Origin of the sequence: Pandoraea pnomenusa (assembly GCF_040391475.1) — a bacterium.
GTDB lineage: Bacteria > Pseudomonadota > Gammaproteobacteria > Burkholderiales > Burkholderiaceae > Pandoraea > Pandoraea pnomenusa_C.
Window position 1 is genome coordinate 1 of record NZ_JBEBXS010000036.1, and the last position, 43,829, is coordinate 43,829.

The following is a 43,829-nucleotide window of genomic DNA, read 5'->3' on the forward strand; positions in this document are numbered from 1 at the left end:
GTGCTCGGTGCTCGGTGCTCGGTGCTCGGTGCTCGGTGCTCGGTGCTCGGTGCTCAGTGCTCAGTGCTCAGTGCTCAGTACCCAGTACCCAGTACTCAGTACCCAGTACCCAGTACTCAGTGCGCCTTGAACTCTGATACGCATTGTTCGGCACAAATCCCTCCGATTTCGGCATTTGATGCGTCGCAATGGGCTTCGCATTACTCGACATTGTCGGTATTGCGGATTCTCAGGCGCGAAATATCGCACAGGTCTTTCCATTCGTATGGACTCGGCACTACACAATGTCACTTGCGTATTGGCTTTCTGAAGTAGACAACGCGTTCGGTCTCTTCGAAGCCGAGCGCGACGTGTAAGGCTTGTATGCCGACGTTATCGATGGCCGTATCGGACGCAAATTCCTCGCATCCATGCGAAGCCCCCCAACGTTCGACACATTCGAACAGCGCCTTCGCCACACCTCTTCGACGCACCGCGGGCGTCACATAGATCCCTTCCAGGAACAGCACCGGCGACGTCTCGCAGCCGTTGACGTAATCATGTCGTATGGACGCTTCCGCAAATCCAACTGGCGTGTGCGTGTCGGAGAACACAATGAATGTCTCGTAACGCTCTGCGTCGGCGAGGATTTCAGCAATTTCGTGATCGTGCGCGCTGTCGGTGGCATCAGGCCAGAGCGCTCTGCGCAACTGGCGCCACGAAGCGAGATCAGCGGCCTCCGCCGGCCGGACGACGAATGAAGGCGAACTCATGAAATGGGCGAGGCAAGTCGATGATGTCAAAGCGCCAGCCTATATCATTCCGCGCAATAAAAAACGCGCTGCCCGAACGGACAGCGCGTTTTGATCTAAAGAATGGCCACTGAAGACCACGGAACTCCCCGATCCGCCAGAGCCAACACCGGGTCGCGGAGACAGCGCCCTGGGCAATGCACACCGACGCCTCGCGATGAGCGTTACGAGGCAGGTGCACCCACTTGAAACCAGTGCCCACCCTGCCTCGATGTTCAGCAAAGCATCTGCTCGTCCTGCTGAACAGCCGCACACCGCCGCCCGTCAGCCTTACGCCGCCACCGTTTCCGGAAACACCGGTTCACCGAGATTGAGCATCAAACGGTTCGCCCAGGCGAAGATCGCAATGGAGTGAATCAGATCGAGAATCTCGGCATCCGTCAGGCCGACGTCACGCAATGCCTGAAGTTGCTCCGGACGCACATCTCCGGGCTTCTCGGTCAGTGCAATGGAGAACTGCGCAATCGCCTTTTCGCGATCTGTCGTACCTGCCGTGCGCGGCTCATCGAACACTTCCCGAATCACGTCATTGCGCTTGGCCAACTGCTCGAAACGTTGCGCGTGCACCGACGCGCAGTACACGCAGCCGTTGATGCGCGAAACCACCGTCGTCGAAAGCTCGCGTTCAGCCCGCGGCATACCGCCCGGTGCGTACATGATGGCATTGAACGCCGCCGAACGTTGACGAAGGATCTCGGGTTGATGCACGAGGAAGAGGTAATAATCCGATGTCTTCGCCTTCGGATGGCTCTCCTCCAGTACCGCGATCTGCTCCGGTGTGGCGTTCTCCAGCGCGACCACGTCGAGCCACGCGTCCCAGTCGAGCGACTCGTTGGTAAATCCATGCGAACGGATGATGTCGCTCATGCTGCCGTCTCCTGCGGGGCGAGTTGTTTGAGGGCTTGCAGCCCGGCGACCAGACGCGTCTGATACGACAAAAACGCGATCAGTTGTGCCAGTGCGACCACGGCCGGCGTCGTCAGTCCGGCGGCCGGCAGCTTCGCCAGCGCGGCCTTGTCGCCTTCGACCGGGTTCTCGATCAAGGTGCGCGTGAACGTCAGGATCGCACGCACACGCGTGTCAGCCACGTCCTCGGGTTGCCCGGATTCCACGGCCTTCAACTGCGCAGCATCCACGTCATGCTTGCTCAACTCGGCGCGATAGTGCGCAACCAGCGACGGCGCAGGCGTAAGACGGCTCGCATACAACGCGACGAGCAGACGCTCCACCACGGAGATGCCCTCGAGTGCCGGATCGAACAGCCCGTCATAGCTGCCTTGCGTCGCGGCAGCCACCTTGTCGCGCACATGGCGCAACGTATGCGTGGCCGAACCGGGCGCCAGACCGGCGACGCGGTCGACGAGATCGTTGGCGATGTCGTATGAGGAATTGGCGGTCATGATTGTCCTTGTGATTGGGCGCGCTCGGCCACGGCCTGCGCGAGAAAGGCTTGCACGGCAGTCCACGAACGCTCGTCCGCCAGCGCATTGGCCTCGGGTTCGCCGCCACTGGTGCTGATTTTTCCCGATACCGGATGAGCGTAGACGAGCTGCGTGGTCGGCACGAACGGAAACACGATGGCGTGCCCCGCGTTGGCGAAGTCGAGATGCTTCGCCGGATACGGATGCGAATGCGCCGCCAGACGGTCTGTCACCATCCGCGAATAACGGCTCGATGGCCATGAGCCGTCGTCCTCCGCAGACAGCAGCATCACCGGCCCTCGAATCTTCTCGACGGGAATGCTGGCACGCGCGACAGCGTCCGGATCGTCGAGCGCCGTAAGCATCGCCTTCGTATGACGATGCGGTGGCGGTCCTTCGTCAAACGGTGCCCACGACGCCGTACGATTGTTCTCCCAGATGTGCGGCAAGGGCTTGCCGCCCAGCAACCAGGTCGGTCCTTCGCGGCCGGTCGCCGGATCGCACGCGTTTTGCGCGCTGTGAATCAACGCGCTGGGCACGTAGCCGATCACGGCGGAGACCGCCTCAGGGAACGTCGCACCGAGCAACAGCACCAGCTCGCCGCCACGCGATTGCCCGGAGAGTGCCACGAAGTCGTGGGCCGGACGCACCGTGCGGCGCAGCCACGCCATGCCCTTCGCAAAGTACTCGAGCGGTGTATTGGAGATGTAGTCGGGCAGCCCGGGACCTTTGAAGTAACCGAGCGCGAAGGCAGCATAGCCATGCGACGCATACAGCGCGGCACGCGGCTCGTTGATCCCGCCCCCGGAACCGTTGAGGATCATGACGGCAGGGTGCGGGCCGTCGCCGGGCGGCAGGTACAGCGTGCCGACGAGGCCGTCTTCGCGTACTTCGCGTCGCGTAACCCCTTCCGCCGCTAATCGCTGCGTGAACGAGACGGAAGCCGAGACGGAAGCCGAGACCGAAGCGGAAGCATCCCCTTTACCCGCCGCAGGATCCTGTCCCGCCTGTGCCACCACCGTGGTGACGAGCGGGGCGATGACAGGTTGCGGGAACACGTCGCGGCTCTTGCCGTCTTCCGGCACCTGCGACCATACGAGTCCCATCGCCGACACACCGCGATAGCTGCCGCTGACCGGCGCGTCGCGCGAGACGTCGACGATGCCGTCGGTGTCCGCCACGAAGGTGGCCTGCGCGTGCCAGACGACGCCACCCGCGCGCGCGGTGCGCGCGGTCAGCGTCACGTGAGCCCCGGGCGCCGCGCCGCGCACCACGAGGTGGCGCGGCACGTCGATCAGCGCGTCGGCCGGGGTGGCCGTGAGAATGAGCGATGACGTCATAGCGTGGTCGATCGGCTTACTTGGCCGCCTTGGTCACTTGCATCGCGACGGTGCGATCGCTCGTGAACGGCGTGACCTTCAGGCCCTTACGCGCGGCCCAGATGTTCTGGTAGTGGTACATCGGAATCACGCCGACGTCGTCCGACACGACCTTGACCGACTGACGCAGGATCGTCTCGCGCTTGCCTTCGTCGAACTCGGCGGTCGAGGCGTCGAGCGCCTTGTCCACGGCCGGGTTGCTGTAGTGACCCCAGTTCGATGCGCCGAGCCCCTTCTTGGCATCGACGGTCGCCAGCACGTTCACGAGCGCATAGCTCGCTTCACCCGTGCCGTTACCCCAGGCGAGCATCGACATGGCGTACTCGTTCTTGTTCGCGCGGCCCGAATACACGGCCCAGGGCACCACTTCGACCTGCGTCTTCACGCCAATGCGGGTCCAGAACTGTGCCACGGCCTGCGCCGTTTCCGGGCCCTGCGGGTAACGATCGTTCGGCACGTGCATGGTCAGCTTGAAGCCATCGGGGAAGCCGGCTTCCGCGAGCAGCTTCTTGGCCTGTGCGGCGTCGAACGGAATATCCTTCACGTCCGGGTTGTAGCCGAACGTCTCCTTCGGCATCCACTGGTTGGCCACGCTGGCCGTGCCTTGCATGATGCGCGTGACGATGGCGTCGCGATTGATCGCGAGCGACAGCGCACGACGCACACGCACGTCGAGCAGCGGGTTCTTCGCGAGCGGCTTGCCGGCGTTATCGGTGATGTACGGGTTCGACCCTTCGCGGAAGCTCGGTTGCAGCAGCATCACGCGCAGGCCGGGGTACGGATACACCGTGATGTTGGGCGACTTCTTCAGACGCGGAATATCCGAGGCCGAGACCTTGTCGATCACATCGACATCGCCGGCGAGCAGTGCTGCGGTACGCGCCGCGCCGTTGTTGATGTAGCGATAGTCGACCTTTTCCCACTCCGACTTGCCCGCCCAGTAGTTGTCGTTACGCACCATTTCCACACGGTCGCCCGGCGTATAGGAGACGTACTTGAACGGGCCGGTGCCGACCATGGCGCGTCCGGCGTTGTAGTCGTCGGTGTTCGACTTCTCGCCCACATGCTTGCTTACGATGTGCACCGACGCCAGGTTCAGCGGCAGGTCCGGGTTCGGAATCTTCGTCTTCACGACGAGCGTGAGCGGGTCCGGTGCGCTCATCGTGTCGATGGTGCGCAGGTAACCGGCGAACGTGGCCACGCTGCCCGGCACGTTGCGTGCACGCGTGTACGAGTAGATGACGTCGGCGGCCGTGAACGGCTGACCGTCATGCCACTTCACGTTCGGGCGCAGCTTGAATTCCCACGTCTTGGCGTCGATGGCCTTCCACGACACCGCGAGGCCCGGTTGAAGCTTGTTCCACTTGTTCTCGACGAGCAGGTCCCAGAAGTGCAGATCTACCGAGCGGTCGCCCGCGTGGTTGTTCAGTTGCGGGTCGAGCGACGACAGCGGGTCGGCGAACGCAATGCGCAGCGTTTGGGAAGACTGGGCCGAAGCGGCAGCGCTCGTCACGAGCAGTGCGGCAGCCAGCGAGGACAACAAGAAACGTTTCATTATTGGCAATCCTGGTCGTTGGTGATGCGGTAAAGGGCACGCGGCGGTGTCTGTGCGCCGCCGCATGCGCCGGGTTTTCAGACGTCGTTCAGGTGACAGGCGCTCACGTGGTTGATGGCCACGCCGCGCAGCGTCGGCACCTCGGTGCGGCAACGCGGCATCGCATGCGGACACCGCGGATGGAAGTGACAGCCGCCGGGTGGCGCGATCGGGCTCGGGATCTCACCGCGAATCGCAGAGAACGTCTTGTGACGCACATCGATGCGCGGAATCTCGGCGAGCAGCGCCTGCGTGTACGGGTGATTCGGGCGGCGGAAAACTTCCTCGACGGGCGCACTCTCGACAACGCGTCCGAGGTACATGATCACCACGCGGTCCGACAGATGCTCGACCACGCCGAGGTCATGGCTGATGAACACATAGGTGAGCTTCAACTGCTCGCGCAGGTCCATGAACAGATTGAGAATCTGCGCCTGGATCGAGACGTCGAGCGCGGCCACGGCTTCGTCGCACACCAGCAGGTCCGGATTCACGGCCAACGCGCGCGCAATGCCGATGCGTTGACGCTGGCCGCCGCTGAACTGGTGCGGATAGCGGTGGCGCAGCGCCGGATCGAGTCCGGCACGTTGCAGCTGCGCACTCACGTAATCGTCGAAGCCGGCGCGATCCGTCAGACCGTGCACGAGCGCGCCTTCGCCGACGATGCGATCCACGCGCAGTCGCGGGTTCAGGCTCGCGTACGGGTCCTGAAAGATCATCTGGATCTTCAGGCGAGCGTCGCGCTGTTCCTGCGCGGAGAGCGATTCGGCGGGACGACCGTGGATCTGCACTTCACCCGATGTCGGCTTGAGCAGGCCCGCGAGCATGCGTCCGAGCGTGGACTTGCCGCAACCCGATTCGCCGACCAGCCCCACGACCTCGCCCGGTTTGACGATGAGATCGACGTTATCCACCGCACGCACGACAGCGGGCGGATGCGCAAGACCGGCGCGTTCCAGCAGGCGACCGGCCGCGCCGACGTGACGCTCGCCGAAGCGCTTGCTCACGCCACGCAATGACACGATCGGGGCGGGTAGCGTGGCACTCGGGCCGGGCGACTTGCCGTAGCTGACGGGGGCCGTCTGACTTTGCGGCAGCGGCGTATTCATACCATCTCCTTTTGCAGCGCGGCGCCCGGGTGGAAGCAACGCACGAGGCGACCCGGCGACGTTTGCGTCATTTCCGGACGCTCCGCACAGGCCGCGCTCGCATACGCGCATCGCGAGGCGAACGCGCATCCGGCCGGCATGGCGAGCAGGTTCGGCGTCATGCCGGGAATCTGCCGCAGGCGCTGGCCGCGCTTGTTCAGACTGGGCAGGCTGCCGATGAGACCTGCGGTGTAAGGATGTTGCGGGGCGTCGAGGACCGCGTCGACGGCACCTTGCTCGACGATCCGGCCGGCGTACATCACGGCCAGCGTGTCGGCGAGCCCGGCCACCACCGAGAGGTCGTGCGTGATCCAGATGAGCGCGGTGCCGTGCTGGCGCGCGAGCTTCTGCACTTCCGAGAGGATCTGTGCCTGAATCGTGACGTCGAGCGCAGTCGTCGGCTCGTCGGCGATGATCAGATCGGGACGGTGCAACATGGCGATGGCGATCGCCACGCGCTGACGCATGCCGCCCGAGAGTTGATGCGGATAGGCGCGCAGCCGTTCGTCGGGACTCGGAATGCCCATCATGCCGAGCGTGTCGCGCGCGAGCTCGCGTGCCTGCGCCTTCGACACGCGCTGATGCGCCCGCACGGCTTCGATCATCTGGGCGTCGACACGCAGCACCGGATTGAGCGTCATCATCGGATCCTGAAAGATCATCGCGATGCGATTGCCTTGCAGGTGGCGCAATTCGCCGGGCGACAGCTTGGTGAGGTCGCGGCCCTGAAACAGCACTTCACCGCCGACGATGCGGCCCGGTGCGTCGACCAGACCCATGATCGAGAAGCCGGTCACCGATTTTCCCGATCCGGACTCACCGACGAGGCCCATGATGTGGCCCGGCGGGAGCGAGAAAGACACATCGTCCACGGCCGGCAGCGTGCCTGCGCGCGTGACGAACTGTGTGCGCAAATGACGAACTTCGAGCGTGAGCGCAGACGTCGGAGAAGAGGAGGAAGTCACGGCGCCGCTCATTTCTGCAACCTTGGATTGAACACATCGCGCAGGCGATCGCCCACGAGATTGATGGCGACGACGGTGACGAGCAACGCGAGGCCGGGGTACAGGCTGATCCAGTATTCGCCGGAGAGCATCGTCTGGTAGCCGTTGGCGATGAGCAGGCCGAGCGACGGCTCCGTGATCGGCACGCCAAGCCCGAGGAATGACAGCGTGGCTTCGAGCGTGATGGCGCGCGCGACTTGCAGCGAGCCCACGACGATGAGCGGCGGCAGGCAGTTCGGCAAGATGTGGCCAAGCACGATGCGCCAGTTCGGCAGCGCCTGGCAGCGTGCGGCTTCCACGTATTCTCGACGCGACTCGACGAGCGCCTGCCCCCGCGCCGTGCGCGCGAAGTATGCCCATTCGAGGACCACGAGGGTGAGCACCACGTTGCCGATACCTTTGCCCACGTAGGCGAGGATCATCAGCGCCACGAGGATCGACGGGAACGACAGCAGCAGGTCGACCAGACGCATGATGAAGGCGTCGACGCGTCCGCCGGCGTAGGCGGCGACCAGACCGAGAATCGTGCCGAGAATGCCCGCGATGAGCGCCGAACCAACGCCGACGCCCAGACTGATACGCAGCCCGTAGATGATGCCGGAGAGCAAGTCGCGGCCTTGGCCGTCGGTGCCTAGCCAGTAGGTGTAGGTGCCCGCGCCGTTAGCCGTGACGGGGGGCAGGCGCGCGTCCATTACGTCGAGTTGCGCCAGATCGTAGGGATTCTGCGGCGTGATCCACGGCGCGGCGAGCGCGGCCACGATCAGCACCACGAGCATGACCAGACCGAGCACGGCGCTCTTCGAGCGAAGGAACTCACGCAGTCCCTGTTGCCAGGGCGATTCGCGACGCATCGGTACCGGCTCGGGCGTGAGCACTGGCGCCGGGTTCGCGTTGGGAGACGGGTTGAGCGACATCAGGCGGCGGCCTCCACGCGCACACGCGGATCGAGCCATTTGTAGAGCACGTCCACGATCAGGTTGAGCGACACGAACAGGCACACCACGACGATGAGATACGCCACGATCACGGGGCGGTCGAGCGAGTTGATGCTGTCGAGAATGAGCTTGCCGGCACCCGGCCACGCGAACACGCTTTCCGTCACGACGGCAAACGCGATCGTCGAGCCGAACTCCAGGCCGATGACGGTCACCAGCGGGATCAACGTGTTACGCAACACGTGCACCAGCACCACGCGCAACGGCGAGAGCCCCTTGGCGCGGGCGAATTTCACGAAGTCTTGCGGCAGCACTTCCGTCACCCCGGCGCGCGTGAGGCGCAACACCAGCGAGATTTTGAAGAGCGACAGGTTGAGCGCTGGGAGAATCAGATGCCGCAGGCCGTCGGCAGTGAGAAACGACCATTCCACGCCGAGTACGCTTACGGTCTCGCCACGGCCGCTCGCGGGCAACCAGCCCAGATGCACCGAGAAGAACATGATGAGCATCAGGCCGACCCAGAATGTGGGCAGCGAGAAGCCGACGATGCTGCCTGTCATCAGCAGCTTCGAGATCGGGTTGCGCGGATAGAGACCGGCGAACAGCCCCAGCGGAATGCCGATGCACACGGCCAGGATCAGCGCTGCGAACGCGAGCTCCAGTGTGGCGGGCAGGCGTTGCAGAATCAACTGGATGGCCGGCACGTTGTACACGAAGCTGTTGCCGAGTTCGCCGTGCAGTGCACCGCCGAGGAACGACAGGTACTGGCGCCACAGCGGCTGATCGAGTCCCAACTGCGCGATGATGCGCGCGCGATCGATCTGATCGACGTCCTGACCGATCAGGATATCGACCGGATTGCCGATCGCATGCAGGCCGACGAACACGATCAGCGTCATGACCCACACCACGAACACCGCCTGCAGCAGGCGGCGCAGAATCCACGCTGTCATGCGATGCGCTCCTCGCCCTTGGGGGCGGTGGCCGCGTCCAGCGCGGGCGGTGGCGGTGCCGGCGTCCACTCGTCGCCGTAGACTTCCGGCTCGGCGTAGGCTTCCATGTTGGCGTAGTGATGCGCGACGTCTTCGCGGTAGAAGGTGCCCGCGAGTCCTTGCGCAAGACGCTTCGCGCCTTCGCTCACGGCCGGAATGTCACCCGAGACGGCGCCGTGCGAGAGCGTGGCCGGCGCGCAGAAGCAGTGGATGCGCTCGAGACCGGGGCAGGCGCCCGGCACTTTCTCGAGGAATTCGAAGGTCGGCCCGAGATCCGGCGAATCGGAGAGTTCGACGTCTTCGTCGCCCGCCGCCGGGGTGTAGCGATCGCTCCACTTGCGCACGAACTTCGCGAACGCGGCAAATTCCGGTCGTCCGTCGATGTCGATGCGAAAGCCCGTGGCGAACACGAGGAAGTCGAGCACGAACGTGCCCTTGGCAGTGCGCACATGCAGTACGTCGCCAACCGGCGTGACATCGAGAATCGGTGCGCCGAGGTTGAAGCGCGCGTTCTCGTGTCGCGACACGCGCAACGTGCTGCCGCGCGGCGGCGGCACTTGCTGTGCGTTGACGTAGTGACGGATGCGCCACTTCCAGTCGTCCGGCAGATTCAGGTGCCCGTGCGTGAGGCCGGGGTTGCCCGCCCCTTTGCCCTTGTTGATGCGCGGGATGTCGGCGCGGCGAATCAGCATGTCGACGCTGGCCGCACCGGCTTCGAGCGCGGTGGCGGCGCTGTCCATTGCCGACGCGCCCGCACCGATCACGCCAACGCGTTTGCCGCGCAGCGTGGCGTAGTCCATCACGTCCGACGAGTGCGCCCAGAAGCGTCGCGGCAAGTCGCGTGCGAAGCCCGGCACGGTGGCGCCGCCCAGGCCGTCGCGACCGGTAGCGAGCACCACATGGCGCGCATGGACGGTTTGCTCGCCGTCGGGCGACGTCACCGAGAGCGCCACGAGACCGTCGTCGCCACGCGGGGCGACCGCGGTGATGCGATGGTCGTTACGCACATCGATGGCGAGCACGTCGCGATACCAGCGCAGGTAATCCATCCATTGCAGACGCGGAATCTTGTCGAGGGCATCCCAGGCGTCAAGGCCGAACTGGGCCTCGAACCACGCCCGGAACGTCAGCGAAGGCAGGCCGAGCGCGGGGCCGGTCAGTTGCTTGGGCGAGCGCAGGGTTTCCATGCGGGCGGTGGTCGCCCATGGACCTTCGAAGCCACGTGGCGATTGATCGAAGATCACCGCGCCCACGCCGAGATGCGTGAGCGAGGCGGCGGCCGCGAGTCCGGCCATGCCGCCGCCGATGATGGCGACATCGAGCACGGGCTGGCTGTTGAAGGTGCGCTCGGGCACCCAGCGCTTGGCGGGCAGTTCGAGCCAGGCGAGGTCCTGACGCAGACGCGCTTCGAGCGCGGGCAGGCCGGTGGCGAGTGTCGGGGACTGGGTCATGACGACAGGGCTTCCTTGGGAGCGGGCAGGTCGCCGTACAGCGACTGCAAGACTTGAGCGTGTTCGGTGGCGGCGTGCTGTACGAAATCGGGCAGCAGGTCGCGGGCGGCGGCTGCCAGCGCGTCGACGAAGGCGAGGGCGGCGGGTGAGGGCTCGCGGGCGTCGCGCGTGATGACGCCGAAGAAGAACGGGATGTCCGCGTCGATGGGACGCACGGCGACATCCGCGAGCGGCAGGCCGTAGGCCGTCACCGGTTCGAGCACGGCGACACCGAGACCGGCGCGCACGGCCGTCATCGCATTGATCGACGCGTTCGTTTCGACGAGCCCCGCCGGCGTCACCCCAGCCTGCGCGAAGGCCTGATCGAGACGGCGGCGCAGGCGATACGGGTTCTGCATGGTGATGATGCGGCGTCCCGCGCATTCGGCGAGCGGCAGACGTTCATGTCGTGCCAGCGGGTCGTCGCTGCGCACGGCGGCCACGCAGGCCGATTCGCCGATCCAGTGCACGACGATGCCGCGATGTTCGAGCGGCAGGCTCGTCACGCCGATGTCGGCCGCACCGGTCAGCACCGCGTGCACGACTTGCTCGGGGGAGGTACTGCGCATCTGGATCTGCGCGGTGTCGTGTGCGAGCCCCGGCAGCGAGAGCGCGGCCGGCACGAGGCCGGCGGCGAGGGCCGAGGTGGCGGCGATATGCAATGGGCGTGTCTGGCCGCGCGCGATCTCGTCGGCCCGGGCGCGAATCTGCTGCAGACCGGCAAGCACGTGTTCGACGTCTTCGAACAGCAGGAAACCTTGCTCGGTCGGCGTGACACGCGGACCGCTACGGGTGAACAGGGCGTAGCCGATTTCGGCCTCCAGCTCCTGAATCATCCGCGTGATGGCAGGTTGCGAGCGCCCGAGCAGACGCCCGGCAGCGGTGATGCTGCCGGTCGACATGACTGCCGCAAAGGCTTCGAGTTGGCGTAATTCCATCTGGCTCGGTGTGGGGACGAACGCAAGGCGCGTACCCCACGCGCGCTGCGTCCGCGAATCGACGACGCCACGGTCATCGATCTCGCAATACCTGTTGTATTCGGATTGCGTATTCTTTGACCTGAAGCATGCGTCTTGCAAATACTTAATATTTATATGCTCATTCCGTGGCGTGCAAAGGAGGGTTTTGCCTAGGTGACGCGGGGGAGAAATCAATCGGGGGTGTGCATGAGCCGTCTCACGAGGTGAGACGATCGGCGTGCGCGAACCGCGCCGGGAACGGCGCGGCGGCAACATCGGTGGCGGTGAGGACGGTGAGAAAAACGAAGCGGCCGATGGCCGCTTGCGAGGTCAGTGCGCGTCGAACGGCAGTCGCAACTGCGACGGATCTTCGGGACGCGGTTGGCGGCGGCGCAACAAGGCCACGCTGCGCTGCGGCTTCACGACAGCTTCCGGTGGCTCGACCGGACTCAGACGGAATGCCGGGCGGTGCAAGGTCAGCACGACGAGTGGCGCGTACGCGCGCCGGGTGGGTGGCGCGGTGTCGCCGGCGGGCTGTGCGTCGATGCGCTCGGTGGCGTCTGCGGTGTCCGCGGTGTCGACAGACCCCTCGTCGCCCGCCGGTGCCGACGCCGCGAGACGCCGTCCGAGCAAGCGGTAGATGTCGGGATCGAACCCGGTCACTGCCGGCATGCGCTCGACCAGGGCATCGAGGGCGTCGGTCGACGTCACGCTGCCCAGATACTGCCAGCGGTCGATGACGTGGTATTCGATATCGTCGGCATGTTTGCCGGGGCCGTGCTCTTCGATGGCGATGGGGCCCTCGTACGGCCAGGTTTCCAGTTGCAGCGTCGCGAGCGCGTCGCGAACGCGTTCGGTATGCGCGGCGAGCGGGGTGGCGCCCACACAGACACCATCGCATCGTTTGACCTGATAACCGAAGCATGGCCGTCCAGCCGCGACTTTCTCCAATCCGAGTTGCGCGCAGCACAGACGATGCTCGTCGGCGAGTGCGCGCAGCGCCGTCTCGGCGCGTGTGCGCGACGAGAACGTGCCGTACAACGCCTCGGCGCCGGAGAAGTCGACCGTCTTCGCGCTCACGAGTTGCGGCGTATCGCTTTGCGGTGTGAGTTGCCAGCTATAGAGGTTCGATGCGCGACGAAGCATGCGGTTGTGCACCGGTTGCAGTTGCTTGACCAACTGCGACTCCAGCAGCAGCGCCCCAAGTTCGCCGACGGTACGGCGGGCTTCGACGCGGCGGATTTCCTGCGAGATGCGCAGGTCCTTGGCCACCTGATGATCGCTGGAGAAGTGAGAGCGCACGCGTGCCCGGATATCGACGCTCTTGCCGACGTAGAGCAGCGTGTCGCCTTCGCCGTAGAACAGATAGACGCCCGGGCTGTCCGGCAAGGCGTCGATCGCTTCGTCAGGCAACTGCGGCGGCTGGCTCGACCGTTTGGTGACGCGTTGCACTGCCTGCGCGATCAGGTCGGGCGCATAGATGGTGTGTAGCTTTTGCCAGAACTGCCAGAGCAAATCGGCGTCGGCCAGCGCGCGGTGACGGCCTTGCGGCGTGAGGCCGAAGCGCGCGATGAGCGCGTCGAGGCCGTGGCGAGCCGCCGAGGGAAACAGCAGACGCGACAGACGCACGGTACACAGAACGTCCGCCTGAAACGAGATGCCCGCACGTTTGAACTCGTTCTTGAGAAATCCGTAATCGAAGCGGGCATTGTGGGCGACGAACAACTTGCCATGCAGACGTTCGGCCAATCCCTGCGCGAGCGTGCCGAACGACGGCTGGCCTCGCACCATGTCATTGGTGATGCCCGTGAGTTGCTGAATGAACGGAGGAATCGGCGTTGCGGGGTCGAGCAGCGTACTCCATTGCTCGACGCCATGCGGGCCCACCTCGACCACGCCGATTTCGGTGACGCGGTCATCGAGCGCATTGCCGCCGGTCGTCTCCAGATCGACGAAGACCATCGGCGCGGGCAGCGAGCGCGCGAGCATGTCCGGATCCATCAGATCCATCGGGTCTATCGGGTCCATCGCTTCGGAAGTGACGACGGCAGGTGCGTCGTCGAGCGCGACATCTGGCCCGTCTCGATCCTCGATCAGCCTCGTCGGCATTCCACGGCGTTCCACGGCGCTCAGGCTCGGGCGGCGCTCATGCCGCGCACGATGGGCCGGCGGCACGCAATGCGCCCGCCAACACCGACGATCCCGCCGGCAGCACCGCCGCGTCTTCGCCGGAGGCGTCGTCGCCCGCAAATGCGGCGACGATGGCTCGGAATACGGCAGGTGCCGGGGCGTCCGGCCATTGCAGGTCGACGGCCGCCTCGAGCGGCGGCAGGTCGCCATGACGCCGCAACGCTTCGTCGCCGGGCAGACGCAGCAGTCGTGCGAGCACCCACGGCTCATGCCGCGCGTGCAGGCCGAGGTCGGCCTCCGCCTCGTCGGCGATGGCCACGAGCGTGCGCCAATCCAGCCGCGCCCCGGTGTGTGCGGAGGCCGCGTCGTCCGTCGTGTGATGCGCCGGGATGGCGTCCGATTCCTGCAAACGTTGTTGTGCGTAGCGTGCGGCGATTTCGCGCACGACCCCCGCAAGGTCACGCTCGGCGGCGCTCAGCGCCAATTGATCCCAGTCGATGATTTCCATAAGACATTCCTCGATTGGGGGATATGATACTGTATAAAATCACAGTGCGCTTGCCACGCTGATGCTTCGGATGCCTGAGGGCGCTACCCCTCGCCGTCGCCCGCCGCGCGTGTAATACTCTGCGCCATTCCTATCGCGCAGGAGCCTGCTCCCGATGTTGACCCTGTACACCTTTGGCCCGGCGTTCGGGCTGCCCGATGCCAGTCCGTTCGTCGTCAAGGCGGAGATGCTGCTCAAACTCGCGGGCCTGTCGTACAAGACCGATCGCGGAGGCTTCCGGCGCGCGCCCAAGGGCAAGCTGCCCTATATCGACGACGATGGCGAGATCGTGGCGGACTCCACGCTGATCCGTCTGCACATCGAGCGCAAATACGGCTTCGATTTCGACGCCGGCCTCACGCCCGAGCAGCGCGGTGCGGCGTGGATGTTCGAGAAGGCGCTGGAAGATCACTTCTATTGGCATGTCGTGCAGGCGCGCTGGTGTGACGACGAGAATTTCGCGAAAGGGCCGGCCGCATTCTTCAAGGGCGTGCCGTGGCCGGTTCGTCCGGTCGTTCAGTCCATCATCCGTCGCAAGATCCGTGGCACGCTTCACGGGCAGGGCACCGGCCGCTTCACGCCGCCAGAGCAGGCGCAATTGCTCCGACGCGGCACGCAGGCCGCCGCGCAACTTCTCGGCGACAAACCGTACTTTTTCGGAGACGCGCCGTGCGGTGCCGATGCCACGGCGTTCGGGTTCATTTCGGGCGCAGCGTCGCCGCACTTCGACATGACCCTGCGCGACGAGATCGAGCAGCATCCGAATCTGATGGAGTATCTGGTTCGCATGCGCCGCCAGTTCTTCGTCGACGGCGGCGACGGCGTTCACGCCTGAGGGCCGTGCAAGTCCTGAAGCCGGGAGCGACGTAGTCCCGACGTGTGCTGTGCGGACGGCTGCGGTCAGCCCGCTTCCGGCGCGGTTTCGTCGCTGGAGAGCACGTCGGAGAGTACGAGATTGCGCCCGGAGATCTTGGCGGCATACAACGCACGATCAGCGCGTGCGCAGAGCGCTTCGAGGCTTTCATGCTCGTGCCATGTCGCCACGCCGCCGCTCAGGGTGTAGTGACACACGCCGAACGGTCCCGCCACCAGATGCCGGCTCGCCTGCGTTCGCAAGCGCTCGGCAATGCGGATCGCACCGTGCGTGTCCGTGCCCGGTAACAGCACCGCGAATTCCTCACCTCCCAGCCGCCCGAAGACATCGCCTTCACGAAGCGAGTCGCGTACGAGATTGACGAACTCCCGCAACACCGTGTCGCCGCCTGCATGGCCGTGCGTATCGTTGATCTGCTTGAAATGGTCGAGGTCGATGACCACGATCGACAGCGGTGAGCTGTGCGAGAGCGCGCGCGCCATTTCCTGACGCGCCAGCAGATCGAAGTGCTTGCGCGAGAGCGCGCCCGTCAGGTAATCGCGGTTGGCCGCTTCCTCGGCCGTGGCGAGCATGGCATCGTGAATCATCAGCACCGAGCCCATCGTCATGGCAGGCATGACGATCGCGCCAATGGTGAGCATGATCGCGTTGAAGGTCGTCGGCGCGAACAGTTCCGGGCCGGGGGCCGGTGTGAAACCGAACACCACGCCGCGCACGATGTGTCCCACGGCAAACGCCACAGCCATTCCGGCCGTCAGCCAATAGTTATAGGGATGGCGGCGCGGCGGAACGTGCCGCAGGATCAGCGCCGCGATCGCCAGCAGGAACGTCGCATGATAGGCCGACACCACGACCACGCGCGCCTGCGGACTGTCGAGACCGTATTGCCAGAACACGATGGCGGCGGCGAGTACCCCGAGCGAGGCGCCCAGCACGTGCCAGTGCTGCGGGCGACCGAGAAAGCGTGCAGTGCCCGCGTAATAAAGCAGCAGGCCGCCCGCCAACGCGATGTTGGCCACGGGAATCGACAGAAAATCGGGCACCACGCCGCGCAGCGAGAACAGGGGCAGGGCGATCAGGACAGCGACGTTGGCGAGGCACCACTCGCGAACGCCCGCGACGCGAGAGCGAAGAAGGGAGCCCACGATCAGCAACATCATGAAGCTGAGCAGTGAGGTGATCGCAAGCAGAGAGGTCGTCAACATGGCGATGACCGGTGGGGGGAGTCAAGCACGTGTTGTGCATTGTAATGTACGCTGCATCGCGCGTTACATGCCCTCGGTAGATACTCGACATCCGCCGTTAGAATGTTCGGGTTCGTTTTTCGATTTCAGGAGTTTGCGTCAATGCCGACGATCCGCCGTTATTTGTCATCTCGTGCTCGTTTTCCGGGTGGGGCGACCGTTCTTGCGCTTGCGATGAGCGTAGGGGCCGCCCTGGCCGTGCTCCCCGCGCACGCGCAAGAACCGATGCAACGACGCTCGGCACAGCCACCGCTGTTCCAGGCCCCGGCGAGTAACGTGCCGGCGCCCGCAGCCGACATCAATCGCGACGTGCGCCCGGCGCTCGAAGCCGCCAATCTCTGGTTGGGGCTCACGGACGTGAGCCGTGCGCAGCAAAGCTGGGAGCAGGCCGCACCGGTATTCCAGCGCGCCATCACGGCGCAGGACTGGGCGCAGAGCCTGCAAGCGGCGCGGGCCCCGTTGGGTAAGGTCAAGACGCGTAAAACCACCGACGCGGTCTTTACGCGCCACATCCCGGGCCAGCCGGACGGCGAGTACGTCGTGATTCAGTACGACACGACCTTCGAGAAGAAGGCCAGCGCGCACGAAATGGTCACGATGGTGCTGGGGATCGACAACCGCTGGCGGGTTGCCGGCTATCTGGTGCGCTGAACGCACACACGACAGCCGGGAAAGCAGGGGCGGAAAGGAAAACGCGCGTGCCGGCGACACTACGGTGCGCCGGGCGGGGGGATTCAGTGCGGCAGTGCGGGCTCGACGATGCCCCGGGTTGTCTCCACGTGATCGCGCGCGAGCTGTTCGGCGCGATTTTCGTCGTGGGCGCGCAGGGCATCCAGTAACGCACGGTGCTGGGCGTTGGTGGCGCGCAGTTGTTCGTCGGAGAACATGACGGGAATACGCAGTGCCCAGTAGTAGAACTGCGTGCGCTCATAAAACTGCGACAGCACGACGTTGTCCGCGGCTTTCACGATCAGATCGTGGAACTCGGTGTTCAATCGGTTGATCGTCAGGCGAGGCAGGTTGGCCCCCGGCTCCATCTGGTCGATGAGCGCGGCCAGGGTATCGCAAACCTCGGGCGTGATCTTGCGCGCGGCCAGTCGTGCCGTTTCGGCTTCGATGGCGACACGACTCTCGAAAATCGCGCGCACCTTCAGATGATCGATGCCCTGAACTTCCCAACCGCGATTGCGGGCAATGAACCCCTCGCCCTGCAAAATGAGCAACGCCTCGCGCACGGGCGTGCGTCCTACGCCAAGCAACTGAATCAGATCGTCCTCGATGAGACGCTGCCCCGGCTTGAGCTCCGAGGCGAGAATCATGCTGCGGATTTTCGTCCGGACTTCACCGGTAATCAGGTTGCTGGGCGCTTTCATCTGAGGCTTGTCTTCCGTTGAGCGGCGCGCGCGCCGGGTGCTTTGGCGAGTCCGCCACCACCAGGTCCGGCGTCTCGTGAACAAGGCATGACACGCTCGGAACCGCGCCTACCTCCTGCCGCAGCGGATTTTACCGAGATTCTCAAGACGTCCCGAAAACCATTCCAAGCACGTCAATGTTGGCGCGGACATGCGCGACCTGCATCAGTCGATGGCGGATTATGCGCAATTCGTTCGGTTTCCGAAGCGAGCACTTGCTAATACGCGCGTTTGAAGTCTCCCGACATCTCTGTAAGCCCCGTTTTACCGGGGTTCGCGCGTACTTACTTCATGTAGGGAAATTCGGTGCCTTGGCGTTGCGGGTGCCGAAGCATACGGCGGCGCAACAGGTGAAGAAATTGCTGAAGATGTAAAGCAATGCACCCAATAACCATAATAGTAGCATGGTTATTGGGGCGGTGGCCGCGCGGATGTCGGTGCTACTCGGAGGTGTCCAGCTTGCGATCCACGCGCCAGATGTTGTTCTCGCCAGTCGGCACCAGCCGCCAGTGTTTGGCGGGCAATTGCGTACCTGCGAGGGTCCGGTAGGGCGCCACACGTAACGCGACTGCACCGTCCGTCAGTCGTTGACATTGCCCGACGCTGCCGGCGCCATCGCTGAACTCCAATATGACGGCGCCCTCGGCGGCCAACGGGCCATCCATGACGGTAAGCCGCGCTCCCGGATAGAGATGGGTGTGATGCACGTGACATCGCATGCGGTCACCTCCGGTCTAATTATTGCTTAATATGAAATAAATGATTATTGAATGTCGTCTTTATCATCAATGTGCGCACTAATAGACTGTAACTGTCGACGATGAATCAAGCATCGCCCCCTTTAATAGACAGGAGAAACACCATGAAGCGCACTCTGATTACCTCTGCCCTGATTTCCACGATGTTGGCTGTGTCGGCCGGTTCGGCTTTCGCCAGCGACGCCTTCGACGGCCCGTCGGAATTCTCGTGGGTCCCGCAAACGACTGTCCTCACGCGTGCCCAGGTTCGTGAAGAACTGATCCAGGCACAGAAGGCTGGTCTGGTTGTTCAACACGATACCGTGTATCCGAAGGCAGTGCCCAGCGCACAACCGGCCGCCGCAGCGGCACCGGTCGCAGCGGGTTCGGTCGGCGGCCTGCAACGTGCCGGCACGACTTACTTCGGCAACTAAGCACTCTCCCGGCACGTCCGGTAGCTCGCGCCCCTCGGCGGCGAGCTGCGGCGTGCCGCATGCATTGCGGCGTTGATGTTGGTTCACGATCTCTCGCGGCACGACATCGGCGCCGGAGCCCGGATCCCCCGCAGTATCACCTCGAATTCCCGGCATCTTCTGCGATGCCTCGCGCATTTCCGGTGATCGCCCGCTGGCTCCTGTCGCTGTGCGAGGTTCATCGCACAGGACTTTCCCGTCGCGTATGCGGCGGGTTTTTTGCGTGATGGCGCCCAGCATGTCGACGTGAGGTTGACGTGACGTTCATGCGCACACGCTGCGTGGCACAATCGACGCATTCCGTTTTATGCCACTTCGCGTGCCGCGGCACGCCACTCCTTCATGACGTCATCGCTTCGACAGCGGCTGCGCCATGTGTCGCGACAAGCTGTTGCGACGCTGCGTGTCAGCACCCTCGCCAGCCTCACTTCTCTCGTCACCTTGAGCGCTGCGCTCACGATGTCGCCAGCGCACGCGGCTGACGCATCGGCGCCCGATGCCTCGCAAAGCAACGCCGGGCCCGCGTATGGCGCCGAGTTGCAGGGCTTCGACTATCCGTATCCGGTCGAGCGTTTTCGCTTCGAGTCGCAGCGACTCCCGTTGCAGATGGCCTTTCTCGACGTGAAGCCCGCACAGCCCAACGGACGCACCGTCGTCCTGCTCCACGGCAAGAACTTCTGCGCGGCGACCTGGCACGAGACCATCGACACGCTGACCGGCGCCGGCTACCGCGTGATCGCGCCCGATCAGGTCGGCTTCTGCAAATCGAGCAAACCCGCGCAGTATCAATACAGCTTCCAGCAGTTGGCGAACAACACGCATGCGCTGCTCGCGTCGCTCGGTATCAAGACGGCAACCATCGTCGGGCATTCGACCGGCGGCATGCTCGCTGCCCGCTATGCCCTGATGTATCCGGGCGAGACGCAGCAACTGGTGCTCGTCAATCCGATCGGTCTCGAAGACTGGAAGGCGCTCGGCGTGCCGTCGAAGACGGTCGACGAATGGTTCGATCGCGAGCTGCGCACGAGTGCGCCCGGGATTCGTCGATACGAACAGGCGACGTACTACGCGGGGCAATGGAACGAGCGTTACGAGCCGTGGGTGCAGATGCTCGCTGGCATGTATCGCGGCCCCGGCAAGCGTATCGTCGCCTGGAACTCCGCGCTGCTGTACGACATGATCTACACGCAGCCGGTCGTCTATGAATTCGGACAGATTCGCGTGCCGACGTTACTGCTCATCGGCGACAAGGACACCACGGCAATTGGCAAGGACTTCTCGCCGCCGGAGGTGCAGGCGCGCATCGGCCATTACCCGGCGCTCGCCAGGGCGACGCATGCGGCGATTCCAGGCTCGACGCTCGTTGAGTTTCCGGAATTGGGCCATGCCCCGCAGATGCAGGACCCGGCAGCTTTCCACAAGGCGTTGCTCGACGGTCTCGCGGCCGTTCGCTGAACGCCTTAAAGGTGCTTGTAATAGAAGGTCGTCGCACAGAAGTCGCCGTCGGGCATGAGGGCGAACTTGGGCACGTCGCCCGCGCGTTGCCAGCCGCTGCGCTGGTAAAGGCGCTCGGCGTCGCCGCCGGTGACGGTGTCGAGCACCAGCACGTGACGCCCTTCGGCGCGCGCCAGATCGTCGATGGCCGCCATCAGCTGTTGCGCCACGCCCTGACGCCTCGCTGAACGATGCACCAGCATCTTGGCGACGTCGGCACGATGCGGCTGGTTCTCCGGCAGATCGAGAATCAACTGCACGGTGCCGACGATCCGGCCGTCGTCTGCCGTGCCCGGCGCGTGAGCGCGTGCCACCAGCAACGCACGCTCGCCGCGCGCCACGCCATCGGCGACCTTGCGCCAGAACGCGCTTGCACGCTCGTGCGTGATCGGCAGCATGAAGCTCACCGACGCGCCGCCTTCCACGCAGTCGATCAGCACGTCGGCCAGCGCATCGACGCTTGCCGCCGCCTGCGCGCCGTCGAGCCGGTGCAATGAGTAGGCCGGGAAAGCTGAGGCACTTGCGGGAGCGGGGGATACCATCACGGTGTTCTCCTTGCGGCGACGAACGGCAGCGTCACGAGCCCGACGAGGTAGCGCGCACTCGACGACGCAGGGTTATGAAAACCAATCGGCTGATCGAGTCGCATCGCCAGACAGTCGCCCGTCGCCAGATGCCAGGTGACATCGCCCAGCGTGATTTCGATACTGCCCTCGATCACCCAGATCTGCTGCCAGACCTCGTTATCGCGCGCGCCGGTGTCGTAAGCCACGCGCTCGCCTGCCGGAAAGCGCACTTCGACGAACTGCAGCGGCGAGGGCTGCGCGGGCGAGAGATTGCGTCGCACATAACCCGAGTCGGGGTCTGTCCACACCGCCTGATCGGCGTGCCGCGAGAGCGGGGAGGGCGGGGCGTCTTCCGACGCGTGTTCGTCGAACATCGATGCGAGCGTGACATCGAGCGCCGTGGCCAGCTTGTCGAGCACGTTGGCCGTCGGGCTCGTCTGCGCACGCTCGATGAGCGAGATGCTCGAACGGCTGACACCGCTGCGCTCGGCCAGCGTATCCAGGGAGTAGCCGCGTTCACTGCGCAAGTCGCGCACACGGCGGGCGATGCGTTCGTTGATATCCATGGCGTCCAGTTTACTGGAAATTAATTTCCAGTAAAATAGATGGCATCGTTTGCTATCGTTCGACATTGCTCCACCGTTCACGCCGTCACCACGGCTTTTTTGCTTGCGGGACCCTCAAATGACTGCCTCGTCTTCCTCCCTCGTCGTGCGCGACGCCACCGACGCCGACCTTCCCGTGATCCGCGACATCTACAACGATGCCGTCGAGCACACCACCGCGATCTGGAACGAGGTGCTCGTCGATGTGGAGAACAGGCGCGAGTGGCTGGCAGCGCGTGCCAAGCGCGGGTACCCGGTGATCGTGGCCGAGCGCGATGGCGCGGTCGTGGGTTATGCCTCGTTCGGCGACTGGCGTGCATTCGATGGCTATCGCCACACCGTCGAGCATTCGATTTATGTGGACAGGCAAGCACGTGGCGGCGGCATCGGCGAGACGCTCATGCGTGGACTCATCGAGCGTGCGCGTGCGCTTGACGTGCACGTGATGATCGCGGCCATCGAGGCACAGAACGCGCCGTCGATTCGCCTGCACGAAAAGCTCGGCTTTCGCATCGTCGGCACGTTCAGCGAAGTCGGCACGAAGTTCGGTCGCTGGCTCGATCTGACCTGCATGGAATTGCGCATCGAGTGACGGCAAAACGCCACGCGTCGCACAAAAATAACAGTGCCGTTGTCTCCCGCCATTCATCGCTGTGTCTGGCCGGATATAGCGGCATTTCTTATCGGGCATAGGCAACATCACGCCATTCGAATATCGCCCGCCGCCGCCTGTCGCACGGTCCGCCATTGGCCTGCAATAGCGCGTCTTCTCACGCAGTGCGTCACGTCCAACCTTGTCATTCTGGGAGTCGGCGTGTAGCCTTGAAACGTCCGATGTCACTCATGAAGCGTGTTCTCAGAGAGCTTCACGAGCGCATCACGGCAGGTGAATGTCACGCATTGTGGATAGGCATCGCGGGTCGACGACTTGCTCTCGGCACGCTTGCAACGCTTCGCGCCATTTGAACGTCTCGGGTTTCTCGAACCGTTCGAAAGTCCAGGCCCCCGTGATCCTTCCCGTGCTGTTTTGTGCGCTTTTGCGTCTGCACGAGCCCCGTGATCGTGCTTCGTGACGTGATAGGTCCCCCCCAAAACAAGACGGACGGAACGCTTATGCCGCGCCTGCCAAGAAAACACTGTCCTCCTGCGGCTGTGTCGAGCGATGACGCTCGCCCCGATGCTGCTTCTGCACCCCCCCAATCTTCCTCGACATCCCAGAGCCCGGATACGCCACCCGGATTCGCGCTGACGCGTCGCGGGTTCCTGAAGGCGTCGGTCATCGCGGGCATTTCCGTGTACATCGCGCCGTTGGGCAGCCGTGCATTCGCCGCGCTGTTCGAGGACAAGAACCTCACGCCCGTGGCGTGGGACGCCGTCAAGGGCCAGGCCAGATTCCGCATCGACGGCACGGCCAAGGTTACTGGCGCGAAGATCTTTGCGCGCGACGTGCGCTCGCGCGACATGCCGGGCTGGCCCGAGCAGCAGGCGCACGCGTTCGTATTGCGTGCGACGCGTGCCGATCGCCCGTATCTCGGTTTCGATCTCTCGCGTCTGGACGACGGCCTGCAACCCGATCGCGTCGTGACGGCCGACGACCTCGTGCGTGACGGCGTGGCGTTCCCCGAGTTCTACGGCGACGACATGCTGCTGCCCGCGGGCAAGACACCCGCGTATCTCGGCCATGCCGTGGCGATCCTGATCTACCGCGACTTCACGCGATTCCGCTTTGCCAAGGACAAGCTCAAGTTCCACGACGAGATCATTCGCTATGGCGACGTAACGGGCCCGCTCGAACGCGACCCGTGGGGCAGCTTCCGCTACGTGCGCGTGGGCGGCAACACGGCGTATGACGACGACGTCTACTCGAGCCTGAAGGACGCGCCGATTTTCCCGAGCATGATGCGCAAGCATCTGCCGGTCTGGCCGGACGGCAACGACCACGGGAAGCTCGACGAGCAGGGCATGGCCTACGCGGGCAAGATCGGCGAGTCGCTGACGAATCCGCCTGCGAACTGGCTGGTGATGTCGCGCGAATACCGCACGCAGTCGGTGGACACGGCGGCGCTCGAACCCGATAACGCCAACTGCTGGTACGACGGTGCGACCCAGACGTTGCACATGGTCGTGCCGACACAGTCACCCTCGGAAGTGGCCGAAAACGCCGCCGCGATGGTGGCCAAGGGCCACTTCCCGGTCAAACGGCTCATCGTCTACCCGTGCTATACGGTGGGCTACGGGTCGAAGGATCACTACAATATGCCGTTCTACGGCCTGGCCGCCGCGTTGTACGGCGACGGCTTGCCGGTCCGGCTGGCGAACGATCGCTACGAACAGTTCCAGACGTCGCTCAAGCGTCACGCATTCACCATGCGCTACCGCATTGGCGTCGACAAGGAAAGCGGCATGCTCCAGGCATTCACCGCCGACATGGAGTGCAACGGCGGCGGGCGCATGAACTTCTCGCCGTCGGTGGCGATGGTGGGGGCGACGGCGGCGCAGTCGATCTACTACTTCCCGAAGAGCGATCTGGCGAGCGTGGCGATTGCGTCGCGCGCCATCGACGCGGGCTCCGCACGCGGCTACGGCACGTTGCAGTCGATGGCCGCCACGGAAATGATGATCGACGAGATGGCCGCGCAACTGGGCGTCGACGCCATCGACTTTCGTCTGAAGAACGCGCTGCGCTCGGGCATGAAGAACACGCAGGGTGCGATTCCCGCAGGGGCCGTGCGTGTCGACGAGGTGCTCGCGCGCGCCAAGGCGCATCCGCTCTGGACACAGCGCGACAAGAAAAAGGCCGAGTACGAGGCCGCGCATCCGGGGCGTCGCTACGGCGTGGGTTTCGCCTGCGTGCAGAAGGACTTCGGCACCGGCGCGGAGACGTCGTTCGCGCGCGTGGAGTTCGACGAGACCGGCAGGATTTCGCTGCATCACACGGCGGCGGAAATCGGCACCGGTACGTCGACGTCGCAAGCCGTGGCCGTGGCGAAGTGGCTCGGCATGCCGGCCACCGACGTGCACATCGCGATTACCGACTGGCCGGAGTTGCCGGTGGTGACCAGCGGCGATCCGTATCTGATGTCGCAGGCCGATCAGGACAAGCTCGCCGCGAATCCGCGCTGGTCGCCCGGGTTTGCGTCGCCGTCGAGCGCGACGAACTCGGCGTTCTATTTCACACACAGCACGCGCGAAGCGGCGCGACTGGTATTCCTGCAGGGCTTGTGGCCGGCGGCGCTGTCGATCTGGCGTCGCGGACTCGGCGGCGGTCAGGCCGCGCCGCTCGTGGTGCGTGCCGAAGACGCGCGCTGGGTGGAAGGCAAGCTGAGCGCGGCGGGTCTCGAAGCGCTGCCGATGGCCATGCTCGCCAAGACCGCGCACGAACTCGGACTCGTGACCGGCGCGACCGTGCACGTGTTCAACCGCTGGCAGTGGGCCGAGGCGGACTGGGATCTGGGCGACGGTGTGGTGCAGCGATTGCCCGTGGATGGCATTTCGTTGCGCTTCGGCAAGGGCGGTGCGAATGCCTCGACCGTGGCCGCACAGGCGCCGGCCATGCAGACGCCCGCAGCCAAGGGCGCGCATCGCAGCGGCAATGCACCCGCGAAGTCGGCGTCGTCTGCTGCGACCGCAAATGGTGCAAATGGTGCGAATGGCGCCAAGAGCGCCTCGTCAGCCAATAACGGCAACGGCGGTGCGTCGGGCACGCAGATCGCGGCACCCACGCCGGGCACCGGCTACCGCACTTTCGATCGCAAGCGCGTGTTCTACCCGCCGGTCCAGCGCAACAACGCCGCCGTGACCTACTACAGCGCCGTGGGCACGCTCGTGGAGCTGTCGGTGCACGAGGCCTCGGGCAAGGTCGAGTTGCTCACGCACCACTCGATCATGGAGTGCGGCAATCAGATTTCTCCGCAGCTTGTGTCGGGGCAACTGCAGGGTGGTCTCGCGATGGGTATCGGTCATGCGCTGCACGAGTACCTGCCGCTCTATGAGGACGGTCCGGGCAACGGCACGTGGAACTTCAACCGCTACCACCTGCCGCGCGCGGTCGACGTCGCGGTGTGGACGCAAACGGGCGAAGTGCTCCCGCCGATTTCCGAAACCGACGTGCCCAAGGGAATCGCCGAGGTGGTGATGATTCCCGTGGTAGGTGCGATTGTGAATGGCCTCGCGCACGCGATCGGCCATCGATTTACTGATTTGCCGGTGACACCGGAGAAAATCCAGGAGGTACTGGCATGACGGACGTAACATCCAGCGCACCGCAAGCCGCATCTGGCGCAAGCGATGCGGCAGCAGCGCAACCGACGGACAACGCAAGCGCGGCATCGGCCCCGACAGCCGCCAGCGCGGCAGCCGCGCCCGCAGCGGCTCCGATGCAACCGCCCGCGAATGGCAAGAAGCCTTGGGAAACGCTGCCCGTCACCGTGAAGGTCAATGGTGTGTCGCACGGCCCGATGGACGTGCCGGCCGGTCTCATGATGATCGACTTCCTGCACGAGACGCTGGGGCTGACCGGCTCGCGTCTGGGCTGCGGGCAGGGGATCTGCCACGCCTGCGTGGTGATCGTCGATCATGCCGACGGCAGCAGCGAGACGGTGCGCACCTGCATCACTGGCGCGAATTACTTCGACGGCAAGACCGTGCGCACGGTGGAAGGTCATGCCACGCGCGACGCCGACGGCAAGGTCACGCTCGCGCCGATTCAGCAGGCGTTCCTCGATCATTTCAGCTTCCAATGCGGCTACTGCACGCCCGGCTTCGTGAATGCGGCGACGGTGCTGATCGAGCATCTGAAGCGCAATCCGGTGGCGCGTGCCGATCTCGAAGCGGCCATCACGGAAGGGCTCAACGATCAGATCTGCCGGTGCACGGGATACGTGCGCTACTACGAGGCCGTGCGTGAGGTCATTCTCAAGACGCCCGGCTGTGTGAAGGACGCGAAATGAGGGGATACGACATGAACCTGAAGCGCGTCACCCGGTGGAGTGCACGTGCGGCTTGCCTGGCCGCGCTGGTGTTCGTTGCCGCCTGCAACGACTCGACCGCGCCGAAGCCGCCCGAGCCGGCGCAGCCGCCGAAGCCGAAGACATCGATGATGCCGTCGCTTGTGACGAGTGCGATGGCGGCGGACGCGCCGAATGCGTCGGGTGCATCGGGGGCGTCGGCGCCGGCTGCGGCAGCCTCGGCGGCACCTGCAGCGGCACCCGCGGCAGCGGTCAATGCGTCGCCGGAAATGATCGCGCGCGGCAAGTATCTGGCGCGCGCGGCGGACTGCGCGGCGTGTCACACGAGTGCGGACGGTGCGCCATTCGCTGGCGGTGTGCCGCTCAAGTCGCCGTTCGGCACGTTCTACGGCACCAACATCACGCCCGACAAGACGCACGGCATCGGCGGCTGGACGGCCGACGACTTCTACCGCGCGTTGCACGACGGCAAGGCCCCGGACAAGGTGCTGTATCCGGCCATGCCGTACACGTCCTACCGTCAGATGACGCGCGCGGACAGCGACGCCATCTTCGCCTACCTGATGTCGGTGAAGCCGGCGGCCGTGCCCAATCGTCAGCACGACCTCTCGTTTCCGTACAACATGCGTTTCGGCATGCGCTTCTGGGACTGGATGTTCCTTAAAGACACGCTGCCCGATGCCTCGAAGGGACAGTCGGCGGACTGGCTGCGCGGACGCTATCTGGCGAACGCCCTCGGCCACTGCGCGGAATGCCACACGCCACGCGGTACGTTCGGTCAGCTCGACAGCGCGAAGCCGCTGGGCGGGGCGGCGCTCGCGCGCATTGCCGCGCCCGATCTGACGCCGGAAGCGCTGGCAGCACGCGGCTGGACGGTGAAGGATCTGCAGACGTTCTTCGGCACGGGTATTGCCCCGCAAGGCTCGGCGTTCGGCGAGATGTTTCCGGTGGTCCACCTGAGTACGCAGTACCTCACGCCGGACGATCTGCGCGCCCTCTCGACATATCTGCTCGGTGACGCACCCCCCGCGCCCAAGCCGCTGCCTGACAATCCGGACACGAGCAAACTCATGGCCGGACGCAACCTGTACCTCGCCGTGTGCGCCGGCTGTCATGCGGCCGACGGCACCGGCAAGCCGCACGTGGCCGTGTCGATGCTGGGCAATTCGACCGTGCGTCAGAAGGATCCGCGCAATCTGATCGTGACGATTCTCGACGGTATCGAGCCGCAGCGTTTCCCGGGCCTCGAGGCCATGCAGGACATGCCGGGCTTCGGCAAGCGGCTAACGGATGCGCAGATCGCGGAGTTGAGCAACTACCTGCGTGTGGCCTACGGCGGGCAGGCGGGCGACGTCAATTCCGAGATCGTCAGACAGCTGCGTCAGAAGTAACCGGCGCACGGCCTCACGGCGGGCCTTCCATCGGCGAAGACATGGCGCATAATGACGCGCCATGTCCCGCACACAACGTCTCTTCTCCCTGATGCAGTTGTTGCGCTGCCACCGGTTTCCGGTGGCGGGCGCGACATTGGCCGACTCGCTCGGCGTGAGCCTGCGCACGCTGTACCGGGACATTGCGACGCTACAGGCGCAAGGCGCCCACATCGAAGGTGCACCGGGGCTCGGCTACGTGCTCAAGCCCGGCTTCATGCTCCCGCCGCTGATGTTCTCGGAAGAGGAGATCGAGGCCATCGTGCTCGGGTCGCGCTGGGTCGCCAAGCGTACCGACGGTGCGCTCGCCGACGCCGCCGCCAACGCGCTGGCCAAGATTGCCGCCGTGCTCCCTGCGGATCTGCGGGCGTCGCTCGAAGCGTCGACGCTGCTCATCGGCCCGGGCGATCCGTTGCCACCGATGATCGTCGACCTCACCGTCATCCGCGAGGCCATCCGCGCCGAGCGAAAACTCCAGCTTGCCTATCGCGACGAAGCGGGACGTGTGTCCGAGCGCGTCATCTGGCCGTTCGCGCTGGGCTTCTTCGACCGCGTGCGCATGATCGTCGCCTGGTGCGAGTTGCGCGACGGCTTCCGGAACTTCCGCGCAGACCGCATCGAAGCGATGACGGTGACCGAAACCCGCTACCCGCGCGGGCGACGTTCGCTGCTCAAGGCGTGGCGCGAGACGACTGGCCGACATTGACCTTGAGCCGTACCCGGACGGCCGATCCCGGCGTTTCAAATGGGTGTTCGACTGCTGACAAAAACTGACAGCATCCCTTCGTACGATGGCGTTCATGACAGCGCGCGATGTCACCGTTTCCTCCCGGAAAGTTCGGTGTGCGATCGACGCAGCGAGTCATTCATACCTATCGACAGGAGCTCGTCATGCTGCATCCGAATATGGTCAATCTGTATGTTGCCAGCCCGCCTGAAAGCGCGGCGTTCTACGCCGATCTGTTTGATCTCGAGCCGGTGGAAGCGTCGCCCGGTTTCGCGTTGTTCGTTTTCCCGACCGGGTTGAAGCTCGGCCTGTGGGCGCGTTTCTCCGTCTTGCCGACGGTCATCGCGCCGCCGGGTGGCAGCGAGGTCGTGTTGCCGGTGGCGTCCAATGCCCATGTCGACGCCACGTGGGAAGACTGGAGCGGACGCGGCATCACGATTCTGCAAAAGCCCACGACGATGGACTTCGGCCGCACGTTCGTGGCGTCCGATCCGGACGGTCATCGCATCCGCGTGTACAAGCTGGCCGACAATCCGCAGTGACGGCATGAAAACGGCGAGGGATTGCCCTCGCCGTTTGTCGTTGCCGTTGTCGTTGCCTGTGCTCGTGCGACGCGTCGTAGCCGGATGCCGGGCAGTGAACGAGCTACTTCGCCGAGGCCGTTTTCACGAGAACCGGCGTGTCGCGGTATTGCGCGGGGAACAGGCGCTTGAGGTCCTTCACCTTCGGCAGATCGTTGATGACGATGTACGGATAGTTCGGGTGCTCCGTGAGGAAGTCCTGATGATAGGCCTCCGCTGCATAGAAGCCCGTGTACTTCTCGACCTTCGTCGCGATGGGTTTGCTGTAGGCATGCGCCGTGTCGAGTTGCGCGATGTAGGCGTCGGCCACGCGGCGTTGCGCGTCGGTCATGGGGAACACCGCCGAGCGGTACTGTGTGCCAGTGTCGGGTCCCTGGCGGTTCAACTCGGTGGGGTTGTGAGCGACCGAGAAGTAGATCTGCAGCAGCTTCCCGTACGAGACCTGTTGCGGGTCGAACGTGACCTGTACCGACTCGGCGTGGCCGGTGGCGCCGCCGCTGACGGTTTCGTAGTCGGCGGTCTTCGCGGCGCCGCCCGCGTAGCCGGACTCGGCTTTCGTCACGCCTTTCACGTGTTGGAAGACGCCTTGCACGCCCCAGAAACAACCGCCCGCGAAGACTGCGGTTTCGGTGCGGGCGCCGGTGGCGGGCTCGTCGAGCTTCGGTGCGCTGATTTCGACGGCGGACTCCGCGCCCCCGAACGCTTGCGCGCCGACCTGCCAGACGAGTACCCCGGCAATCGCGGCCGCGACGCCGCGTATCGCGCGTCGGACGTATGCGACCCGAGGCGAGCGGTTGCCTGAGGGTTGCGATGCCGCCGGCGGCACTTGTGAAACAGGGCTGCGGGCGGGCGAGGCTTGATGCGGATCGTGCGGTGTCATCTGAAAACTCCCGGCGTCGCGAGACGCCTTGGCTGAGGCGATGGGAAATCGGGATCGGCGCGCGTTTTCGCTAGCGCGCCGACGACCATGTCGTCGTTGATGGGCGCTGCCGGGGCCGCATCAACCGAAGGTGAATGCATAGGCGGATACGCCCGGATCGAGAAACTCGATGCTGAACGTGTGCTCGCGTACGTCGCCAGGCTGACGCACGAGTTGATATAAGCGCTGCGAGGTCACGGTGCCGCTGCCGTCGGCCGCGACGTCGGTGCCGTGAGCGTCGCCGGGCGCGTTGCCGTCGACCGTCACACGAAATCGCACGGGCTTCCCGGTGGCATCGGGACCGAGCACGAGGTGCAGGTCACGAGCGTGAAAGCGGTACACGATGCGTGCGTCGGCTTGTGTCGCTGTCGCCTGCTCCGGTCCGACACGCCAGCTTCCGCCCAGCCCCCATTGGTTCAGCGACGGCATTGACGGCGCGCGGTAATCCCTCACCTGATCGCGCACGGCGCCACCCGGAGAAGCGAAGTGCTCGGCGCGTTCGTAGCCCACATAGGTTTCCGGCGAGCGCACGTCGCCCATATCGGCGGCTTGCTGGACGCCGCTGGCCTTCAGGTCGTTGGCGTTCGTCACGCTGTCGGCGACCTGTGTCGCGCCGGCCTCGCGCAACAGTTGCTGGATGACGCGTTCCGACTCGGCGTAATTGCCTTCGCCGAAGTGGTGATAGCGCACGCGGCCTTGGGCATCGACGAAATAGTGCGCCGGCCAGTACTGGTTATTGAAGCCGCGCCAGATGGCGTAGTTGTTGTCGATTGCGACGGGATAGTCGACACCCAGATCCTTCACGGCTTTCTTCACGTTGCCGACATCGCGCTCGAAGGCGAATTCCGGGGCGTGCACGCCGATCACGACAAGCCCCTGATCGCGATACTTTTCCGCCCACGCTTTCACGTACGGGAGCGTGCGCAGGCAGTTGATGCACGAGTAGGTCCAGAAGTCGACGAGCACGACCTTGCCGCGCAGCGCCTGTGCGGTCAGCGGCGGCGAGTTCAGCCACTGCACGGCGCCGTCGAGCGACGGCAGCGTACCTTCGACCGGCAACGGCGCGGGTGCCGGTGCCGTAGCTGCAGCGCGCATCATCGCGCCGCTGGCGGCCATCATGGCGGCACCGCCGTCGTTCTTGCCCCCGGACGGCGCACCGGTGGCCGGGGCGTTCGCCTTGGCGTTGGCGTTGGCGTCGGCATTCGCCGCGTTGTGACGACGCGCGTCCAACTGATCGACGAGCCTTTGCTCGATGCCGCCGGTCGATGCGGTCGAAACCTGCGCGAGCACACCGGTGTCGAGGCCAAAGGCAATGGCCGCGACACCGGCGAGCATCAGTCCGCCCAACACGCGGCGAATCCATTCGCCGGCGCCGAGCGAGCGCTTCATGGCGGTGAAGACGCGTCCGCCGACGAGCAGCGCCAGCGCGAGCGAGGTGGCCGCCCCGGCCGCGTAGGCGACCAACAGCAGCGTGGTGCCTGCGCTCGCCCCCTGCAGGGCCGCGCCCGTGAGCACCAGCCCGAGGATCGGGCCGGCGCACGGTGCCCAGAGCAGGCCCGTGGCAATGCCGAGCAGGAACGACGCGCCGGGACGCGCCCCTGTGGCGGCGTCGCCCTGGGCGGGACCGTCGGCGTGTGCCGATTGCGATAAGCGATCACCGAGCGACACCAGCGGATGCGTGAGCCGCTCGGAGAGCTTCGGGAACAGCAGCGTGGCACCGAACACTGCGACGAGCGCCAGCGCGAGCCAGCGGCCGTACTGGTTCGCCTGAACGACCCAACTGCCGCCCACGGCAGCGAGCGTGGCGACGAGCGCAAACATCAGCACCATGCCCGCGAGCATGGGGAGCACGCTGCGCGAGAACGACTGGCCGGCACGCGAGAAGACGAAGGGCAGGACCGGCAGGATGCACGGACTGACGATCGTCAGAATCCCGCCGAGGTAGGCAAGGATGAGCAAGGTCATGAAGGGCTCCAGGCGCTTCGCGCCAAGGCGGCGAAGCAGGGTTCAGGGGAATCGGAAAGGTCGCGGGCGAATCTCATGCCGCCTGCGGCGAAAAGGTCATGGCCAGACCGTTCATGCAGTAGCGCAGGCCGGTCGGCTTCGGGCCGTCGTCGAATACGTGACCGAGATGGCCGCCGCACCGCGCGCAGTGCACCTCGGTGCGTACCATGCCGAAGGTCGTATCGGTGTGGGTACCGACCGCATGGTCGAGCGGTGTCCAGAAGCTCGGCCAGCCGGTATGGCTGTCGAACTTGGTGCGCGACGAGAACAAGGGCAGTGCGCAGCCGGCACAGGCGAAGGTGCCTGCCCGATGCTCGTCGTTGAGCGGGCTCGAATACGGCCGTTCGGTACCTTCCCGGCGCAGGATGTCGTACTGGGCCGGTGTCAGGCGCTTGCGCCATTCGGCGTCGCTGTAGGCGACTTCGAAGTGTTCGCTCGCGGCGCCGGAACGCGCTGCGCTACGGGTGTCGTCGGCACGCGCCGGACGCACGATTCGCGGGATCAGCCCGGCCGTGATGGCCGCCGCCGCAGCGGTGGCGCCGAGCAGAAACACCCGGCGCGAGGCGGCCTGCCGCTCGCCGGCGGTGGGGGTGCGCGCCGTCCGGGACGGCTGGCGTGGGGTTGGCTTGGACAAACGCATGACATCCTCCGGTGGGTGGGGCCGATCCGGCGCGGGGCCGGCCCGTCGCCCTGAATGCTGGGGAGCCGGGCGACGGAGGGCTTGCAACGTACGGACACAGTGCTGTTGCGCGCCGGATCGATGACTGAAGCGTAGTGCCCCGGCGGTGGCGAAGTCCTCACGTAAAATTAAACAATTCGTGATACCTCCAGCGGCGTGAACTGCGCACAATGGGGGCTCCAAGACCCCTACCTCCGGGAGCTGTCCCTCCGATGGAATCGCCGCGCCGTGTTCTGCTCGTCGAAGACGACGTGCATATCGCCGACCTGCTCACGCTGCATCTGCGCGATGAGCGCTTCGAAGTCGTGCATTGCGCCGACGGCGACGAGGGGTTGCGCCGGTTGTCCGAGGGCGGCTGGGACGCCCTGATTCTCGATCTGATGTTGCCGGGCGTCGACGGCCTGGAAATCTGCCGCCGCGCTCGCCAAATGACCCGGTACACGCCGATCATCATCACGAGTGCGCGTTCGAGCGAAGTCCATCGCATTCTCGGGCTGGAACTCGGGGCGGACGACTATCTGGCCAAACCGTTCTCGGTGCTGGAACTGGTGGCGCGGGTCAAGGCGCTGATGCGGCGCGTCGACGCGCTCGCCCGCAACGCTCGCATGGAGGCGGGCAGCCTGGCCATTGCCGGGCTGTTCATCGATCCGATTTCGCGCGAGGCGTCGCTCGGCGGCAAGGTGCTCGACCTGACGCCGCGCGAATTCGATCTGCTGTACTTCTTCGCGCGCCAGCCCGGCAAGGTTTTCTCGCGCATGGATCTGCTCAACGCCGTGTGGGGGTATCAGCACGAAGGCTACGAGCACACCGTCAATACCCACATCAACCGCCTGCGCGCCAAGATCGAAGCCGATCCCGCGCAGCCCACGCGCATTCTTACGGTCTGGGGGCGGGGTTACAAGTTTGCCAATGACGGCTCGCCCGACGCGCAGGCCGCCGACTCGGGAGCGGCATGATGCGTCGCTGGCGTCTCGGACATCTCACGCTCACGCAGCGACTCTCGGTCGTGTTCGCGGTGCTTCTGCTGGTCTGCAGCGGCACGTCCGCATGGATGCAGGTGCGCGCCAATCGCATGCACGAAGCGGAAGTGATTCAGGGTCTCTCGCGCGGGCTGGCCGAGCACATTGCGGCCAACACCCAGCTCATGGACGCGAGCGGCATGAAGCCCGATGCCGTGCGGCGACTCTTCGGCCAGTTGATGGTGGTCAACCCGAGCGTCGAGGTGTATCTGCTCGATGCGCAGGGCCGCATCACCGGTCACGCGGCGCCCGAGGGGCATCTGCGGCGCATGGAGGTGGATCTGGCGCCCGTGCATCGGCTGCTCGACGGCGAGGCGCTGCCGATCTACGGCGACGATCCGCGCAATGCCGGTGTGCGCAAGGTGTTCAGTGCCGCACCGCTGCGTGTGGACGGGCGTGAAGTCGGATACGTCTATGTCGTGCTGCTCGGCGAAGCGCATGACCGTTTCGCCGCGCGGGGTGCCACGAGCGTTGCGCTCAATACCGCGCTGTGGTCCATCGGTTTGGTGGCGGCGCTGTGCCTGATTGCCGGCCTGACGGCGTTTGCGCTCATCACGCGGCCATTGCGGCGATTGACCGACACCGTGCGCGAGTTCGATATCGACGCCGCACCGGTGGCGCTGCCCGCCGTGTCGGCGGACGAACTGGCGTCGCAGCAGGCGCGTCCGAACGACGAAATCGTGGTGCTGGAGCGTGCATTCCGGCAGATGGTCGAACGGCTGGGCACGCAGTGGCGCACGCTCACGCGACAGGATCAGGAGCGACGTGAGCTGATCGCGAACATCTCGCACGATCTGCGCACGCCGCTGTCGTCCCTGCACGGCTATCTGGAAACGCTCTCGCTCAAGGACGCGACGCTGACACCGGACGAGCGCAAGCGCTATCTGGGGATCGCCCTCGATCAGAGCCGCAAGGTCGGCGCGCTGGCGCAGTCGCTCTTCGAGCTGGCGCGCCTCGAGCACGGGTTCGTGCAGCCCGAGGCCGAACCGTTCTCGGTGACGGATCTGATTCAGGACGTGTTCCAGAAATTCGAATTGAGCGCCGAATCGCGCGGGGTGGCGCTGCGTGCGCGACTTGCGCCGCAAATCCCGGCTGCACGTGCGGATCTGGGGCTCATCGAGCGGGTGTTCACGAACCTGCTGGACAATGCGCTGCGCTATACGCCGCCGGGTGGCGAGATCACCGTCGCCGTGGCGCCCGCGGGGGCGGACATTGAGGTGCTGGTGAGCGATACCGGTCCGGGAATCCCGGAAAGCGCACGAGAAGGATTGTTCGAGCGGCCGTTCACGGTCGGGGGCGCCCGTCGCGAGGGCGGGCTGGGCCTGCGTATCGTGCATCGCATCCTGCAACTGCACGACCGGCGGATCACCTTGGTGGAGACCGCCGGTCAGGCCGGGCAGGGGGCGACGTTCCGCTTTACTTTGCCGACGTGAGCTTGTCGCCGGCGAGCGGTGTCGTAGTAACCGGATTTACCGGAGCCACCGGGGCCGCCGGAATGGCGGACGTGCCCGAGGCTTCAGGGGCCGCCGCCGAAACTCGCGCGGCGGGCGCCGCGTCGAAGTAGGTCAGCTTGCGCACGAAGACGTTGGCAAACGGATCGACCTTTTCGCCGGGCGCGGCCGGCGACGTGATGACCACGCGCTGAACGTTGCCGCGGCTGTCGTACTTGTAGTGATACTCGGACACGTGACGCTCGCCGGTGGCGGCGTCGGTACGGGTCACGCGCTTGAGTTCGTGGCGCGGCGAGTATTCCGAGACCTCGTTGTCCCACGCAAGCGGCAGCCATTGGCCGTCGATGAACGCGGCGGCGCCGTTGTCGCGCACGATACGGCCGCCGTCGGGCTTGCGCTCGACACTGGCGAACGTGCGATACGAGACGTGCTTCGGCGCGGGCCGGACCTTGCCGTCGGCCGTGACGACCTGGCGGGCCTCGTTCGGCGCTTCCCACTGACGCGACAGGGCGAAGCACTCGTCGTCGAACAGACGGGCCTGCAGGCTGCCCGGGCGGCGATGATGCGTGCCCGAGGCGGCCGCGATGATGCGGCGGGTCCATTCGAGACGCCCATCGCTTTCCTGACGCACCTGTTCCGTCCAGACACCGCGTCGTGCGGCGCCACGCACGACCCAGGTGTCGGCGTTCTGCCAGTCGACCGGCGCGCCGTCGATGCTGCGCAGGCGGCCATCGGCCGTGTAGGCATAGTGGCCGCGATCGGTGCTGGCGAGCAGATGACCTTCCTGATCGAACTCCATCACGAACCGGTTACCGTTGTCGAGCGGGCCGACCTTGCCCGTGCTGCGATCGTAGCTGGCGATGAAGCGCGTTTCCTCGATACGGCGAACCCCGGCGGGAATGCCGCCGAAGTTGCGCATCAGGTCGTCTTCTTCTCGCAGCGAGGTTTGCACGCACCAGGGCAACGGGGCGGCCGCCTGCGGCGCTTGCGCCTCGGGCGGTGCGGCCTCGGCCGTTTGGGTTGGTGCGGTTGGTACGGCGGCGCCGGACGGCACGGCCCCCGGCTGAGGGCCGGCACAACCGGCCAGCGCGGCAGCCAGGGCGCTCAAGGCCAGAGCGCGCCGCACAGGAATTGCGGGAAGCACTGAATCGACGATGCGGACAGCGCGGACGTGGCGGACAGGTAATGCAGACGTCATCACAAGTAATTGCCGGAGGAATTTTCCCCCCGATTGTACCGGCTTCGTGTGACACGCCCGTCTGACGGCCCCGACCTCCCGCGAAATCGATCTCTTCACCATCGTTCACCAGGCTGCCGAAAGCCGTGCTTTCCGACATTCGCACGCCGACAGACTGGCGACATGTTGGGGTGGGAGCATCGGGATCTCCGAACTCCCCGAGAGATTCTCAGATGCCGATTCGCCTGAAGCGCCCGTCCGCCCGGATAGCGATTGCCAGTCTTTATTTGTGCACCCTGTCGGGGTGCGTGCCGATCGTACTCGGCGCGGCGACGGCCACCGGCATGGCGGCCACCGACCGTCGAAGCCTGGGCGCCCAGATGGACGACACGAGCATCGAGCTGAGGGTTGGCAGCCGGGTCGGCGAGGTGGCTGCGCCCACGGCTCACGTCAATGTTTCCAGCTACAACCGACGGGTGCTGCTGACTGGCGAGGTGCCCGCTGACAGCGACCTTCAGGCGATCGCCGCCGCCACGAAGCAGGACGCCAGCGTGCGTGCCGTGTTCAACGAGGCGGTGCTCGCGCCGGAAGCCTCGTCGTTCGGTGACCGGTCGTCGGATACGCTGATCGCTACCAAGGTCAAGGCGAGTCTTGTGGCAGAGAAGGGCCTGCCGTCCTCGGCATTCAAGGTCGTGGTCGAGCGCAAGGTCGTCTATCTGATGGGGATGGCGACGAAGGACGAGGCCGATCTGGCGTCGAGCGTGGCCAGCCGGGTGCCGGACGTGGCGAGCGTGGTGCGCGTGCTCGAAATCGTGCCGAAAGAAGCGATCGAGCGCATTGCACCTGCGAAGGCGTCGGATGCGTCGCTCGCGCAGGAAGACGCGACGTACGCGCGCTAGGCCAGAAGCGTATGCTTGCGCGGTGATGCGTCGCGCCTTGGCGAGACACTCACGTCAGCGTCCCGGTGGTTCACCCTGTCATTGTTTCGTCATGCGAATGGTGAACCCCGTACCTGTCGTCAGCATGGCGGTCGTGCCGATCCACAAATTTCCAACAAGCGGGTCGCCACGACAGACTGATGACAGCCATCGCTGGCAAGCTGACCTCATTCCCACGGCGGGTCGTCGCATCGTGCCGTGGCGTGAGTGGCCGAAGCACCGTATCCGCGAAAGGATGGTTCAGCGAAATGGCGATAAACGAACTTCTGACGTTTGTCCGTGAGTGGGGGCGCAGTCCGCGCGATGTCGCGGCCGTCGCCCCTTCGGGGCACGCCCTGGCGTCGCTCATCACACGGAAAATCTCCCCCGCGACGGGGCCTGTCCTCGAACTGGGCCCGGGCACCGGCGCGTTCACGAGGGCGCTGTTGCGGCGCGGCGTGAGCGAAGACCATCTCACGCTGATCGAGGTCGGGCGAAGCTTCGCAGACCTGCTTCGAGAGAAATTCCCGTCGGCGCGCGTGCTCCAGATGCGCGCCGAGGTGCTGAGTCTCCAGCCGCCGTACCTCGGCAACACGTTCGGTGCGGTCGTTTGCGGACTGGGCTTTCTCAATATGCCGCGCGACACCGTCTTCAGAATCCTGAGCGGCGCCTTCCTGTACCTGCAGCCGCACGGCGAGTTTTTCATGTTCACTTACGGCGCCACCTGTTCGGTGCCGGAGGACGTGCTAGGCGAGTTGGGACTGCGTGCGACCCGGCTGGGCAAGACGTATCTGAATTTCCCGCCTGCGACCGTCTACAGCATCTCGCGATGCAACGATGAGGTGCCGCAACCATGAGCCGCGCGAAATCGCGTCATCTCGGCGATGCAACGGGGATCTCGAATGCGTGACGAAGGGGGCCTGCTTCCGGCTGAGTTTTCCTCGGCAGGCATGACACGCGGTTTTCATGGGGCGGAACGCCCACGGTTCGCGCGCCACTTCAAGCCGCACGCTCAAGCACTCGTCCCGGATGACACTGCGTATGCTCGCCGTTGCGCCAGACCACGCTACCGTTCGCCATGACGACCTCGATGCCTGACGACACTCGCGTCGGGTGCTGATAATCGGCGCGATCATTGACGGTGTCGTAATCGAACACAACGACATCGGCGAACGCACCGGCCTGTAGCACGCCCCGATCGACCAGCCCGAAGTTCTTCGCGGTGAGTCCCGTCATCTTCCACACCGCGGTTTCGAGCGGAAACAAGCCGAGGTCGCGCGAGTAACGGCCAAGCACGCGGGGAAACGTCCCCCACAGGCGCGGGTGCGGTTTTTCCGTGCCGGGCAGTCCGTCCGAGCCAACCATCGTGTCGGGAAACCGCAGGATGTCCCGCACGTCGTTTTCCGAGAGCAGGAAGTAGATGGCCGAGCCCGGCTGCAAGCGGCGCGCGGCTTCGACTTTACTGACATCCCATTCGCGCGCGATATCGTCCAGGTCGCGGCCCGCGCATTCCGGATGCGTTTCGCTTGCGACGATCAGTACGCGCCCGTCGAGCATATTCGGGTCGGTGCTGATCATCGTCGAGCCGGCGTCGTACGGATAGCAGTCCAGGCACACCGACTGCTTTTCCATGGCCGACGCGATGTACGGCAGCGTGCGTGCGGTCGCGCCGAAGTTCCTGGGGTTGCCGATCTTGTGGTGCGAGACCACGACGGACACATCGAGCGCACGGCCGATTTCGAACGTCTCCGATAGCGAATCCATCACATGGTCCGACTCGTTGCGCATATGGGAGACGTACAACGCGCCGGACGCCGTCAGCGGCCGGCCGACCCCGATGACTTCCGACGTCGGCGCATGGATGGCCGTCGGGTACGCCAGTCCCGTCGACAATCCGAACGCGCCTGCATCGAGCGCTTCCGACAGCAAATCGCGCATCGCCGCGATTTCGGCGTCGGTAGCGGCGCGATTCAGATCGTCCATGGCGCACGCGCGCAGGCTCGAATGCCCGACCAGCGCGACGACATTCACCGATAGCGCTGAGGCGCGCAAGCATTCCAGGTAGTCGTGAAATGTCGCGAACCGCAGATCCGCGTGTCCGAGAAGACTCAACGGCATCGGCAACGCCTGCCCGGCGGGCGGCGAGGGGAGTGGCGCCGCGCTGATGCCACAGTTGCCGGTCACGACGGTGGTGACGCCTTGCGAAATCTTGGCCGTCATCGCCGGATCGGCAAGTACCGCCTGGTCGTCGTGGGTGTGGACGTCAATGAAGCCGGGGGCGACAATGCGCCCCGTCGCGTCGATGGTGGCATTCCGGCGTGCGGACGACAGGTCGCCGATCGCGACGATCCGGTCGCCGACGATACCGAGGTCGGCGTCGAATCTCGGGGTTTTCGAGCCGTCGACAACGGTGCCGCCGGCGATGACGATATCAAAGGGTGTCGACATTCGGTTTCTCGATTCGGTGGATGAACGGGATTCAGATCGGCTGCCGCGTTCTATCGCGAATGAAAAGCAGCGATATCGTCGAAATGGCAACGCAAGCCATCGTGTAATAGGCAGGGGCGAGGTTCGATCCGGTCACGTGGATCAGCCAGACGGCACTCGTCTGCGCGAAGCCGCCGAAGACGGAGACGCCCACGCTGTACACGATCGACATGCCACTCGCACGCAGCGATGCGGGGAACATCTCGGGAATCATCGTGATGCTGGGGGCTGTCGTGAGCGCGGAGAACAGGCTCAGGATGGCAACGGCGACCATCAGATTGAGGGGCGTCGGATCGGAGGAAATCCAGTGGAATGCAGGATACAGCGCGACGATCAGCCCGATGCGCGCGTAGAGGATGACCGCCTTGCGGCCAAACCGGTCGGAAAGCACGCCCGCCAACATCGAACCGATGCAGATGACCAGTCCGGAGACGATCGCGGCGGACAACGCGTTCGACGGCGCCATGCGCAGCACGCTGATGGCATAGGTCGGCATATAGAACGTCACGATATTGGCGCAGACCGTGCTGCCGATGATGAGCAGCACTCCCGCGCAAAGCGATGGGAAGTGAAGCTTGAACGCGTTGTACACCGGGCGGTTTGCGGCACGCGATTCCGGCGTGGCGTTACCTGACGCACGCGACGGCTGCGTTTCGAGTTCCGGCGTTCGGGTGCGCAGTGCCAGTGCGACGAACGCAATGCACACGCCGCAGTAGAACGGAATTCGCCATCCCCACGATTCGATGTCGCTCGTCGTCAGACTGCTGTTGATGGCCAGCGCGAGCAGCGCGCCCATCACAACGCCGAGTCCCTGGCTGGCGAACGTCAGGCTGCCGAGCAGGCCGCGCCGGGAAGGCGGGGCCGACTCCACCAGAATCGTTGCTGCCGTTCCGACTTCGCCGCCAGCGGAAAGCCCTTGCAGCGCACGTCCGAAGACGATGATCAGCGGGGCCAAAGCGCCCGCCTGTGCGTAAGTCGGTGCGAAGCCGATCACCGCGCATCCCGCCGCCATTAGCAGAATTGTGGCTTTCATCGCCTTCTTGCGTCCGTACCTGTCGGCGACGGAGCCGAATATCAGGCCGCCGATCGGTCGAATCACGTACCCCACGCCGTAGGTCGTTACCGACATCAGCAACTGCATGTAGGGCGACAGCGACGGGAAGAACAACTTCCCGATGACGATCGCGAAAAAGCTGTAGGCGGTGAAGTCGAAGAACTCCAACGCGCTGCCGATGGTTGTGGCGACCACCAGCGTGCGTTGGCTGGTGGCTGGCCGGGTTTGCGGCATCTCAGCAGACAGGGTCAGGTTTTTCACGTTCGTGTCCTTCGCCAGGCAGGGCAGGCTCGTAGGGTTTGAATTGTTCGTATTGCGCTTGTCAGGACGAAGTGTGCTAACGTCAAAAAATAACGAAAAGACAAAAAATTGCAGTGTTTTCTTACGAAAAGTTGTCACCGATTTCTCGGAAAATCGACGAATGAAATCCCAGCATCTCAACTTTTTTCTGGCGATGGCCGAGCACGGCAGCATCCGCGGCGCCGCCCGAGCACTCGGGTTAACGCAGCCTGCCGTGACCAAGACGGTCAGGACATTGGAGAAGGAAGTCGGCCTGCCGCTGATTCAGCGCAGCATCAGCGGCGTGGTCCTGACCGAGCATGGTCAGGCGTTGCTCAAGCATGCGCAACGGATCAACAACGAGATGCGGCGCGCCGAGGAGGCGATGGCCGCGAGGAAGGACGGGCAGGGGGGCGTGGTGCGTGCGGCGGTGAGTGCATCCGCCGCGATTACGCTGCTGCCGGCGGCGCTGGAGGAATTCACGAGGCGCTTGCCGCGTGCCCGGGTGACGTTGATCGAGTCGTCGTTGAAGAGCTCGTTGAATGGTCTGTTCGACGGCAGCCTAGACCTCGCGGTGCTGCAATTGGGGCCCGGCGATTTCCCGCCGCACATCCAGACCGTGCCGCTGTTTGACGTGGCGCAGCGCATTGTCGTGCGAAAAGGGCACGCGCATCAGCATGCGACGTCATTCGGTGAGCTAACGGACTGCAAATGGGTGGTGCCGCAACATCCGGACTGGCGCGGCGTTTTTTCGTCTCCGAACTTCTGGCCCGACTCGCTGCCGCTCCCGGCGACGCTGATCGAATGCTCGTCGCTCGTCATCGCGCAGTCGATGGTTCAGAGTGCCGATTTCGTCAGCATCTTTCCGGAGCCGTCGATCCGTGTCGCGGGACTGGCGGCGAATATCGTGCCGGTGAACGTTGTCGAGCCGCTTCCGTCACTGCGCATGTCGATCATCTACAACGCGGATACCGCCGCGACCGACGCGTCGGATACGTTCATGGCGTGTGTGAAAGCGGCCGCCAAGGTGACGAAGGTGGGATGAAGCGGCATGGCTGAGTGGTGGACGCCGCGAGGTTTGCATCAGGGCACACCAAGGGAGCTGGCAGCTCGCCGTGCGATTCTCGTGCCTATTTGTGGCATTGATTGCTGAGCCCATGTGCACTCGCCGGGAGGAGAGGGCTGTGATTTTCTTGTACGTTTTTGATTTTTAATGATTTGTTTTGATTTTTGCTTTGCCGGGTTCAAAGTGGATCGAACAAGTTTAGAAACTCAGAGAGTCTCGACAGCCCCTCCGCATGACATCCGGGAAAACCCCGCGTCTTGAAATCGTAAAACCCCGTCCCTATAATTAGCACTCGTTGGCGCAGAGTGCTAACGCCATGAATTCATCAAATATGCAAACGTTTGCATATTTGGTTTTGACGATCTCACTGAGAGAAAAGAGGAGCTTGTAATGAACCTTCGTCCCTTGCATGACCGCGTTATTGTCAAGCGCCTGGACAACGAAACGAAGACCGCATCGGGCATCGTGATCCCGGACGCCGCTGCTGAAAAGCCGGACCAGGGCGAGATCCTGGCCGTCGGCCCGGGCAAGCGTGACGATCAAGGCAAGGCGATCGCACTCGACGTGAAGGTGGGCGACCGCGTTCTGTTCGGCAAGTACGCCGGCCAAAGCGTGAAGGTCGATGGCCAGGAACTGCTGGTCATGCGCGAAGAAGACATCATGGCCGTCGTGGCCGCCTAAGTCTGTCTCCCCCAAGACATCTACGTAAAGTATTCAAGGAGTTACTGCAATGGCAGCTAAAGAAGTCGTTTTCGGCGATGCCGCTCGTTCCAAGATGGTTGAGGGTGTCAACATCCTCGCCAACGCCGTCAAGGTGACCCTGGGCCCGAAGGGCCGTAACGTCGTGCTCGAGCGCAGCTTCGGCGGCCCGACCGTGACCAAGGACGGTGTGTCGGTCGCCAAGGAAATCGAACTCAAGGACAAGCTCCAGAACATGGGCGCGCAAATGGTCAAGGAAGTGGCTTCCAAGACCAGCGACAACGCCGGTGACGGTACCACCACCGCCACGGTGCTGGCCCAGTCGATCGTTCGCGAAGGCATGAAGTACGTTGCCTCGGGCATGAACCCGATGGACCTGAAGCGCGGTATCGACAAGGCCGTTGCCGCCGCCATCGAAGAACTGCGCAAGATCAGCAAGCCCTGCACCACGAACAAGGAAATCGCTCAAGTCGGCTCGATCTCGGCCAACAGCGACACCTCGATCGGTGACTACATCGCCAAGGCGATGGACAAGGTCGGCAAGGAAGGCGTGATCACCGTCGAAGACGGCAAGTCGC

41 protein-coding genes are annotated in these 43,829 nt (G+C 64.7%); 17 read left to right on the top strand and 24 right to left on the bottom strand.

All coding sequences use genetic code 11. From position 1 onward, the window contains the following. Positions 1 to 287 precede the first annotated feature (287 nt). The 13 genes from aac(6') to ABWO90_RS23620 form a co-directional block, all read right to left on the bottom strand. Positions 288 to 752, bottom strand: coding sequence for an aminoglycoside 6'-N-acetyltransferase (aac(6'), locus tag ABWO90_RS23560; RefSeq protein ID WP_353193636.1), 465 nt, complete (start codon positions 750 to 752; stop codon positions 288 to 290). Between the two features lie 309 nt (positions 753 to 1,061). After that, positions 1,062 to 1,658, bottom strand: a complete 597-nt coding sequence (locus ABWO90_RS23565) for a peroxidase-related enzyme (protein ID WP_353193637.1) — start codon at positions 1,656 to 1,658, stop codon at positions 1,062 to 1,064. Then, the gene (locus tag ABWO90_RS23570; RefSeq protein WP_353193638.1) at positions 1,655 to 2,191 is read right to left on the bottom strand and encodes a CMD domain-containing protein; all 537 of its coding nucleotides are present in this window, start codon (positions 2,189 to 2,191) and stop codon (positions 1,655 to 1,657) included. The genes ABWO90_RS23565 and ABWO90_RS23570 overlap by 4 nt, the downstream gene beginning before the upstream one ends. Beyond that, on the bottom strand, positions 2,188 to 3,552 hold the full coding sequence (locus tag ABWO90_RS23575; protein WP_353193639.1) for an acyl-CoA thioester hydrolase/BAAT C-terminal domain-containing protein: 1,365 nt from the start codon (positions 3,550 to 3,552) through the stop codon (positions 2,188 to 2,190). The genes ABWO90_RS23570 and ABWO90_RS23575 overlap by 4 nt, the downstream gene beginning before the upstream one ends. A gap of 16 nt (positions 3,553 to 3,568) precedes the next feature. Next, positions 3,569 to 5,146, bottom strand: coding sequence for an ABC transporter substrate-binding protein (locus tag ABWO90_RS23580; RefSeq protein ID WP_353193640.1), 1,578 nt, complete (start codon positions 5,144 to 5,146; stop codon positions 3,569 to 3,571). Positions 5,147 to 5,223: 77 nt separating this feature from the next. Then, entirely contained in the window at positions 5,224 to 6,294 is a 1,071-nt protein-coding gene (locus ABWO90_RS23585; protein WP_353193641.1) for an ABC transporter ATP-binding protein, read from the bottom strand. After that, entirely contained in the window at positions 6,291 to 7,298 is a 1,008-nt protein-coding gene (locus ABWO90_RS23590) for an ABC transporter ATP-binding protein (protein ID WP_353193642.1), read from the bottom strand. The genes ABWO90_RS23585 and ABWO90_RS23590 overlap by 4 nt, the downstream gene beginning before the upstream one ends. 8 nt (positions 7,299 to 7,306) lie before the next feature. After that, a complete protein-coding gene (locus ABWO90_RS23595) occupies positions 7,307 to 8,251 on the bottom strand; it encodes an ABC transporter permease (protein WP_502922690.1) in 945 nt (314 codons plus the stop codon). Continuing rightward, positions 8,251 to 9,225, bottom strand: a complete 975-nt coding sequence (locus tag ABWO90_RS23600; RefSeq protein WP_353193643.1) for an ABC transporter permease — start codon at positions 9,223 to 9,225, stop codon at positions 8,251 to 8,253. The genes ABWO90_RS23595 and ABWO90_RS23600 overlap by 1 nt, the downstream gene beginning before the upstream one ends. Then, entirely contained in the window at positions 9,222 to 10,715 is a 1,494-nt protein-coding gene (locus tag ABWO90_RS23605; RefSeq protein ID WP_353193644.1) for an NAD(P)-binding domain-containing protein, read from the bottom strand. Before ABWO90_RS23605 ends, ABWO90_RS23600 begins: the two co-directional genes overlap by 4 nt. Then, on the bottom strand, positions 10,712 to 11,692 hold the full coding sequence (locus ABWO90_RS23610; RefSeq protein WP_353193645.1) for a LysR family transcriptional regulator: 981 nt from the start codon (positions 11,690 to 11,692) through the stop codon (positions 10,712 to 10,714). Before ABWO90_RS23610 ends, ABWO90_RS23605 begins: the two co-directional genes overlap by 4 nt. A 351-nt stretch (positions 11,693 to 12,043) precedes the next feature. After that, the gene (locus tag ABWO90_RS23615) at positions 12,044 to 13,822 is read right to left on the bottom strand and encodes an exonuclease domain-containing protein (RefSeq protein ID WP_353193646.1); all 1,779 of its coding nucleotides are present in this window, start codon (positions 13,820 to 13,822) and stop codon (positions 12,044 to 12,046) included. Positions 13,823 to 13,859: 37 nt separating this feature from the next. Further along, the gene (locus ABWO90_RS23620) at positions 13,860 to 14,351 is read right to left on the bottom strand and encodes a DUF2471 family protein (RefSeq protein ID WP_353193647.1); all 492 of its coding nucleotides are present in this window, start codon (positions 14,349 to 14,351) and stop codon (positions 13,860 to 13,862) included. A gap of 154 nt (positions 14,352 to 14,505) precedes the next feature. On the opposite strand from ABWO90_RS23620, the gene ABWO90_RS23625 reads away from it, so the two are divergent. Continuing rightward, positions 14,506 to 15,225 carry a glutathione S-transferase C-terminal domain-containing protein gene (locus ABWO90_RS23625; RefSeq protein ID WP_353193648.1) on the top strand — a complete coding sequence of 240 codons (720 nt, stop codon included), beginning with the start codon at positions 14,506 to 14,508 and terminating at the stop codon, positions 15,223 to 15,225. Positions 15,226 to 15,290: 65 nt separating this feature from the next. Here ABWO90_RS23625 and ABWO90_RS23630 read toward each other — a convergent pair whose 3' ends face one another. Next, positions 15,291 to 16,469 (bottom strand): GGDEF domain-containing protein, encoded by a 1,179-nt coding sequence (locus tag ABWO90_RS23630; protein ID WP_353193649.1) that lies wholly within the window; start codon positions 16,467 to 16,469, stop codon positions 15,291 to 15,293. Between the two features lie 264 nt (positions 16,470 to 16,733). Here ABWO90_RS23630 and ABWO90_RS23635 point away from each other — a divergent pair, with 264 nt between their 5' ends. Further along, the gene (locus ABWO90_RS23635; protein ID WP_353193650.1) at positions 16,734 to 17,159 is read left to right on the top strand and encodes a DUF4019 domain-containing protein; all 426 of its coding nucleotides are present in this window, start codon (positions 16,734 to 16,736) and stop codon (positions 17,157 to 17,159) included. Between the two features lie 83 nt (positions 17,160 to 17,242). Here the strand turns inward: ABWO90_RS23635 and ABWO90_RS23640 are convergent, their stop codons facing one another. Together ABWO90_RS23640 and ABWO90_RS23645 are read right to left on the bottom strand one after the other, a co-directional pair. Next, complete coding sequence (locus tag ABWO90_RS23640) at positions 17,243 to 17,881, bottom strand: GntR family transcriptional regulator (protein ID WP_353193651.1); 639 nt, start codon at positions 17,879 to 17,881, stop codon at positions 17,243 to 17,245. 479 nt (positions 17,882 to 18,360) lie between these two features. Then, positions 18,361 to 18,639 carry a hypothetical protein gene (locus ABWO90_RS23645; RefSeq protein WP_353193652.1) on the bottom strand — a complete coding sequence of 93 codons (279 nt, stop codon included), beginning with the start codon at positions 18,637 to 18,639 and terminating at the stop codon, positions 18,361 to 18,363. Positions 18,640 to 18,782: 143 nt separating this feature from the next. Here ABWO90_RS23645 and ABWO90_RS23650 point away from each other — a divergent pair, with 143 nt between their 5' ends. Together ABWO90_RS23650 and ABWO90_RS23655 are read left to right on the top strand one after the other, a co-directional pair. Next, on the top strand, positions 18,783 to 19,091 hold the full coding sequence (locus ABWO90_RS23650; RefSeq protein WP_353193653.1) for a DUF4148 domain-containing protein: 309 nt from the start codon (positions 18,783 to 18,785) through the stop codon (positions 19,089 to 19,091). A 381-nt stretch (positions 19,092 to 19,472) separates the two neighbouring features. Beyond that, positions 19,473 to 20,585, top strand: a complete 1,113-nt coding sequence (locus ABWO90_RS23655) for an alpha/beta fold hydrolase (RefSeq protein WP_502922691.1) — start codon at positions 19,473 to 19,475, stop codon at positions 20,583 to 20,585. Between the two features lie 5 nt (positions 20,586 to 20,590). Here the strand turns inward: ABWO90_RS23655 and ABWO90_RS23660 are convergent, their stop codons facing one another. Both ABWO90_RS23660 and ABWO90_RS23665 read right to left on the bottom strand, forming a co-directional pair. Further along, positions 20,591 to 21,166: a GNAT family N-acetyltransferase gene (locus ABWO90_RS23660; RefSeq protein WP_353193674.1), complete on the bottom strand. Its 576-nt coding sequence runs from the start codon at positions 21,164 to 21,166 to the stop codon at positions 20,591 to 20,593. Further along, positions 21,166 to 21,756 carry a helix-turn-helix domain-containing protein gene (locus ABWO90_RS23665; RefSeq protein WP_353193654.1) on the bottom strand — a complete coding sequence of 197 codons (591 nt, stop codon included), beginning with the start codon at positions 21,754 to 21,756 and terminating at the stop codon, positions 21,166 to 21,168. Before ABWO90_RS23665 ends, ABWO90_RS23660 begins: the two co-directional genes overlap by 1 nt. A 118-nt stretch (positions 21,757 to 21,874) precedes the next feature. Here ABWO90_RS23665 and ABWO90_RS23670 point away from each other — a divergent pair, with 118 nt between their 5' ends. From ABWO90_RS23670 to ABWO90_RS23695, 6 genes are all read left to right on the top strand, one after another. Next, positions 21,875 to 22,387, top strand: a complete 513-nt coding sequence (locus tag ABWO90_RS23670; RefSeq protein WP_353193655.1) for a GNAT family N-acetyltransferase — start codon at positions 21,875 to 21,877, stop codon at positions 22,385 to 22,387. A 653-nt stretch (positions 22,388 to 23,040) separates the two neighbouring features. Beyond that, on the top strand, positions 23,041 to 26,037 hold the full coding sequence (locus ABWO90_RS23675; RefSeq protein ID WP_353193675.1) for a xanthine dehydrogenase family protein molybdopterin-binding subunit: 2,997 nt from the start codon (positions 23,041 to 23,043) through the stop codon (positions 26,035 to 26,037). Further along, positions 26,034 to 26,744, top strand: a complete 711-nt coding sequence (locus ABWO90_RS23680) for a (2Fe-2S)-binding protein (protein ID WP_353193656.1) — start codon at positions 26,034 to 26,036, stop codon at positions 26,742 to 26,744. The genes ABWO90_RS23675 and ABWO90_RS23680 overlap by 4 nt, the downstream gene beginning before the upstream one ends. A 149-nt stretch (positions 26,745 to 26,893) precedes the next feature. Beyond that, the gene (locus tag ABWO90_RS23685; protein WP_502922692.1) at positions 26,894 to 28,153 is read left to right on the top strand and encodes a c-type cytochrome; all 1,260 of its coding nucleotides are present in this window, start codon (positions 26,894 to 26,896) and stop codon (positions 28,151 to 28,153) included. A gap of 61 nt (positions 28,154 to 28,214) precedes the next feature. Beyond that, complete coding sequence (locus tag ABWO90_RS23690; RefSeq protein WP_353193658.1) at positions 28,215 to 28,898, top strand: helix-turn-helix transcriptional regulator; 684 nt, start codon at positions 28,215 to 28,217, stop codon at positions 28,896 to 28,898. 185 nt (positions 28,899 to 29,083) lie between these two features. Then, on the top strand, positions 29,084 to 29,461 hold the full coding sequence (locus ABWO90_RS23695) for a VOC family protein (protein ID WP_353193659.1): 378 nt from the start codon (positions 29,084 to 29,086) through the stop codon (positions 29,459 to 29,461). A gap of 103 nt (positions 29,462 to 29,564) precedes the next feature. Here the strand turns inward: ABWO90_RS23695 and msrA are convergent, their stop codons facing one another. The 3 genes from msrA to msrB form a co-directional block, all read right to left on the bottom strand. After that, a complete protein-coding gene (gene msrA, locus ABWO90_RS23700) occupies positions 29,565 to 30,380 on the bottom strand; it encodes a peptide-methionine (S)-S-oxide reductase MsrA (protein ID WP_353193660.1) in 816 nt (271 codons plus the stop codon). Between the two features lie 120 nt (positions 30,381 to 30,500). Continuing rightward, on the bottom strand, positions 30,501 to 32,384 hold the full coding sequence (locus ABWO90_RS23705) for a cytochrome c biogenesis protein DipZ (RefSeq protein WP_353193661.1): 1,884 nt from the start codon (positions 32,382 to 32,384) through the stop codon (positions 30,501 to 30,503). Positions 32,385 to 32,457: 73 nt separating this feature from the next. Further along, the gene (msrB, locus tag ABWO90_RS23710; protein ID WP_353193662.1) at positions 32,458 to 33,063 is read right to left on the bottom strand and encodes a peptide-methionine (R)-S-oxide reductase MsrB; all 606 of its coding nucleotides are present in this window, start codon (positions 33,061 to 33,063) and stop codon (positions 32,458 to 32,460) included. Positions 33,064 to 33,314: 251 nt separating this feature from the next. Between msrB and ABWO90_RS23715 the strand changes: the two genes are divergently transcribed. Further along, positions 33,315 to 34,058: a response regulator transcription factor gene (locus tag ABWO90_RS23715; protein WP_353193663.1), complete on the top strand. Its 744-nt coding sequence runs from the start codon at positions 33,315 to 33,317 to the stop codon at positions 34,056 to 34,058. After that, the gene (locus tag ABWO90_RS23720) at positions 34,055 to 35,554 is read left to right on the top strand and encodes a sensor histidine kinase (RefSeq protein ID WP_353193664.1); all 1,500 of its coding nucleotides are present in this window, start codon (positions 34,055 to 34,057) and stop codon (positions 35,552 to 35,554) included. The genes ABWO90_RS23715 and ABWO90_RS23720 overlap by 4 nt, the downstream gene beginning before the upstream one ends. On the opposite strand, the gene ABWO90_RS23725 is transcribed toward ABWO90_RS23720, so the two are convergent. Next, complete coding sequence (locus ABWO90_RS23725; protein WP_353193665.1) at positions 35,538 to 36,680, bottom strand: hypothetical protein; 1,143 nt, start codon at positions 36,678 to 36,680, stop codon at positions 35,538 to 35,540. The two genes, ABWO90_RS23720 and ABWO90_RS23725, sit on opposite strands and share 17 nt — an antisense overlap. Positions 36,681 to 36,982: 302 nt before the next feature. On the opposite strand from ABWO90_RS23725, the gene ABWO90_RS23730 reads away from it, so the two are divergent. After that, positions 36,983 to 37,648 carry a BON domain-containing protein gene (locus ABWO90_RS23730; RefSeq protein ID WP_353193666.1) on the top strand — a complete coding sequence of 222 codons (666 nt, stop codon included), beginning with the start codon at positions 36,983 to 36,985 and terminating at the stop codon, positions 37,646 to 37,648. A 287-nt stretch (positions 37,649 to 37,935) separates the two neighbouring features. Continuing rightward, complete coding sequence (locus ABWO90_RS23735) at positions 37,936 to 38,523, top strand: class I SAM-dependent methyltransferase (RefSeq protein WP_353193667.1); 588 nt, start codon at positions 37,936 to 37,938, stop codon at positions 38,521 to 38,523. A gap of 142 nt (positions 38,524 to 38,665) precedes the next feature. On the opposite strand, the gene ABWO90_RS23740 is transcribed toward ABWO90_RS23735, so the two are convergent. Further along, positions 38,666 to 40,114, bottom strand: coding sequence for an N-acyl-D-amino-acid deacylase family protein (locus tag ABWO90_RS23740; RefSeq protein WP_353193668.1), 1,449 nt, complete (start codon positions 40,112 to 40,114; stop codon positions 38,666 to 38,668). 31 nt (positions 40,115 to 40,145) lie between these two features. After that, positions 40,146 to 41,468 carry an MFS transporter gene (locus ABWO90_RS23745; RefSeq protein WP_353193669.1) on the bottom strand — a complete coding sequence of 441 codons (1,323 nt, stop codon included), beginning with the start codon at positions 41,466 to 41,468 and terminating at the stop codon, positions 40,146 to 40,148. A gap of 4 nt (positions 41,469 to 41,472) precedes the next feature. Between ABWO90_RS23745 and ABWO90_RS23750 the strand changes: the two genes are divergently transcribed. The 3 genes from ABWO90_RS23750 to ABWO90_RS23760 form a co-directional block, all read left to right on the top strand. Beyond that, the gene (locus ABWO90_RS23750; RefSeq protein ID WP_353193670.1) at positions 41,473 to 42,531 is read left to right on the top strand and encodes a LysR family transcriptional regulator; all 1,059 of its coding nucleotides are present in this window, start codon (positions 41,473 to 41,475) and stop codon (positions 42,529 to 42,531) included. A 411-nt stretch (positions 42,532 to 42,942) separates the two neighbouring features. Next, on the top strand, positions 42,943 to 43,233 hold the full coding sequence (groES, locus tag ABWO90_RS23755; RefSeq protein ID WP_023594870.1) for a co-chaperone GroES: 291 nt from the start codon (positions 42,943 to 42,945) through the stop codon (positions 43,231 to 43,233). A gap of 49 nt (positions 43,234 to 43,282) precedes the next feature. Continuing rightward, positions 43,283 to 43,829 (top strand): TCP-1/cpn60 chaperonin family protein (locus ABWO90_RS23760; protein WP_353193671.1); only part of this gene is annotated, 547 nt, incomplete at its 3' end.

Excerpts from the sequence above, each read along its gene's own strand:
- ABWO90_RS23565 (WP_353193637.1), bottom strand. The coding sequence starts at position 1,658 with ATGAGCGACATCATCCGTTCGCATGGATTTACCAACGAGTCGCTCGAC.
- ABWO90_RS23570 (WP_353193638.1), bottom strand. The coding sequence starts at position 2,191 with ATGACCGCCAATTCCTCATACGACATCGCCAACGATCTCGTCGACCGC.
- ABWO90_RS23575 (WP_353193639.1), bottom strand. The coding sequence starts at position 3,552 with ATGACGTCATCGCTCATTCTCACGGCCACCCCGGCCGACGCGCTGATC.
- ABWO90_RS23580 (WP_353193640.1), bottom strand. The coding sequence starts at position 5,146 with ATGAAACGTTTCTTGTTGTCCTCGCTGGCTGCCGCACTGCTCGTGACG.
- ABWO90_RS23585 (WP_353193641.1), bottom strand. The coding sequence starts at position 6,294 with ATGAATACGCCGCTGCCGCAAAGTCAGACGGCCCCCGTCAGCTACGGC.
- ABWO90_RS23595 (WP_502922690.1), bottom strand. The coding sequence starts at position 8,251 with ATGTCGCTCAACCCGTCTCCCAACGCGAACCCGGCGCCAGTGCTCACG.
- ABWO90_RS23600 (WP_353193643.1), bottom strand. The coding sequence starts at position 9,225 with ATGACAGCGTGGATTCTGCGCCGCCTGCTGCAGGCGGTGTTCGTGGTG.
- ABWO90_RS23605 (WP_353193644.1), bottom strand. The coding sequence starts at position 10,715 with ATGACCCAGTCCCCGACACTCGCCACCGGCCTGCCCGCGCTCGAAGCG.
- ABWO90_RS23610 (WP_353193645.1), bottom strand. The coding sequence starts at position 11,692 with ATGGAATTACGCCAACTCGAAGCCTTTGCGGCAGTCATGTCGACCGGC.
- ABWO90_RS23615 (WP_353193646.1), bottom strand. The coding sequence starts at position 13,822 with ATGCCGACGAGGCTGATCGAGGATCGAGACGGGCCAGATGTCGCGCTC.
- ABWO90_RS23620 (WP_353193647.1), bottom strand. The coding sequence starts at position 14,351 with ATGGAAATCATCGACTGGGATCAATTGGCGCTGAGCGCCGCCGAGCGT.
- ABWO90_RS23625 (WP_353193648.1), top strand. The coding sequence starts at position 14,506 with ATGTTGACCCTGTACACCTTTGGCCCGGCGTTCGGGCTGCCCGATGCC.
- ABWO90_RS23630 (WP_353193649.1), bottom strand. The coding sequence starts at position 16,469 with ATGTTGACGACCTCTCTGCTTGCGATCACCTCACTGCTCAGCTTCATG.
- ABWO90_RS23635 (WP_353193650.1), top strand. The coding sequence starts at position 16,734 with ATGCAACGACGCTCGGCACAGCCACCGCTGTTCCAGGCCCCGGCGAGT.
- ABWO90_RS23640 (WP_353193651.1), bottom strand. The coding sequence starts at position 17,881 with ATGAAAGCGCCCAGCAACCTGATTACCGGTGAAGTCCGGACGAAAATC.
- ABWO90_RS23645 (WP_353193652.1), bottom strand. The coding sequence starts at position 18,639 with ATGCGATGTCACGTGCATCACACCCATCTCTATCCGGGAGCGCGGCTT.
- ABWO90_RS23650 (WP_353193653.1), top strand. The coding sequence starts at position 18,783 with ATGAAGCGCACTCTGATTACCTCTGCCCTGATTTCCACGATGTTGGCT.
- ABWO90_RS23655 (WP_502922691.1), top strand. The coding sequence starts at position 19,473 with ATGACGTCATCGCTTCGACAGCGGCTGCGCCATGTGTCGCGACAAGCT.
- ABWO90_RS23660 (WP_353193674.1), bottom strand. The coding sequence starts at position 21,166 with ATGGTATCCCCCGCTCCCGCAAGTGCCTCAGCTTTCCCGGCCTACTCA.
- ABWO90_RS23665 (WP_353193654.1), bottom strand. The coding sequence starts at position 21,756 with ATGGATATCAACGAACGCATCGCCCGCCGTGTGCGCGACTTGCGCAGT.
- ABWO90_RS23670 (WP_353193655.1), top strand. The coding sequence starts at position 21,875 with ATGACTGCCTCGTCTTCCTCCCTCGTCGTGCGCGACGCCACCGACGCC.
- ABWO90_RS23680 (WP_353193656.1), top strand. The coding sequence starts at position 26,034 with ATGACGGACGTAACATCCAGCGCACCGCAAGCCGCATCTGGCGCAAGC.
- ABWO90_RS23685 (WP_502922692.1), top strand. The coding sequence starts at position 26,894 with ATGCCGTCGCTTGTGACGAGTGCGATGGCGGCGGACGCGCCGAATGCG.
- ABWO90_RS23690 (WP_353193658.1), top strand. The coding sequence starts at position 28,215 with ATGTCCCGCACACAACGTCTCTTCTCCCTGATGCAGTTGTTGCGCTGC.
- ABWO90_RS23695 (WP_353193659.1), top strand. The coding sequence starts at position 29,084 with ATGCTGCATCCGAATATGGTCAATCTGTATGTTGCCAGCCCGCCTGAA.
- msrA (WP_353193660.1), bottom strand. The coding sequence starts at position 30,380 with ATGACACCGCACGATCCGCATCAAGCCTCGCCCGCCCGCAGCCCTGTT.
- ABWO90_RS23705 (WP_353193661.1), bottom strand. The coding sequence starts at position 32,384 with ATGACCTTGCTCATCCTTGCCTACCTCGGCGGGATTCTGACGATCGTC.
- msrB (WP_353193662.1), bottom strand. The coding sequence starts at position 33,063 with ATGCGTTTGTCCAAGCCAACCCCACGCCAGCCGTCCCGGACGGCGCGC.
- ABWO90_RS23715 (WP_353193663.1), top strand. The coding sequence starts at position 33,315 with ATGGAATCGCCGCGCCGTGTTCTGCTCGTCGAAGACGACGTGCATATC.
- ABWO90_RS23720 (WP_353193664.1), top strand. The coding sequence starts at position 34,055 with ATGATGCGTCGCTGGCGTCTCGGACATCTCACGCTCACGCAGCGACTC.
- ABWO90_RS23730 (WP_353193666.1), top strand. The coding sequence starts at position 36,983 with ATGCCGATTCGCCTGAAGCGCCCGTCCGCCCGGATAGCGATTGCCAGT.
- ABWO90_RS23735 (WP_353193667.1), top strand. The coding sequence starts at position 37,936 with ATGGCGATAAACGAACTTCTGACGTTTGTCCGTGAGTGGGGGCGCAGT.
- ABWO90_RS23740 (WP_353193668.1), bottom strand. The coding sequence starts at position 40,114 with ATGTCGACACCCTTTGATATCGTCATCGCCGGCGGCACCGTTGTCGAC.
- groES (WP_023594870.1), top strand. The coding sequence starts at position 42,943 with ATGAACCTTCGTCCCTTGCATGACCGCGTTATTGTCAAGCGCCTGGAC.